This is a genomic window from Rathayibacter sp. AY1C7 (genome assembly GCF_002931865.1).
In the GTDB taxonomy this organism is placed as follows: domain Bacteria; phylum Actinomycetota; class Actinomycetes; order Actinomycetales; family Microbacteriaceae; genus Rathayibacter.
Map to the genome: position 1 here is coordinate 54233 of NZ_PSWB01000013.1, position 47775 is coordinate 102007.

Consider the following 47775-nt stretch of genomic DNA (forward strand, 5'->3'; position numbering starts at 1 on the left):
CGTTCGCCTCGCACTTCGCTCCGGACGCGCTCCACCAGGCCGTCGCGGAGTACCGGCGCGGCTTCCGCCCCTCCGAGCAGCTCGACGCCCCCTACGTGATCGCCGGGATGAACGCCATCGCCGCCGACACCGAGGAGGACGCGCAGGAGCAGTTCGCGCAGATGAAGCGCGCCCGCCTGATGATGCTGCTGCGCCAGAGCGGGCAGATCCCCGTCGGCCAGACCTTCGACGACGAGGACCTCGACGCCCTGCTCAGCGCGCCGATCGGCGCCCACGTCGCGAGCATGACCACCTACACCGGTGTCGGCACCGGCGACCAGGTGGCCGACTACGCCGCCGACTTCGCCCGCTCCGCCGACGCCGACGAGGTCATCGTCGCTCACGCGTCGCTGCAGACGGAGGCGCGCCTGCGCTCGGTCGCGCTCCTCGCGCAGTCGAACGCGCGCGTCGCCGCCTGACGGGCGGCCGAGTCCGTCGACGCCGCCGCACGGGCCCCGTGCGCGACCGGGGCCGCGCATCGGCGGGCGTGCGGCGCGCATCGGCGGACTCCTGTGAAAGTGAGCCTCTAACGGGGGCCACCTCACAGGGAGTAACCCCGGGAGGAGCGCGTCCGCGGTGCCAGGCTGAGCCCTGTGTCGACGATGACGGGCAAGCGGCGTGAGCCCGGGGACGGCCCTGCGCGGTCAGCGGCCCTGCTGCTGCGGGTCTGCGCGGGCGACCGGACCGCCTTCCGGCAGCTCTACTCGCTCACCGCGGGCCGGGTCTTCTCCGTCGCGGACGCCGTGCTCGACGACCGCGCCGCAGCCGAGGAGGTCGCGCAGGAGGTCTACCTCGAGCTCTGGCGCACCGCGCGCTCGCTCGACCCGGGCCGTCCCGTGCTCGCCTTCCTGGCCCAGGTCGCGCACCGCCGTGCCGTGGACCGCGCCCGGGCGGACCGGTCGGCGCGGCGCCGGGAGCTGCAGTACACGGTCCTCGACCGGCCCCGCGATCACGAGTGGGAGCGCTCGGACGTCCGGCTGGCCCTGGCGCCCGCGGCCGGCGCGATCCGGCAGCTCGCCGCCATCCACCACGACGTCCTCTACCTCGCCTACGTCCGCGGGTACAGCCACTCCGAGATCGCGGAGGAGCTGTCGATCCCGCTCGGCACCGTCAAGACCCGGCTGCGCGACACCCTCATCCGCCTGCACACGCACCTGCAGTCCGCCGGCCCGGCGGATCCGGACGGCGGACCGGGACGGCGCATCCGGCACTGACCGGTGGCGCGAACGCCTCTGCGCCACCGGGGTCGCACGCTTCAGGACCGTGTCCGGCCCGCTCAGCCCGCCTGCGTCGCGCCCGAGACCGCGAGCCCGACGATCACCGTCAGTACCGTCGTCCACAGTGCGATCGCGACGCCCTGCCAGAGCAGGATCCGCCCGCGGCCGACTCCGGCGCCCGCCAGCATCACCGCGGTGAAGTGCGTCGGGAGCAGCAGCGGCCCCAGCAGGCTCACGCCCGGGACGCCGTAGCGGGTGAAGGCCCGCTGGAACTTCTCGCGCCGCGGAGTCGTCCGCTTCGCCTCCGAGCGGCCCGTGATCGCCGAGCGGACGCCGGTGCCCAGCAGCACGAGCAGCGCCACGCAGACGAAGTTGCCGATCGCCCCGGCGAGCCCGGCGACGACCGGGTGGATGCCGCCGATGATCCCGATGCTCGCCGCTCCCTCGCCCTCGATGAAGGGGACGGCCCCGGCCGCGGCGACGACGAGGGGCTGCACGAGCTCGGGAACGCGGCCGATCAGGTCCTGGAATCCGAGGATCGCGTCGCTGATGATCGTCATGGTCGTGCCTTCCGGTACGTGGCCCCGGCTCTCGGGACTCCTCCATCCGACCGTGTCCGCGCCCGCTGCGGCAGTGCCGCCGGGTCACCGCGTCCCGGGAGGATCGACGGCCCGAGGGGTGACAAGTGTCATGGTCGTAGCCTGGGCCGCATGGTGAACTCGACCGAGGCGGATCCGCCCGTGCGCGCGGGCCGCGGCGTCGCCGTGACCTGGTGGTACACGCTCGCGTCGGCCGCCTCCTTCGTGGTGATCGTCCTGGCCGTCTGGTCCGTGGCGGTGCTGAGCGCCGAGGCCGAGGAGTGGCGGAAGGGCGCCTACTTCCTGGGTGCGGCCGCCTGGGTCGCGGTGTTCTCGCCGACCGCGCTCGCGTACCGGCGCGCCGACCGCGAGGGCCCGGTGCGTCTCCGGGCTGCGCCGACCCTGGTCTTCTGCCTCGGAGTGGCGGCCGCCGCGCTCACCGGCACGGCCGCCGGGAGCCTCGCGCTCGGGCTCTCGCTCGCCGCGACCCTGGTCGCCGTGCTGCCCTGGCAGAGCGGCGTGCGGCTCCGGGTGATGGTGCTCTGCACGATCGTCCTCGCGGTCGCGGCGGTGCTCGAGCAGACGCGCGCGGCGCCGGACGCGTCGGCCGCGCTCTCGACCCTCCTGCTGTTCGCGACGCTGCTGCCCCTGACGGTCGTCAGCGCGCTGTGGTGGTGGGACATCGTCCGCGAGCTCGACCGGGCGCGCGCCGCCGAGGGCCGTCTCGCCGCCGCGCAGGAGCGCCTGCTGCTCGCCGGCGACGTGCACGACCTCCAGGGCCACCACCTCCAGGTGATCGCGCTGCAGCTCGAGCTCGCCGAGCGCCTCCTCGGCAGCGACCCGGAGGCCGCTCTCGAGCAGCTGCGCGCCGCACAGCGCTCGGTCGACGGCGCCCGCACCGGCACCCGCGAGCTCGCCACGCGCTTCCGCAGCGTCCCGCTCGTCGACGAGCTGGCCAACGCCGCCGACCTGCTCCGCTCGGCCGGGCTCCGCGTCGAGCTCGAGGTCGACCCGGCGGCGTCCCACGCGCCGGCGGAGACGCTCGGGCCGGTGGTCCGCGAGACGACGACGAACATCCTCAAGCACGGCGGCGGCTCCAGCGCGCGGCTGCGGCTCGCGCGGGAGCAGGACGAGTGGCGGTTCGAGGCGGTGAACGACCTGGCACCGGACGCGGAGGAGGCGGACGGGACCGGCTCGGGCGTCCTCGGCATGGCGGAGCGGGTCGAGCGCGCGGGCGGGACGCTGCGCGCCGGGGCGGTCCGCCGCTCCTTCGAGCTGGACGCGCGCCTGCCGGTGGGGAGCGACTCGTGATCCGGGTGCTGATCGCCGACGACGAGGACATGATCCGCACGGCGCTGGCCGCGCTCCTCCGCCTCGAGGAGGACCTCGAGATCGTGGGCGAGTGCCGCGACGGCGAGCAGGCGGTCGCGGAGGCGCTGCGCCTGCAGCCCGACGTGTGCCTGTTCGACGTCGAGATGCCCGGGCTCGACGGGATCGAGGCGGCGGAGCGGCTGCGCCGGGTCTCGGCGACGCGGGTCGTGGTCGTCACCCGGCACGCGCGGCCGGGGGTCCTGCGGCGAGCGCTCGGAGCGGGCGTCAGCGGCTTCCTGCCGAAGTCGCGCCGGGTCGAGGACGTCGCCGAGGTGATCCGCCAGGTCGCGAGCGGACGCCGCTACGTCGATCCGGAGATCGCCGCCGACGCCCTGGCGAGCACGCGCAGCCCGCTGACCGACCGCGAGCTCGACGTGCTCAGCGCCGGCTCCCGCGGCGAGACGATCGGCGAGATCGGCGCGGCGCTGCACCTCTCCTCCGGCACCGTCCGCAACCACGTCTCGTCGATCCTGCGCAAGCTCGACGTCGACACCCGCCAGCGCGCGGTGATCGAGGCCCGCGAGCGCGGCTGGATCTGAGCGGAGGCGCCGCAACGGCAGCCACTACGCAGGAGTCGTCGCACTCGAGCGCGAGTGCGACGACTTCTGCGTTCTCGCGAGCGGTGCCCGTCAGGCCGTCGGCGTCCAGATCCGCATCGTCGACGGCCCGCGGTTCGCCCAGCGGTGGTACGGCCGGAACTCCGCCTCGAAGCGGCGCCCCTCCTCCACCGGCACGGAACCGTAGGGCCAGCCGGGAGCCGCCTCCCGCGCCACGAGGGACACGCGCGCTCCCTCCGCCGTCACGACGGGCGGCACCGACGCGTCGACCGCGATGTGCTCGGTGTCCAGGCCCTCGGGCAGGTCGAGCGACTCGATCGCCAGCACGAACGGCCCGCGCTCGAGGGCGACCTGGCCGCGCACCGCGTCGATCCGGGGGTGCGGGGCGACGAAGCGGGCCGACATCGGCAGCGAGAGACGCACGGTGTCGCCGGCGGAGAACGCCCGGCGGACGGTGACGGTCGGCGTCGAGACCGGCTCGCCGTCGAGCAGCGCCGAGCCCCGCGCGAACGGCGGCACCCGCAGCGTCAGCGCGAACTCCGCGTCCTCGAGGATCCGCACGACGATCTCGCCGTCGGCCGGGTACTCCGTCTCGACGCGCAGCGCGACGCCACCGGTGCGCACCTCGTACGCGCCGTACTGGTGGAGCTGCACCCCGTCGTCGGTGGCGGTCGCGAAGCCGAGCTCGACGCTCGCCAGAGTGCGGGCGGTGTTGGTCGGGCAGCACGAGACCCAGAACCAGGGCGCGCGGAGGCTGGACTGCGCGCGGTCGGTCTCGCGCGACTCGTCCGGCGCGACTCCGTCGACGCGCTGCTGCAGGGTGTTCGTGTAGAAGAAGGCGCGGCCGTCCTCGCGGGTCGCGGGGAGCACCGCGTTCAGCAGTGTCCGCTCCATGAGGTCCGCGTAGCGGGGCTCGTTCGAGCCGAGCAGGAGCCGCCAGCTGAGCATCGTGGAGCCGATCGCCGCGCAGGTCTCGGCGTACGCGCGGTCCGGCGGCAGCTCGTAGTCGGCGCCGAACGCCTCGTCCTGGTGGTGCGAGCCCATCCCTCCGGTGACGTAGGTGCGCCGCTCGACGGTCGCCTCCCACTGGCGGCGGACCGCCTCCTCCAGCTCGGCGTCGCCGGTCTCGACCGCGACATCGAGAGCCCCGGAGGCGAGGTAGAGGGCCCGCACCGCGTGGCCGCGCAGCACCTCCGCGTCGCGCACGGGCACGTCGTCCTGGAAGTACTCGGCGCCGAACGCGATCGGCTTCAGCGTCCCCGTCCCGCGCCGCTCCACGAAGAGGCGGGCCAGCTCGAGGTAGCGCTCCTCCCCCGTCGCCCTCGCCAGCTCGGCGAGCGCCGGCTCGATCTCGGGGTGGCCGCACACGGCGACCCTCCCCTCGGGCCCGAATTCGCGGTGCACGTGGTCGGCGAGGCGCCGGGCGACCTGCGGCAGGAGGTCGTCGTGCCCGGTGCGCAGCCGCGCCACGGCGGCCTGGATCAGGTGCCCGAAGCTGTACAGCTCGTGGCCCCACTCCAGGTCGGAGTAGCGCGCACGCTGGCCGGGCCGGCCGAAGCTCGTGTGCAGGTACCCGTCCGGGTCCTGGGCGGAGGCGACCCGCGCGACGAGGTCGTCGTACCGCTCCTGCAGCCCGGTGTCGTCGCTCCGGCCGAGCTCCCAGGCCATGGCCTCGAGGAGCTTGTAGACCTCGGAGTCCACGAACTCGATGCCCGCGTGCGCGTCGCCGCCCTCGGCGGACGAGATCGAGCCGTCGGCCGCGCGGTCGAAGTTGCCGGCCCAGCCGACGCGCTCGATCCACAAGCGGCAGTGCTCGATGACGGCGGAGGAGTTGAGGTCCTGGTAGTGCTTCCAGAAGCCGCCGGTGAGGCGGATCTCGTCCTGGCGGAGCGGCCGGAGCACGCTCCGCGAGGGGGCGACCGGGCCGCCGAGGGCGGTGGCGGTGGGGGCGGTGAGGGTCACGGTGTCTCCTTGGAGGGACGGGTCAGTCCTTGACGGCGCCGGCGGTGACTCCCGCCGAGACGTACCGCTGGGCGACGACGAGGAGGACGGCGGCCGGGAGCGAGGCGACCACGGCGGTCGCCATGATCGAGTTCCACTCCTGGTTGTTGTTGCCGATGTACTTGTAGATGCCGAGGGTGATCGGCTGGAGCTTCCCGCCGCTGTCGAGCGTCGAGGCGAAGATGAAATCCGACCAGGCCCAGAGGAACGCGAACAGCGAGACGGTGACGACGGAGTTGCGGCTGATCGGCATGATCACCGAGGTGAAGGTGCGCCAGGCGCTCGCTCCGTCCATCCGGGCCGCCTGGGTGAGCTCGTCGGGGATCCCCGACATGAAGGCCGTGAAGATCAGCACGCCGAACGGCACCGCGATGGTGGAGTCGGCCACGATCAGGCCCGGGATCGAGTTGAGCAGCCCCAGGTTGAGGTAGATGGCGTAGAAGCCCATCGCCATGATGATCGCCGGGATCATCTGCGCGATCAGCAGCACGAACGAGAGGGCCTGCCCGCCGCGGGGCCGCAGCTTCGCCAGCGAGTAGGCGGCGGGAGCGGCGATCGCCACGGTCAGCAGCACCGTGCCGAGGCCGACGACGAGGCTGGTGCCCAGGTAGGGCAGCTGCTCGCTCAGCACCGCCTGGTAGCCGGTGAACGTGGGCGAGAACGGGAACCAGTCCGGCGGATCCTTCCGCATCGAGCCGGTCGGAGTGAGGGAGACGTTGATCATCCAGTAGACGGGGAACAGCATGACCGCCGTGAGGGCGATCCCGACCACCGTCAGGTACCAGGGGCGGCGGGCGGTCACGAGTCGGCCTGCTTCCGCTGGACCCGGATGTACACGAGGCCGAAGACGAGGGCCAGGATGATCAGCAGGTTGCCGACGGCCGCGGCCGGTCCGAAGTCGGGCAGCATCGAGCCGAAGCCGAGCTGGTACGTCCAGGTGGCGAGCGTGGTCGAGGAGTCGGCGGGGCCGCCCTTCGTCATGATCCAGATGATGTCGAACACCTTCAGCGTGTAGACGAGGCCGAGCAGGATCGTGATAGCCGACACCGGCCGCAGCAGCGGCAGCGTGATCCGCCAGAACTGCTGAGCGCCGGTCGCGCCGTCGAGCGAGGCCGCCTCGTAGAGGTCCTGCGAGATGTTCTGCAGGCCGGAGTAGAGGATCACCAGGTTGAACGGGATGCCGATCCAGATGTTCGCGATCAGGACCGCGATCAGCGAGGTGGTCGGCGAGGTGAGCCAGTTGATCTGGCCGATCCCGAACGACTCCAGGAACGCGTTCACGATGCCGGAGTCGCTGTTGAGCATCCACGACCAGGTCGAGGCCGAGACGATCAGCGGCAGGAGCCACGGCACCAGGAACAGCGCCCGGAGCGTGCTCGCCAGCGGGAAGCGGCGGTAGAAGAACACGGCGAGCGCCAGCCCCAGCGTGAACTGGAAGAGGAGCGAGACGCCGGTGAAGACCGCCGTGTGCAGCAGCGCCGGGCCGAAGGTCGCGTCCTGGAACACCTGGACGTAGTTGTCGAACCAGACGAAGGGCGCGTTCCCCTGCACGAACGAGCGGACCGTGTAGTCCTTCAGGCTCAGCTCGAGGTTGCGGTAGAGCGGGAACGCGTAGAAGACGAGCAGGTAGGCGACGAGCGGGGCGAGGAACGCCCACGCGACCAGACGGCCGCCCTCGGGGCGCCGGCGGCGCCGACGGCTCTCGGCGGCCGGGGCGGGCGGGGCCGGCGGCTCGGTGCCGCGCCGCAGGAGGCGGGCGGTCTCGGTGGCAGTGGTCATGGTCTCTCCCGTCCCCCCGGCCGGTGCGCGGAGCACCGGCCGGGGGGACCTCGTTCGGGGAGCGGGAGCCCCCGGTCGTCCTACTTCGTGGCGGATTCGGCGGCCGACTGGGCGGCCTTCAGGGCGTCCTCGGGAGACTGCGAGCCGCTGAGCACGGTCTGCACCGCGCCCCACAGCTGCTCCGAGATCTTCGGGTACTTCGTGCCGAGGTCGTCCGAGGTGCGGCCCTTCGCGGCCTGCACGGCGGTGACCCACGGCTCGAGGTCGGCGTTGCCGGCGACCTGCTCCTGCTGCGCCTCGGCCGTCGGCGCGATGTACGAGAGCGTGTTGTCGGTCGTGACCAGGCTCTCCGTCGAGGTCAGGCACTCGGCGATCTGCTTCGAGGTCTCGTAGCGCGCCGTGTCCGACTGCACCGGGAGGGTGAGGAACTCGCCTCCGGTCGGTGCGGGGGCCGCTCCGCCGTCCTTCGACGGGATGGTCAGGACGCCGTAGTCGATCCCCGAGGCCTTCGCGTTGGCCAGCTGCCAGGTGCCGTTCTCGCCGAAGGCGTACTCGCCGGTCTCGAACTCCTGCCAGCTCGTGGTCTGCGTGTTGCCGATCACGGAGTTGGGCGCGTAGCCCTTCTCCAGCCAGTCGCTCCAGAGCGAGACGGCGTCGACCGCGGCGGGCGAGTCGAGGTCGGTCAGCTCGGCGCCGGAGCCCCAGAACCACGGCAGGAACTGGAAGGTCCCCTCCTCCGTGCCGATGCCGGAGAACGTGATGCCCTTGCCGCCGGAGGCGGTGACCTTCTCGAGCGCGTCGGTCAGCCCGGCCCAGTCGGTGATGGAGGCGGCGTCCACGCCGGCCTTCTCGAGCACGGCCTTGTTGTAGTACAGCGCGAGCGTGTTGGCGCCGATCGGCACGCCGAAGGTGTCGCTGCCGGTCCGGCCGGCCGCGAGGATGTTCGCGTCGATCCCGTCGGTGGAGAGCCCGGACTCGGCGGTCGTGGTCAGGATGCCCGACTCCGCGAGCGTCGAGACAACGGGGTTGTCGACGAGCAGGAGGTCGGGCGAGTTGCCCTGCTGACCGGCGAGCAGCGCCTTGTTGGTCAGGTCGGTGGTGTCGTAGCCGGTGCGCTCGACGGTGACGCCGGCCTCGGTCCCGCAGGAGTCGATGAGCTTCGCCCAGTCGGACGACTCGTCGAACTGGGGGTACGGGTCCCAGAACGTGTAGCTGCCTCCCGCGGCGGAGCCGGAGTCTCCCCCGGAGCCGCTCGCGCAGCCGGTCAGTGCGGCGGCGGCCGTCCCCAGCAGGACGGCGGCGGCGAGGCCCCGAGCGTGCTTCCTCGTCTTCACGGATGATCCCTTCGTCGTTGACGGATTCCTCGGCAGTCGTCCCGAATGTCTGCGCCGGGCCGAAACTACTTTCTGTCGGGTAAACCTAAGCAGGGGCGGTCAGCGCGTCAAGAGATGCGACCTTTTCGGTCTTTTCGGTATTTCGCCGGAGTCGTGCGAGGATCGACGCGGCGGCCCGCCGGGCCCGGAACGGAGGCGCGGTGCCACCACGCAAGCCCACCGGCACCATCACGCTCACCGACGTGGCGGCCGCCGCCGGCGTCTCGATCGCCACCGCCTCCAAGGCGCTCAACGGCCGCGACCAGGTGCGCGCCGAGACCCGCCAGCGCGTGCTGGACGCCGCCGAGGCCCTCTCCTTCACCCCGAACCCGTTCGCGCAGGCCCTCAACTCCCGGCGCACGGGCACCATCGGGATGCTCACCAACGATCTCGACAACCGCTTCGTGCTCCCCGTGCTGCTCGGCGCCGAGGACGCGTTCGGCGCAGGATCGACGTCGGTGCTCCTCTGCGACGCCCGCGGCGACTCGATCCGCGAGCAGCACCACATCAAGAATCTGCTCGCCAAGCGCGTCGACGGGATCGTGGTGCTCGGCCGGACGACGAACCCGCGCCCTTCGATCACGCGCACCATCCCGGTGCCGGTCGTCTACGCCTATGCGCCCTCGGAGGATCCGCGCGACTCCTCCTTCACGCCCGACAACGTGCAGGCCGGCGTCCTCGCCGCCCGCCACCTGATCGAGCGCGGACGGACGAGGATCGCTCTCGTCAACGGCGAGCCGAGCTACACCGCCGCCCACGACCGCGCCCGGGGCGTCGAGCAGGCGCTGACGGAGGCGGGGCTGCCGCTGGTCGGCGGCGGCGTCCTCTTCGGGCAGTGGTCCGAGAGCTGGGGCCGCCAGTGCGCCGAGACGCTGCTGCGCGCGCATCCGGACCTCGACGCGATCATCTGCGCGAGCGACCAGATCGCCCGCGGCACGCTCGACCACCTGCGCGAGACCGGCCGGCGGGTGCCGCAGGACGTGGCCGTCGTCGGCTTCGACAACTGGGACCTCCTCGTCGAGGCCGCCCGCCCGCCGCTCTCGAGCATCGACATGATGCTCGACACGCTCGGCCGCGCCGCCGCGGAGGAGCTCTCGAACGCGATCCACGGACGTCCGACCGCGGGCGTGCAGGCCATGCCCGTCCGCCTCGTGCCGCGGGAGTCCTCCGGCTGACGCCGCCCTCCGCGAGAACGCGGAGGACACCGCCTGCTCAGCGGTGTCCCGACGCTCGGAGCGGCGTCTCGACGCACGAGCGGGCCAGCGCGCATCGGCGAGGACACCGGAGGGACGGGCGGAGCGCGACCGAGGGCGCAGACGTGCGCCGGACCCCTCGGGAGTCCGGCGCACGGCCTGGCGGTGATCAGCTTCCGGTGATCAGCCGGGATCAGCTCCCGGTGCGCTCACCGCGGCGTCGGAGGGTGAGGAGCATCAGACCGCCGCCGAGCAGGGCGAGCAGGCCCAGCACTCCGGCGGTCGCTGTCGCTGCGGCGTCCACTCCGGTCGAGGCGAGAGCCGGACCGCGGGGACCGTTCGACCCGGACACGGGAACGACCGCGGCGTGGGAGGGCGCCGGTCGCGGCGCTGTGGTCGCGGTCGGAGTGGGCGAGGCCGTGGGCGTCGCGGTCGGCGTGGGGGTGGGGGTCGCCGTCGGAGCCACGGTCGGGGTCGCCGTCGGCGTGGTCGTCGGCGTGACCGTCGGAGCCACGGTGGGCGCGATCGTCGGAGTCACCGTCGGAGTGACGGTGGGCGTGACAGTCGGAGTCACCGTCGGAGTGACGGTGGGAGTCACCGTCGGCGTCACAGTCGGCACGACGGTGGGAGTCACCGTCGGGGTGACGGTGGGAGTCACGGTCGGCGTGACGGTCGGGGTCACCGTCGGAGTGACCGTCGGCGTCACGGTCGGCGTGACCGTCGGAGTCACGGTCGGCGTCACGGTCGGAGTCGCCGTCGGCGACGATCCGCCGTCGGTGGGCTCGCAGCCCGGCTCGGTGAAGTCGTTGGAATCGAGCGTGACCGCTCCCGTGCGGGCCAGTGCGCGGCCCTCGACGGAGACGCCCGTCGTCACCGTGATCGAGACCGAGGCGAGCACGGAGCCCACGAAGTCCGAGTCGGTGCCGAGCGTCGCGGAGCTGCCGATCTGCCAGTAGACGTTGCAGGCCTGCGCTCCGTTGATCAGGGCCACCGTGCTCGACGACGCCGTCGTCAGCGTCGACGCGGCGCGGATCACGAAGACCGCCTCGTTGACGCCCTCGGCGTCGAGCGTGAGCGTCCCCGTCACTCCGACCGGTCCGGCCGCGGTGTAGACCCCGGGCTTCAGCGTCCTGCCGCCGATCTCGGCGTCGATCTGCGCGGTCGTCGCCTGCGAGGCGAGCTGTCCGTAGGCGGTGCCCACGTCGGCCTGGGCCTGAGCCGCCTCCGCGTCTCCGCGGTGGATCACTCCGTCCGTCCGTCCGGGCGGGAACCCGGTGACGGCGGTCAGCGGGCTGACCCCGACGCTCTGGTCCAGGACGCTCGACCCCGTGTTCGTCACGGTCGACGCGGCCAGGACCGAGTAGTCCTCCGCCGTGCCGAGGTCGGGAGCAGTGGCCGCCTGCGCCGAGACGCCGGCGAAGAGCGCGGCGCCGACGACGGCGAGGACGACACCCGTCCCGATCGCCCCTCTTCTGCGGTTCTGCCGATGACGGCGGAGCGAGGTGCGAGAGGACACGTGCGGCATGAGGCCAGCGATCTGCCCACGTCAGCGTGAGCTCAATAACCCGAGGTGGGAGGCTCGAACCGTGGGTCGCGCTCCTCGCCCGCGTCGACGCCGCGACCCTGACGGGGGGCAGGATCCGCCGACGGCGTCCCCCGACCCGGGACATGCCCGCCACCGGAGTCCTCGCGCCGGTGACGGCGGACCCGGCCGGCGGAGCGGATCAGCGGTGACGCCCGCGGCACCCGAACCGGTCGGAGTGCTGTGCGTCCCGGGAGCCCTCAGCCGAGAGCCGCCACCCGCTCGATCACGCCCTCGCCCAGCCGGGCGACGTACCCCTCCGGATCCGGCCCGGCCGGCGCCAGCTGCACGTGGTCGATCCCCAGCGCCGCGTACTCCTCCATCGCGCGGACGAAGCCGTCGGGGTCGCCGATCGGATCGCCGCCCCCGGTGATGGTCTTCGTGATCGTCGCGTAGTCGCGCCCGAGGTCGTCGCAGTGCCGCTTCAGCACGTCGAGCTTGTGCGCCACGTCGTCCGCGCCGGTGCCGAACAGGTTGCAGGCGTCGCCGTACTGCGCGACCAGCCGCAGCGTCTTCCTCTCTCCGCCGCCGCCGATGAGGATGGGCGGGCCGGGCTGCTGGATCGGCGCCGGGTGGTTCAGCGTCTCGGCGAGCCGGTAGTGCGTCCCCTCGAACGGCCCGTCGTCGTCGCTCCACATCTGACGGCAGATCCGCAGCGTCTCCTCCAACCGCTCGAACCGCTCCTTCAGCGGCGGGTACGGCACGCCGAGCCCGAGGTGCTCGCGCTCGTACCAGGCCGCGCCGATCCCGAGCATCGCGCGCCCGCCGGAGAGGACGTCGAGGGTAGTGACGATCTTCGCGAGGAGTCCCGGGTGGCGGTAGGTCACGCCGGTGACGAGCAGCCCGAGCCGCATCTTCTCCGTCCGGCCGGCGACGAAGCCGAGCGAGGTGTAGCCCTCGAGCATCGGATCCTCGCTGGTCGCGAAGTGCTCCATCTGGAAGTAGTGGTCCATCAGGGTGAACCAGGCGCAGCCGACGTCCTCGGCCGTCCGCGCGGTCGCTCCGAGGATCGGCGCGATCCCCGCGCTCCCGCCTGGAAGGGTGAAGTTCATGAAGTGAATGCCGAGCTGCACGCGCGTCTCCTGTCGTCCCGGGATGTCCAGGAGCCAGTGTGCGCCGAGCCACCGCTCAACACGCCGACGCGCCCGCCTCTGAGCGGCGTCTCATCCGTTCCGCGGTGTCTCGGCCGATCGCACCCGCCGAGGGGCGGCCGCCCTCACTCGCAGACGCGGAAGCGGTTCCGGTCGAACCCGACGACGTCGCCGACCGCGAGCTGGCGGCCGCGGCGCAGATCGACTTCGCCGTTGACGGTCACCATCCCCTCGGCGACCGCCTCCTTGGCCTCGCCGCCCGAGAGGATCCCCGCGAACTTGAGGAACTGGCCCAGACGGATCGACCCGCCGCCCAGCGGGACGTCGACGGGCTCGGGGACGGCAGCGGCGCCCTTCACGTCTGTGAACGCGCCCGCGAAATGTCGCCGCAGGCCCCCTGGATCAGCGGGTTTCCCACGTAAGTGTCGCCGCAGTTTCCAGCACAACGTGTCGCTCCGAACATGCCCGCGTGATTCCGCGGATCTGAGGCCTCGATGGGGTCATTCGGTGGCCCCTCGCCGCGCAGGAAGTGCCCGGCGGCCATACGAGGTCGGGTTGGCACAGACTTCGGGTTCAGTCTCCACGAAGCCTTCCTCGGCGTCGCGGTCGGCGTCGGAGCTGCCGCCCTGCGCGGCCTGCTCGAACGGGCTGGCTGCCGGAACAGCCGCAACAAGCGAGGCGTCAGGGCGATGTCGGTGCGGCTGTTTCGCATGCATGCCTGCGGGCGAAGCACTAGAGGGTGTTCTTCGTGGTCGCCAGGTACTCCGGCGTGGCGAGCGCTTGCATGGAGAACCAATGTGTCGCCTCGAGGCTCGCCTCCAGGTGTCGCCAACCGTTCGAGACGAACGAGCTCGTCTGCGCGCCGGTGAACATATAGACGACGGCTCGAGCGGCAGTCGGGATATCGACCTCGGCGCGAAGATTGCCTTCAGCTCGTGCCTGTTCGAGAAACAACGCTATCGCGTCGAGCCAGACTGGATCCGGCAACTTCGCAACGCCGGGGAATTCAGATGAGGCTTGTGCGACGAGACGCAGGCCTGCTTGCGCCGTTGGATCGTGCTGCACTGCTCTCGCGAGGGACCGGGACAGCGTGAGCAGTGAAGCGAGGCCGTCGTCGCCCGACTCCAGAATCGAATCCCGGAGGAGGATGAAGCCCTGGTCCTGGCGGCGGATGATCTCCTCCGCCACCTCGATCTTGCCCCTGCGGAAATGAAAGTAGAAACCACCCTGCGTGACGGATGCTGCTTCTAGGATATCGGCGACGCGAGCGGTCGAGTAGTGCAGGCGCGCAAACACCTTCGCCCCACCGAGAATAATCGCCTCTCGTGTGGCGATCCCGCGTTCCTGTTGTGCCACGCGCACCTCCGACTGATCCCAAAGCCACTCTATCGGCCCATGGTTCAGCGTCTCTGCCGTCTGGTCCCCGTTCGGGAGGGTTCACGCTGAGTAGCCGAACGCCGCGCTGGCGCTCGCACCGTGCTCGGATGTCGAGACCAACCTCACGTCGCGGAGGGTTCGGCCGCCGATGACGACCTCGGCGTTCCTGCGCACGGACGTGCGAGCGGAGAATCGAGCCTGGCCGCCGGACGGAGCGGGCGTCCGAGAGACGGAGGCGCGCCTGAGCCAGAGGTTCGGTACAGCGGAGCGGCTGGTGTCATTGACGGCGTAGATGAGGACTTGCGCCAACTGACCGAACATGACGAGTTCATCGACGGCGTCAAGGCGGGGCGGGGCGGCTGAGTACCCTGCCTGGGATGATGTGACGGAATGGGACGTCTCGAGGTGTCCATCGACGAGGTCCACGCGATCGACGTGGGACGACATCTGGTTCGAGTCGCCTGCTGCCGCATGGGTGAGGCCGGGTGCCGCCTCGGCTGCGCCCGGTCGGGCTCGGCTCGGGGCGCACTCCAAGTCGACGTCCAGTCCGCCGATACAAGCCCGCAATGACTTGGTGCTGACGAGCGGTCCGCCGTGATCGGTCGTGATGCCGATGGGGACAGAGCCCACATCAGTTGTCGCCACACGTCCGGCGACGACTGAGAACCCTGTGACATCGAACGGCCCTTCCCACCAAGCGCCGCGATTCGTGTTCTCACACAAGCTGATGGTCTTCAGCGCCAGGCTGATCGCATCGATAGAACTGAGATGCACCTCGCGGGGATCTCCTGCCGCGTCCAGCGACCAGCGGCGCGGATAGACCGCCTGCTTAACCGCCGAAAGTCGGATCCTGTCACCGTCGACGTGTTCGGCCACCTGGCTGACGGTATGCCTGATGTGTCGATGACCCGAACCGAAGTATCGGCCGGACTCCTTGCCGAGTATCTCCTTTAATGGCCGCCCATCAAAGTGGTGCATCTCGTCCCTTCGGATCTTCTGATCGGTCTGGTGATATGTGCACGCCTGGAAGGTGTCTCGCCGGATTCGATCCCAGGATCTCGAGCGGCGTCATGCACCCGGACCGTGCCTCGGCTGCGAGGGCTGCCGGTACTTCCAGGTAGATCGCAGCCGCAAAGGCTGTTCCAGACCCAGCAGTCAGAACGAACGATGCACGATCGCCGGCGCTGCCTTCCACGGTGACTCGGAGACGAGGCTTGATGATGGTGCTCGCGGTCGACGTGAGCATCCGAGGCCGCGTTCGCCGATGTGATGGAAGCCTGAGAGGGCGAACTCCGTGCAGCGAAGACAGCACTCGCAGGAGCGGGAGTAGCAGGAGGAGCTGGCCGCGAGGCAACCCGAGCTCGGCGAACACCTGGATGTCGGTCGCCGCCGTCGTCCTCCGCAGAGCGAACAGGTCGCCGGTGTGCAGTGTCAGGTGAGAGCTCGTCTCAGAGGTCTCAACTGCTCTTCCAACTCTCAGCCTGACCAGCGTCCCGGACCGGAAGCGCCAGCTTCCTGAAGCGAGAACTGCCTGCGACGAAGCTGTGACGCCTGGTGACTTCGAAGTCCTGCCACTCGCGAGGCTCGTCAGGCTGACCTTCTGCGGCTGGTCTATCGTTCGGAGCGCATGCTCGGCGAGCACTTCGGCCAGATACGTGCCGAACCCCGCGCCGGTTACCACGGCGATGCCGCATTCTCGCCAGTGGGCATCCCGTTTCCACGCGTACTCGTGAGTGCGGCCCTCATTCGACAGGTCAGCGTAGGAGACGCAACCTTCCGCGCTGGCCTCCATGAGCGGCTTCGCGGTGGAGGACTATGGTCCGGCTGCGTTGATCACCCCGCTGACGCCGTCGAGGTGTTGCGTCAGGGAGCTCGCACGCTGCCGGAGGTCGAGCTGCATCCTCGCGACGCCGTACCGGTCAGCCAGCATGTCGAGACTCGCGCCGTCGCGCCCGGCGAGGAGGAACGGCATGCCCCGGCGCCTTGCCTGCATCGCGAGTTCCGCTGCAACCGAGCCCGTGCCGTAGATCAGGCAAGGTGTCACCGGATCGACAGGGATGGTGCTCTCCCGGAGTGCATCGTGCTGGACGCTAGGGGAGGGGCGCTGCTCGCCGGTCGTCGTCGACGCCCGGCGGGGGGACCTGGCGTGCCGCGCGCACGGCGATCGCGCTTCCGAGCAGCACGAAGATCAGAAACGCCGACAGGCCTGCGAGCACGAACGCGTTCGAGTGCGTGGGGTCGACCACGAGGCTGAGCGAGCCCCCCGTGACCGCCAAGAATGCGCCGATCCACACGCAGGGTCGGGCTGCCTGATGGCCCCGCTGCCAGGCTTCATCGGAAGCCATGACCGAGGCTGCTCTGATCCCGACCAGGTTGTTCGGGCCGAGTCGCCCTCGGGCGGCGCATTCGACGGCTGCGACGACGGCAGCAGCAGCGAACACGAGGACGAGCACTCCGAAAACCATGAACCAAACATACATGCACGGTTGTATGTCGTCGTTCGCGCCGTCGGTCGTCGCGCCAATTTTCGCGCCCAGAAACAAAGCACCGTACATGTTTGGTTTGATTCGACGAGTCTGCGAAGTGCAGCTCGCGATGTGGCGCTGGCAACTCGCCTCCGCTCCACTGGTCCACGAGCCCGTCCCTGGCGCTCGAGGCCATCACTCTTGGGGGAACATTGGCTATCAGGATGAAGTCGGCTGTCTCGGTGCTGTGTGCGGCAGCGTTGGTACTCGCGGGGAACCTGCCTGCGGTTGCGGCGCCCTCCGGCGCGAGCCTTGTTGCACAGCACGAGGCGGCGACGACGACGTCGTACACGGACCACGACATCATCAGCTTCCTGGTGCTCGGCTCGGGTCCGGTCTACGAGGACCACAAGGCACTCTCGCCGTATGCGCCGGAAGTGGATAGCGTCACCGTCGAAGCACGAGACGAGATGTACGCCCTGTTCATGGGTGTCGAACCGAACTTCAACGAGCTCGTTACCGTGCCGCTGCAGTCCGGTGATCCTCGTCTCGTCGACGTTGCTCTCGAGAACTTCTCCGAGATCTCCTACGGCGTAGCGGAGGTCATGGGGCTCAACGTGCCCGACAAGGAGGAGTTCGTCTCGGCGCGATCGATCGTCTTCGTCGTCGTCGTGGCTGCTGTCGCCGGAGCGGCCGTGGCGACGGTCGCCGGGGCGGGGAACGTGGGATGGGTCTGGAACACCATCGATTTCTGGGGGACGAGCACTGAGCAGAGCCCGATCTCGCATGAGAAGCGCGCGGCCCAGTTCGCTGCGGCTCTCGGCAAGTAGGTGAGGCTGCCTCCGCGCTCGAGGGAGAGGGGAGTGATCGCGGACAAGGCTGTCTGGTTCTTCGGGGCAGCCTTGGCCGTGCTCGCTGTTTGGATCGGGGCAAGCGTGTACTTCGTGCTCCCGCCCAATGTTCTGTCAAGTGAGTCGGACGTGCACAAGAACCTGCAGCTGGCATTCACAACGGTCTCCCCACAGGGGTGGGGGTTCTTCACGAACGCACCACAGGCGACTGAGATCGCCGCATATGACGCGGAGACGATGGCGTCGTTGATGCTTGCACCTCAAGGGCGGGTGGAGAATCTCTTCGGCCTCAGCAGGGCGCAGCGGGCGCAGGGGCCCGAGCTCGCACAGCTCTCCGAAGCCGTCGGGCAGTGGCACGAGTGTGAAACTGGCCAGACCCGCGAACACTGCCTCGCCGAGGCCAGTTCATTGCAGCCACAGAAGATCACCGTGAACCTCGCTCACCGTACGCTTTGCGGCCCGATCATTCTGACCACAGAGACGTTCACGCCCTTCGAATACCGAGAATTCGATCTCCCCATGCACTCCATCGAGACCTTCACGACCGTGGACGCGGTGTGCTGATGCACGAGCGACCCGGGCCAGCGCTACGGCTCCAGATCGCCTTGCAATCGTTGGAGGTTCGGCAGCGTGCCTTCACGCTCGGCCGCGGCGCTCTGGCGGCCGCCCAGATCTCCATCCTCGTTTTCACGCCGTTCAGCGCACTGATGCAAACGGTCGGAGGAGCCGAACCGGCGCCTTACTGTGCTGGGGCGCGGATCATCTCCGCCTTCTGCATCGGTGGTCCAGAGGTGCCCTCGATCGTGCGGGTCATCGTCATGATTGTTTTGCTGGGCCTCGTGCTCGTCGGGTTCCTGCCGAGGGTGATGGCGTTCGTTCATGCCTGGATCGCCATCTCCATCTCCACCGGAATCTCATTGCCCGATGGCGGCGATTCTGTGGCCGCGATCGTCTCGGTGATCATCATCTTCATCATGGCTGCGGATGATCGGAGATGGGCATGGTCCAAGGAGCGCCGGCCCGTCGGACCAGTCGGTCGAGGTGTTGCACTCGCTGGGATCTATGCCCTGCGACTCCAGGTGACCTTGATCTATCTCAATAGTGCATTTGAGAAGTTCAACGTCGATGACTGGTCCAACGGATCGGCCGAGTACTACATCTCTCGCGGGTACATGTTTGGCGCAAGCGGCCTCATCGCAGATGTGCTGCACTGGGCGACGTCAGTCCCGCTCCTCTTAGCCGTCATCACCTGGGGTGTCATCGTCGCAGAGATCTGCATCGGAATTCTCGTTGTGACCATTGACTTCGGTCGACGGATCGCGTTCAGTATGGCGGTCGCATTGCACGTCGGGATCATCCTCAGCATCGGGCTGTGGAGTTTCGGGATCATCATGATCGCAACCGTCGGGATCGCGACGATGAAGCTCGTCCCGCCCTCCGCTTCGCCCGGTTCTGCGAGTGACGAGGACGACTCTCCATCGATCCTCGGAGACGACGATGCCGTTCGGCGATCGGAGGTGTTGTGATGCTGCGATTCCTCCGGTCGGCCAGGCCGCGGCAAAGGCGTGAGGCGCCGAGCACGGGTGGTTGCGTCCGGCGCGCAGTCCGCACGGATCACGCCTACTGGCGCAAGCTCGCCGTTCCGCTCCTCCTGTGCTCGGTGCTGGTCGGATGCAGCCTGAATCTCAGAGAAACTGTTCCGACAGCGGGCACAGACCTGACCGCTAAGGAACTCCGGACCCAAGATCTGATGCTGTGGGCGGTCGAACGGCTGAACGCAGAGGAGGACTTGACCACTGAGGCTGTCGAGTCGAAATCGGACGCGGGTGCGTTCGACTCGGAGTCCACCGCGCATTTGGTCACCATGGTGAATTCGAGCCTTCGGCCCCTGGGCCCATACACGGTGAAGTCCTTCGAACTTCGACCCGAGGGAGCTCTTGCTGTCGTCCGCAATCGGCTTGGCATTCTCCTCGATCTGCAGATCACCGCGAACGCGAACGGAGAGCTCAGAGCGCTCGTCGTGAACGCGGCGGTTGCCACTGCATCACCATCGATTGCATCCTTTGCCGAAGCAGCGGCTCGTCTCGAAGCGCTCGTTCCTGCGTCATCACTGCTCATGCAGGTGACACGCGGGTCGCACACGGAGTCGGTTCACGAGCGGGCGCACGACGTTCTCCGTCCGGTTGGATCGGTGATGAAGCTGTACGTTCTGGCAGCTGTAGTGGAAGCGATCAAAGAAGGGGATCTCTCCTGGGAGGACGTGCTCATGATCGACGATGGGAAGAAGAGTCTCCCAACCGGTCGGCTGCACCTCGAGCCGGACGGAACAGAAATTAGCGTGTTCGAGCTCTCACGTTTGATGATGCAGATCAGCGACAACACAGCAGCCGACGTTCTCATGGACGCTGTCGGAGCCCAGCGGTTGTCGGCCGCGGTGCGCGATCTCGGGCATCACCAACCTGACCTCCTCGAACCGTTCCCGACGACGAGGAAAATGTTCCAGTTGACGCTCGGCGGCGACACGTCGCTCGCGAACGACTGGAACGAGGCATCCAGCGCGGCTCGCCATGGCATTCTTGAGAAGTTGAGCAGTCAGCCGCTGACAGTGGACCCGGCATGGATCGAGCGCGCGCCGTTCTGGCCACGCGACATCGATTGGTTCGCGAACGCTGAAGACGTGGCGAGTGCGCACCGGGCGGTCGTGGAGCTGGGACGCGACGATCCGCGCATGTCGCAGATCCTCCGGTCACCCGAGATCGCGTCTTCTTCGCCGTTTGTAGAACGCGGGTTGGTGACACTCTCGGAGAAGATCGGAAGCTCGCCAGGCGTCGTGGCGGTCACGCTGGTTGCCGTGGGGAGCGACGGTGCCGTCTATTCCGTGGTTGCCCTGGGCGTATCCGAACAACCCGGTGACCCACTGGAGCTCTATCGATCGAAGTTCATCGATGTTGCCAGGAGCGCCCTTGACCTATTGATCGAGTGACGCGACATCTCGGATTCTCGACAACCGGTTCGGATCCGTTCAGAGCACGGCGCGGCTGGCGTTCACCTGCTGTTCCGGTGAGGCGGCGTGTCCGATGATGGCATTCCCGCTGAGGAGCGCCGACAATTTCGATGCAAGGAGAGCGCTTCGGCAATTGGCTCACCGGCAAGTGTGGGGAGTGGCCGAGATCGATCCGACGCCGATTGTATTCGGACGCGATCGGAAGCAGTCTGCCGTCATCGATGCTATTGCACGGCACGCTGAACAGTACGGTTCCAGCCGCAGTTCGGTCTTGCCTCGGTGCCCTTACATGCACCTCGCACTGAGTAGGTCAAATTGGGAAGATCATGACCGGGATTCGCCCCTGTCGGTAGCACACGTCAGACCGCCGGGATGTCGGCGAAGCGCGAGAAGTGGCCGTGGAAGCCCACGGTGACCGTGCGGGTCGGGCCGTTGCGGTGCTTGGCGACGATGAGGTCGGCCTCGCCCGCGCGCGGGTTGTCCTTCTCGTAGGCGCTCTCGCGGTGCAGGAGGATCACCATGTCGGCGTCCTGCTCGATCGAGCCGGACTCGCGGAGGTCCGAGATCGCGGGGAGCTTGTCGGCGCGCTGCTCGGGGCCTCGGTTCAGCTGCGAGAGCGCGATGACCGGCACCTGCAGCTCCTTCGCGAGGAGCTTGAGGGCACGCGAGAACTCCGAGACCTCCTGCTGGCGGCTCTCGACCTTCTTGCCGGAGGTCATCAGCTGCAGGTAGTCGATGACGACCATCTTGAGCCCGACCCGCTGCTTGAGCCGGCGGCACTTCGCCCGGATCTCGACGAGGGTCATGTTGGGCGAGTCGTCGATGTAGAGCGGCGCGTCGTTGATCCGGCCGCGGGTGGAGGCGATGGTCGTCCAGTCGCGCTGGTCGACCGTGCCCTTGCGCATGTGCTGCAGCGGCACGGACGCCTCGGCCGAGAGGAGGCGCATCGCGATCTCGCTGCGCCCCATCTCGAGGGAGAAGAAGATCGTGGCCATGTTGTGCTTGATCGCGGCGGCGCGGGCGAAATCGAGCGCCAGCGTCGACTTTCCGAGCGCGGGGCGCGCGGCGACGATGATCATCTGCCCGGCGTGGAAGCCGTTGGTCAGGTCGTCGAGGTCGGCGAAGCCGGTGGGGACGCCGGTGAAGCTGCCGTCCTTGTGAGCGGCCGCCTCGATCTCGTCGATCGCGACGGTCACCGCGTCGGTCAGCGGGACGTAGTCCTCCGCCGTCTCGGAGCCGGTGACGTTGTAGATCTCGGCCTGCGCCGTGTTGACCAGGTCGAGCACCTCGCCCTCGCCCTGGTAGCCCATCTGCGCGATGCGGGTGCCCGCCTCGACGAGGCGGCGCAGCAGAGCGCGCTCGGCGACGATGGAGGCGTAGTAGCCGGCGTTGGCCGCGGTGGGGACCATCGAGGTGAGCGTGTGCAGGTAGTCGGCGCCGCCGGCCCGCTGCAGCTCGCCCTGCTTCGTGAGCTCGTCGGTGACCGCGATGACGTCGGTCGGCTCGCCGTGCGAGTAGAGGGCGAGGATCGCGTCGAAGACGATCTCGTGCTTGGGGATGTAGAAGTCGGTGCCCTTGACGCTCTCGACGACGTCGGCGACCGCGTCCTTCGAGAGCAGCATGCCGCCCAGCGCCGACTGCTCGGCGAGGAGGTCGTGCGGAGGGGTCCGCTCGTTCCCGCGCGACTCGCCGCGGTCTCCGCGACCGTCCCGTCCGTCCGAGCCGGGTACCGCCAGGTGCGCGATCGTCATGCCTTCGCCTCCTCCTGTCGGGTGCTGCGCGTCCGGTCGCGCGGTGCCGGGATCCGGTCTACCAGCGACCTCCGACAGCGGCGCACGGGCGCCTGCCCGCACCCCTCGCGGGGCGCTGCGCCACCCTACGGACCGCCGCCCGCGGCACGCAAACCGCCCTGTGGAGAGAGCTGTGCAGAACCGCGGGGAAACGCCGGGCCCACTGTGGGCAACATGTGGACAACCCTGTGGGATTAGCGGCTCTCAGTAAGTTTTTTCCGGCTCCTGACCAGGCATTTCCTGCTTTCCACAGGTGTGTGGGGAAAAGAGTCTCAAGACCACAGTGAAGGTTGGTCCCGCTGGAGGGTGTATGTGGATGGAGCTGTGGAGAACGGGAACGACGAAGGGCGGTGCGAGGGGACTCGGAAGTCCCGTCGCACCGCCCTCCGCGGCGTTCTCGCGGCCTTACTTGGCCGCGACCACCTGCAGCTTCACAGTGGCCTGGATGTCGTCACGCAGACGCACCACGGCCTCGTGCTCGCCGACGTGCTTGATCGCGTTCGAGATGACGATCTTGCGCTTGTCGAGCTCGCCGAATCCGGCCGCCGCCACCGCGTTCGCGATGTCGGAGGTCTTCACCGAGCCGAACAGGCGGCCGTCCTTGCCGGCCTTGACCGTCAGCTTCACGCGGTTGGCCTCGAGGACCTGCTTGGTGTGCTGGGCCTCTTCGATGGTCTTGTGCTCACGAGCGGCTCGCGCCGACTTGATCTGCTCGACCTGCTTCTCGCCACCGCGGGTCCACGCGACGCCGAAGCCCTGCGGGATGAGGTAGTTGCGGGCGAACCCGTTCTTCACGTCGACGACGTCGCCGGCCGAGCCGAGTCCGTCGACCTCGTGGGTCAGGATGACCTTGGACATACCGTTACCTACCTTCCGCTGCCGGCGTAGGGCAGGAGCGCCATCTCGCGGGCGTTCTTGACGGCACGGGCGATGAGGCGCTGCTCCTGAACGGAGACGCCGGTGATACGACGGGCGCGGATCTTCCCGCGCTCCGAGATGAACTTGCGGAGGGTCGCGACGTCCTTGTAGTCGATGACACCCACGCGGACCGACTTCGCGGGGGCCGCGTTCTTCGCGCCCTTGCCGCGGATCGGCTTGCGGCGGTCGCCGCTGCTCTTTCCAGCCATAGTGGTTTCCTTAGATTCTGGTTCGCCCCTGCCCCGCCGCGAGCGATCGCGGTGCGGGGGAGGCGTGATTCAGGTGAGGAGAGCGTCCGAGCCGAGGCTCAGAACGGCGTCTCGTCGTTGTAGCTGCCCGGCGTGCTCCACACGTCGCCACCGGCGGGAGCGCTCGGCGCCCACGGCTCCTCGGCCTGACCGCCACGGTTGCCGCCGGCGTTGCCGGAGCCCCCCTGACCGCCGCCGCCGAAGCCGCCCTGGCCGCCGCCGATCTGACCGCCGTTGCCCTGGCCGCCACCGGCCTGGCCGCGTCCGCCTCCACCGGAGGCGCGCGTGACCTGCGCGGTCGCGTAGCGCAGCGAGGGCCCGATCTCGTCGATCTCGAGCTCGATGCTGGTGCGCTTCTCGCCTTCCTTCGTCTCGTAGGAGCGCTGCTTCAGGCGGCCGGTCGCGATGACGCGGCTGCCCTTGGTCAGCGTTCCTGCGACGTTCTCGGCGAACTCGCGCCAGACGGACGCGCGGAGGAACAGCGCTTCGCCGTCCTTCCAGTCGTTCGCCTGACGGTCGAAGGTGCGCGGCGTGGAGGCGATGGTGAAGTTCGCGACCGCGAGCCCGCCCTGCGTGTACCGCAGCTCGGGGTCGGCGGTGAGGTTCCCCACCACGGTGATGATCGTCTCGCCGGCCATGAGCGCTACGCCTTGGGAGCGGCCGAGGCCTTGGCAGCCTTGCGGGCGGCCTTCTCGTCGGCGAGCTTCGCGGCGGCCGCGACCTGGGCGATGCCCTCTTCGGCCCGCAGCACCTTGGTGCGCATGACGGCCTCGGACAGCTTCAGCTGACGGTCGAGCTCGTTCGCTGCGGCGGAGGTCGACGTGAAGTCGACGACGGCGTAGATGCCCTCGGACTTCTTGTTGATCTCGTACGCCAGACGACGGCGGCCCCAGACGTCGACCTTGTCGATGGATCCACCATCGGTGCGGATGACGTTGAGGAACTTGTCGAGACTCGGAGCGACGGTGCGCTCATCGATCTCGGGGTCCAGGATGACCATGATCTCGTACTGATGCGTCACTAACCCACCTCCTTCGGACTGAACGGCCACGGTATTTCCGTGACAGGAGGGTATGTAGCATCTGCCCACTCCCGCGGACGCGAGTGCGTCTGGTCGTGGACAACCTGTACAGACTACAACAGGACCGCCGCGACGCGCCGGACGGATCCGCTCGAGGCGCACCATCCAGGGCGCAGGGCGAGGCGAGCACGGGGCCCGGCTCAGCGCCTCAGCGCGACGCCCACCACTCGCGGAGCCGCTGCGTCGCGACCTCCTCGCCGAGCGGACCCTCCTCGAGCCGCAGCTCCAGCAGGAACCGGTACGCCTGCCCGACCTCGGGGCCCGGGGCGAGGCCGAGGATCTCCATGATCCGCGTGCCGTCGAGGTCGGGGCGCTTGGAGGCGAGCTCCTCCTTCTCGGCGAGCTCCGCGATGCGCGCCTCGAGGTCGTCGTAGGCGTGCGCGAGCCGGTCGGCCTTGCGGCGGTTGCGCGTGGTCACGTCGGCGCGGGTGAGGATGTGCAGCCGCTCGAGCAGGGGCCCGGCGTCGGTCACGTAGCGGCGCACCGCGGAGTCGGTCCACGCGCCGTCCGTGTACCCGAAGAAGCGCAGGTGCAGCTCGATGAGACGGGCCACGTCCTTCGTCGTCTGGTTGTCGAACTTGAGGGCGCGCATCCGCTTGATCGCGAGCTTGGAGCCGACCAGGTCGTGGTGGTGGAAGCTCACCGCTCCGCCCGGCTCGAGCCGCCGCGTGGCCGGCTTCCCGATGTCGTGCAGGAGGGCGGCGAGCCGCAGCACCACGTCGGGCGCGGCTCCGGGGTGCCGCGACTCCTCCAGCGCGATCGCCTGCTCCAGCACGGTGAGGCTGTGGGTGTAGACGTCCTTGTGGTGGTGGTGCTCGTCCTGCTCCAGGCGCAGCGCGGGCAGCTCCGGGAGGAAGCGACCGGCCAGACCGGTGTCGACGAGCAGCTCCAGGCCGGCTCGGGGCGAGGCGGTCGCGAGGAGCTTCCGCAGCTCCTCCTGCACGCGCTCCGCCGAGACGTCGTCGATTCGGCCGGCGAGCTCGGCCATCGCCCACTCGACCTCGTCGGTGGTGCGGAAGCCGAGCTGCGAGGTGAAGCGCGCGCCGCGGAGCATCCGGAGCGGATCGTCGCCGAAGGAGAGGTCGGCGGGGGAGGGGGTGCGCAGCCGGCCGGCGAGCAGGTCCTCCACTCCTCCCGAGGGATCGACGAGGACGACCTCCGGGAGCCGCAGCGCCATCGCGTTGACCGTGAAGTCGCGCCGCACCAGGTCGCCCTCGAGCGAGTCGCCGAACTCGACCTCGGGCTTGCGGCTCACCCCGTCGTAGCTGTCGCTGCGGTAGGTCGTGATCTCGACCGTCTCGCCGGCCACGCGAGCGCCGATCGTGCCGAAGGCCCGGCCGATGTCCCAGTGCGCCTCGGCGATCGGAGCGACGATCCGCACGATGTCGTCGGGGCGTGCGGAGGTGGTGAAGTCGAGGTCGTGCACGCCGTGGCCGAGGAAGGCGTCGCGGACCGGGCCGCCGACCAGCGCGAGCTCGTGGCCCTGGGCTGCGAACGCCTCCGCCAGCCGCGCCACCGTGGGCGTCCCCGCGAGCGCGCGGAGGGTCTCGAGAGCGGTCTGGACGCTGTGCATTCGCACGATCCTAGTGGCGGGGGGTGTCCCGGCAGCGGGTGACCGTGCCAGGGGGTTACGCGGGGGAACCGCCTGCACAGCGGACGCACCGCCTGCCCCGAGGAGGGCTGCCCGTAGAATCACCCGCATGGAGGCCGAGTGAGTCCGATGCATCGGCGCGACCCCTCCCTCCGCTCCCGCCGCTCGCGGGCGGCCCTCCTCCTGCTCCGCTCGGCAGGTGCTGCCGCCCTCGCGCTCGGCCTGACCGGCGTGGCCTCCCCCGCCCTCGCGGCCCCGGTCACCGCCGCGACGGCGACCTCGACGCCCGCTCCCGGCACCGTCACCACGACCGCCGGGGCCGGCAGTGACGGCGTCCTGCGGCCCGGCCAGGACCTCGAGCTCTCGATCGCCGTGCGCAACGGCACCACCGAGGCGATCGACAGCGCCGACGTGACGGTCGCCCTCTCCTACGCCACCCTCGACACTCGCGCGGAGCTGCACGACTGGCTCGACGCCGAGGCCGACAACGACACCGACCCGGTCCGTGCGACCGCCCAGCTGCGCCTGCTGCCCTCCAGCACCGCCGAGGCCGGCCTCACCGTGCCGGTCGACCAGATCCCCTTCTCCAACGACCGGACCGCGCTCGGCACCCACGCCGTCCTCGTCACGGTCACCGGTCCGGGTGGTGTCGTCTCGACCGCTCGCACCGCCGTCGAGCTGACCGACGACGCGGTGGCCCCGGAGCGCGAGACCGGCGTCAGCGTCCTCGTCCCGCTCACCGTCCCGGACACGGCCGACGGCCTGCTCTCGGCCGAGGCCCTCGCCGACTACACCGACGGCACGGGGACCCTCACCCGGCAGCTCGACGCGGTCGCGGGGAAGGGCGTCACGATCGGGGTCGACCCGCGCATCCTCGCTTCGATCCGCATTCTCGGCAGCGCCGCTCCGGAGTCCGCCCTCGACTGGCTCGACCGGCTGCAGTCCGTGCCGAACGAGCGCTTCGCCCTGCCGTACGCCGACGCCGACGTCTCGGCCCAGGCGCAGGCCGGGCTCTCCGCGCTCCTCTCTCCCACCTCCTTCGAGTACGCGATCGACGACACCCGCTTCGCCGCGGTCCCCGGCACCGCCAGCCCGGCGCCCACGGTCGCCGTCGACTCCGACCAGCCGGCCGAGGACCTGCCGGCGCGTCCGAGCACCGAGTCGCTGCTCGCCTCCGACTGGAGCACCTCCCTCGGCAGCGTCGCGTGGCCCGACGAGGGCACCCTCCGGGGGTCGGACCTCGACGTCTACGCGGCCAGCGGAGTGAACCGCACGGTCGTCCCCTCCTCGGGTCTCCTGCTGCCGGAGGAGGTGACCACCACCTCGCGCGCCACCGTCGGCGACTCGGACCTGGTCGTGGCCGACTCGCGCCTCACCGAGGCGTTCGACGCGGCCGCCACCGCCACCGACGACACCGAGTGGCGCGCCCGCATGTCCGAGATCGCCACCGATCTCGCCGAGGTGCAGGAGGAGGGGACCGCGCCGGACGTCGTGCTCACCCTCGGCCGCGGCTCGGCGATCGGCGCCGCGCGCCTCTCCGAGACCCTCGACGCGATCGAGTCGCTGCCCTGGGCCCGCGGAGTCGCCCTCTCCACCGCCCTCGCCGTCCCCGCGACCGAGGGCGCGAGCGTCGTCGACTCGCCGGAGTCGGAGTCGCGGCTCGACCGGGTGCGCGACCTGCTCGACGCCGGCTCCGAGGTCGAGGCGTTCTCCTCCGTGCTGCAGGAGCCGGAGCTGCTGTCGGGCAAGAGCCGCAACGACGTGCTGGCGCTGCTCTCGGTGACCTGGCGCGGAGACGGCAGCGGCTGGGGCGACGCCGTCGGCGCGGCCATGACCGAGGCCGACCGGACGCTCTCGCTGGTGTCGATCGACGCGACCGGCAGCATCCTGCAGGTCTCCCGCGACTCGAGCATCCCCGTGTACGTCCGCAACGAGCTCCCCTGGCCGATCGCCGTCCGCATCCAGGCCTCGACCTCGAACGCCGTCCTCGACATCGACGAGGAGGCGATCGAGACCACCGAGATCGACGCCCGCTCGCAGGGCCGCGTCCTCATCCCCGTGAAGGCCCGGGTCGGCAACGGCGAGACGAGCCTCGGCCTGCAGCTGACCTCGGCGCAGGGCGTCCCCATCGGCACCCCCACGGGCATGACGACCAGCGTCCGCGCCGACTGGGAGACCGTCGGCACCCTGGTCATCGGGATCGCGCTCGTCGTCGTCTTCGGAGCCGGCATCCTCCGCAACATCCGCCGTCGCCGTCGAGGCGACACCCCTGAGGACGAGGAGGACCCGAACGCCGTGCTCGAGGTCCAGCCCGACCTCGACGACCAGCGATCGGACCCGCGTGGCTAGCTTCTCCCTCGGACGCGCGAGCGCCGTCCTCGCCTCCGGCACGATGGTCTCGCGGATCCTCGGCTTCGTCATGTCGATCGTCATGGCGAACACGATCGGAGCCGCGGTCGCGCCGGGCGCGGACGCCTTCACGACGGCGAACCTGCTGCCCAACACGATCTACTCGATCATCGCGGGCGGCGCTCTGAACGCCGTCCTCGTCCCGCAGATCGTGCGGGCGGGCCTCGACGCCGACGGCGGCCGCGGCTACATCAACCGCCTGCTGACCCTGGCGCTCGGCCTGCTCCTGGTGACCACGATCGCCGCCACGGTCCTCGCTCCCCTGCTCGTGCGCCTCTACGCGCCCGGCTACGGACCGGAGCAGTACCAGCTGGCCGTCGCCTTCGCGTTCTGGTGCCTGCCGCAGGTCTTCTTCTACGGCCTGTTCACGATCCTCGGCGAGGTACTCAACGCCCGCGGCTCGTTCGGCCCCTTCACCTGGGCGCCCGTGCTGAACAACGTCGTGGTGATCGCCGGGCTCGTCGCCTTCATGGTGCTGTTCGGCGCCGATCCGGAGGGGAACCGTCCGGTCGACTCGTGGTCCCCGGCGATGGTCACCCTCCTCGGCGGGAGCGCGACGCTGGGCATCGTCGTCCAGTCGCTGTTCCTGATGCTCTTCTGGCGGAGGGTCGGCCTCAGCTACCGCCCCGACTTCCGCTTCCGGGGCGTCGGTCTCGGCACGGCCGGGCGGATGTCGCTGTGGTCGTTCGCCACCGTGCTGCTGACCATCGTCGCCGGCATCGTCGAGAGCCAGGTCTCCTCCACCGCGTCCGGCGAGGGGCCCTCGGCCGCGGCGCTGCAGAAGGCGTGGCTGATCTTCATGCTGCCCCACTCGGTCATCGCGATCTCGATCGCCATGGCGTACTTCACCAAGATGAGCGGTCACACCGCGCGGGGGGAGATGAAGGAGTTCCGCTCGGACGTCTCCACCTCGCTCCGCCTGGTGCTGATGATGCTCGTCTTCGCCGCCGCCGCGATCGTCGTGGTCGCGGTGCCGTTCGGCTCCGTCTTCACCGACTCGTTCGCGGACGCGCAGGCCATCGGAGCGATCGCCATGGCCTACGTGATCGCCCTGCCGCTGTTCTCCTCGATCGCCATCATGCAGCGCGCGTTCTACGCCCTGAGCGACGGAGCGCGGCCGTTCCTGTTCACCCTGGTGCAGGTCGTCGTGGCGGTCGCCGGGTACCTGATCGTGCTCCGGCTCCCCGCCGACCGCACCGCCGTCGGCATCGCCGCTGCGACCTCGCTCGGCATCTGCGTGCAGGCCCTCGTGGCGGCCCTCCTCCTGCGCCGCCGGCTCGGCGGCCGCGGAGGCAGGCGGATCCTCGTCAGGCTCGCGCAGTTCGTCCTCGCCGCGGTGCCCTCCGCCGCCGCCGGCTACGGCGTCCTGGTCGCCCTCGGCGGCACGCGCGCGGGCGGTTTCGCCGTCTCGAACTACGTGGAGCCGCTGCTCTCGATGGCCGCGATCGGCACCGTGATGGCGCTCGTCTACTTCGCGGTCCTCTGGTTCCTCCGGGTGCCGGAGCTGCGCGCCGTCCTCGCTCCGGTGCTCCGCCGACTGGGCCGCTGATGCTGCTCCGGTAAAAGCCTGGTCAGATCGCATTTCCTGGGCTGCTGCATAGAGCGGCGCGTGGCACCACCGGCACTCCCGGGCCCGCGGAATAGTGCCCGCCTAGGATGTGTTGTAGCCCACGGAGCCGCGGAACGATTCGAGCGACCGGCTCCGGGTGCTCGGCTCCCGCCCCACCCGTCACCGCTCGTACAGACCCCGAGGAGTTGCCGTGCGCGACATCGTCATCATCGGATCCGGCCCCGCCGGCTGGACCGCCGCCATCTACGCGGCGCGCGCCGAGCTGCACCCGGTGGTCGTGGCCTCGTCGGTCGAGATCGGCGGCGACCTGATGAACACGACGGACGTCGAGAACTTCCCCGGCTTCCCCGACGGCGTCCTCGGCCCCGAGCTGATGACCTCGATGCAGGCGCAGGCCGAGAAGTTCGGCGCCGAGACCTTCTACGACGACGTCACCTCCCTCGATCTCGAGGGCGAGGTCAAGACCGTCCACCTCGGCTCCGGCGAGAGCATCGAGGCGAAGACCGTCGTCGTCGCGACCGGATCCGCCTACCGCAAGCTGGGCCTCCACGATGAGGACCGCCTGTCGGGACACGGTGTCTCGTGGTGTGCCACCTGCGACGGCTTCTTCTTCAAGGGGAAGACCATCGCCGTCGTCGGCGGAGGCGACTCCGCCATGGAGGAGGCGACCTTCCTCACCAAGCACGCCGCGAAGGTCTATGTGATCCACCGCAAGGACTCTCTCCGCGCCTCGAAGGTCATGCAGAAGCGCGCCTTCGACAACGAGAGGATCGAGTTCATCTGGAACGCCGAGGTCACCGGCATCACCGGTGAGAACCACGTCGACGGCGTGAAGCTGCGCGACACGGTCGACGGCACCGAGTCCCACCTCGACCTCGACGGCCTGTTCATCGCGATCGGCAACGACCCGCGCACGCACGTCGTGCACGGCAAGCTCGACCTCACCACCGAGGGCACCATCTCGGTGGTCGGCCGCTCCTCCCAGACCTCCGTTCCCGGCGTCTTCGCCGCCGGCGACGTGATCGACCCGACCTACCGTCAGGCCGTCACCGCCGCGGCATCCGGAACGGTCGCCGCCCTCGACGCGGAGCACTACCTCGCTTCGCTCGCCGATGGCACCGCCCACACCGAAGGCTCACCCCGGGCCGAGCTCATCACCCGCTGACCGTCCGGTCATCGCACATCGGAGCCGGCAGCCCGCCGACTCGTGAAGGAGAGAACACCATGTCCACCGCGAAGAGCGTCACCGACGCATCGTTCCAGTCCGACGTCCTCGACTCCGAGAAGACCGTCCTGGTCGACTTCTGGGCCGAGTGGTGCGGCCCCTGCCGCATGGTCGCACCGATCCTCGACCAGATCTCGGCCGAGCACGGCGACAAGATCGAGATCGTCAAGCTGAACGTCGACGAGAACCCGCAGACCGCCGCGAAGTACCAGATCACGTCGATCCCGGCGATGAAGGTCTACCAGAAGGGCGAGGTCGTGAAGACCGTCATCGGCGCCAAGCCGAAGCCGGCCCTCGAGGCCGACCTGGCCGCGTTCCTCTGAGTTCGCACTCCTGACCGCCCTCTGCGGTCTCCGAGAGCCCCTGTCACGTCGTGACGGGGGCTCTCCTCGTTCCCGAGGCTGTTTCACGTGAAACAGCCCCGCCGGGGCGCAGGCCACGATCCCTGCGGTGGCGACCGACCGCCCCGCCGCAGCACAGGACCGGCCGGTACTGTGGATCCACCCGGCTCCGGCCGGAGAGACCCTGTCCACCGAGCGAAGCGGAACCATCGTGACCAACCGCGGCACCAACCTCGACCCCTGGTACAACTCCTATGCGGAGCGCACGGCCGGTCTGGCCGCCAGCGAGGTCCGAGCCCTGTTCGCCGTCGCGTCACGCCCCGAAGTGGTCTCGCTCGCCGGCGGCATGCCGTTCGTGTCCGCGCTCCCCCAGGACCTGGTGACCGGCGCCATCGACACCGTGATGCGGGAGCAGGGACCCGTCGCGCTGCAGTACGGGTCGGGCCAGGGCGTCCCCGTCCTGCGCGAGCAGATCCTCGACGTCATGGCCCTCGAGGGCATCTCCGCCAGTGCGGACGACATCGTGGTCACCACGGGCTCTCAGCACGCCCTGGAGCTCGTCTCGAAGCTGTTCCTGGACCCGGGGGACGTCGTCCTCTCCGAGGGCCCCAGCTACGTCACGGCGATGGTCATCTTCCGGTCGTACCAGGCCGAGGTCGAGCACGTCCCGATGGACGAGCACGGGCTCATCCCCGCCGCCCTCCGCGAGCACATCGCCCGCGTGCGCGCCGCCGGCAAGACGATCAAGTTCCTGTACACGATCCCCACCTTCCACAACCCCGCGGGCGTGACCCTCAGTTGGGAGCGCCGCGTCGAGATCCTCGAGATCTGCAAGTCCGAGGGAATCCTCGTGCTCGAGGACAACCCGTACGGCCTCCTCTACTTCGAGGACGTCCCGCCGAAGGCGATGCGCTCGCTGGAGGAGGACGGAGTGATCTATCTCGGCACGTTCTCGAAGACGCTCGCTCCCGGCTTCCGAGTGGGCTGGGCTCTCGCTCCGCATGCGATCCGCGAGCGGCTGATCCTCGCCAACGAGGCGGCCGTCCTCAGTCCGTCGTCCTTCAGCCAGCTGGTCATCTCGAAGTACCTCGAGACAGCCGACTGGCGCGGACAGATCGACACCTTCCGTGGCGTCTACCGCGAGCGGAAGGAGGCGATGCTGAAGGGCCTGCAGACCCATCTGCCCGGCCTCAGCTGGACGAACCCGAACGGCGGCTTCTACGTCTGGGTCACGCTGCCCGAGGAGCTCGACTCCAAGGCGATGCTGCCGCGCGCAGTGAAGGAGCTCGTCGCGTACACGCCGGGTACCGCGTTCTACGGCAACGGAGACGGACGTCAGAACATCCGCCTCTCGTTCTGCTACCCGACGCCGGAGCGCATCGGTGACGGCATCCGCCGCCTCGCCACGGTCATCAACGGGGAGCTCGATCTGCTGTCGACCTTCGCGGGCACGGGCCGGCTGAGCAGCGCCGACGCGAGCAAGCGCGACGCCGTCCTGCCGCCGAACGTCTCCTGACACCGCTCCTTCGATAAGAAAGCCCTGGTCATGACCGATTTCTCTGTGCTCGACCGTACTCTCGACATCGTCGTCATCAGCGGTGGCATCAGCCACGAGCGCGACGTCTCCCTGCGGTCGGGCCGACGCGTGGCGGATCGTCTCTCCGCGATGGGCCACCGCGTCTCCCTGCACGAACCGGACGCCAGCCTCCTCTCGACGCTCCTGCAGAAGCGTCCCGACGTCGTCTGGCCCGCGGTGCACGGGGCGAGCGGTGAGGACGGTGCGCTCCTCGGGCTCCTCGAGGCGGCGGGCTTCGCCTACGTCGGCTCGCGGACGGACGCGGCGCGCCTGGCCTGGTTCAAGCCGACCGCGAAGACGCTCGTCGCTCGCGCCGGCTTCTCGACCCCGCGCTCCGTCACCCTCCCCCGCGAGACCTTCCGCGAGCTCGGAGCCGCCGGGATCCTGGAGCAGGTCGAGGCGCACCTGCCGGGCTCCCTCGTGGTGAAGCCCGCCCAGGGCGGTTCGGCCCAGGGTGTCAGCATCGTGACGGAGTCGTCGCAGCTCCCGCGAGCGATGGTGGAGGCGTACACCTACGGCGACGTCGTGCTCATCGAGCAGCAGATCCAGGGGACCGAGGTCTCCGTCGGTGTTCTCGACCTCGGTGACGGAGCTTTCGCCCTGCCGCCTGTCGAGATCGCACCCGTCGCGGGCCAGTACACCTTCGAGGCGCGCTACAACGCGGGGGAGACGCACTTCTACACGCCGGCACGGATCCCGCCGGAGATTACGGAGGAGGTGTCCCGCGTGGCCGTTGCGATCCACGAACTGCTGGGACTCCGCCACCTGTCGCGGCTCGACTTCATCATCGACGACGCCGGACTCCCCTGGTTCTTCGACGCGAACGTCCTTCCCGGAATGACCGAGACCTCACTCGTTCCCCAGGCCATCGAGGCATCCGGCCGCTACCTCGGCGACGTCTACTCCACTCTCGCGAAGCTCGCCGCCTCCTGACTCCATACCGTTTCACGTGAAACGGTCCGCTGCGCGTACGCTCCTGATCACATGGCTGCTGAGTTCTGAACGAAAGCTCGAATCCATGCCAGACGAGTAGTTGCGTCGCGGCCGATCAGGACCCTCTATCGCCGCCTTCTCCCTACAATGCGGGTCGAGTAGCCGCTCAATAACGGGTCCACGTCATCATCAGCAGACCATTAGTGCCAACTCGGGGAAGAACCCGAGGCCGCGTATCGACTCCCACCAACGTCGGACATCTGTCGCCGCGCCGGCCGATTATCCGCAGATCAGCGTGGTACATCCCGCCCCCGCCGCCACCTTTTCACCAGGCCCACGGGCATCCATCGCCACCTGGTCCTCGTCGTCATGCTGGTCGAGTAGACGCATTGCCGCGTATCGAGACCCGGCCACCCCCAGTGGGAACCTGGCGGGCGTTGCCTGGAGCGATGTATCCACGCCCACTGTCTGGCCATATCCGCAGACATACCGGTGAAGAGCAGTAGTGCGTCGAATCGAGGCTCACCACGATCGCCACCCGCGCCATCTCTGGGGAGACACAACATGGTCGATCGACGCTGATCGACACCAGGCACCCGTCGCCATGCGGGTCGAGTAGCCACTACGCGACGTACCGAGACCCACGGCCCGAAGGGACCCCTTTAGCTTGATTCTCCGACCTCAACTTCGCCTCGGGGGGGTGGTGTCTCTATTCCGCTGGTCAGGCGAGCAAACTCTTTCGAGCATTGCGGTCGAAGTCGGTCCCACGATGATCCGCATGGGCGTCCAATGTTCTCGGCAGGGGCGTTTCACGTGAAACGCTTCCGCAGCCGTTGAGCAACTTCGATCCGAAATGTTGCGCTCGTTGGAGCGAGTCGAGCCGACGAGGGCCTCCTCTCCTACCTGACAAGCTCGTAGCTCTTCAATGGCTAGGCCGCCCTAGAGCGGACCGTTTCACGTGAAACGGCCCTTCCATCGTCTCTTTCAGTGCTCTCCGGGGGCGACCGCCGACGGAGTCCTCCGTCAAAGCTCGGCGAACCCAGTCATCACATGTGCATCGATCCGCGAAAACGAAGCAATACTGCAATTCGTCTAAGGTTGCCCCCCCGCCGGCCAATTTCTGGAGGCCGAGGAAGCGCTCCTCACCGGAGACTTGGGATGCACGGACAGCCGAGGTGATCCTCATCTCAGCGGCCAACGTAGGAATGTTTCACGTGAAACATTGCGCACGCGACTATGGGCGACCATGACGTCGCCCCGGGCAGCGGAGAGCGCCACCGAGTACGACACGCCCAGGCACCCGTCCTGAGCCCGCCAGCGAGTCACTGAAAGCGACATGAACTCCGGAGGTCAGGAGGTCTGAACTCAGCCAACCCTAGATCCGGCGCTCCACGCCTACTCAACCGCGATATAGGCGCATCGTGAGCTACTCCATCCAGAGATCAATGCCCCAGATACCCGGCGATCGTCACCGTTCGGCGATACCAGCCGTATTCTCGACCAGGACCGGAGTCAGCAGGGCCCCGCAGAACCTGGAACCACTTCATCGGACTGTACCGGTCAGAAGGGCCTATCAATCAGAGAGAGGACGACAACCGAGAATCCTCAGCTCACAAGGCATCTCGAAGATCGCCCCAAGCGTGCTGATCTGCGATCGCGGTGCCGACGAGGGGAGCGGATACCGCCAGATCGGCGATTGCGGCCAAGAACACAGCGCGAGCACGCGCACGCCAGCCGCACGGCGAATCAGTGGCGGCCGCTAGGCCGGCCACTACGGAGCGAGCGACACCTCGGTCGGCTCCCCGATCTCGGCGAGGATGCGGTTCAAGTCCTGGATGGTGGCGAAGTCGATGACCATCTGGCCCTTGCGAGCACCCAGGGTGACCTTGACGCGCGTGTTCAACCGGTCGCCGAGGTGATCCGCGATCGACGAGAGGTGTCCGGAGTGCCCGCCCTGCTCCTCCACCACGGGACGCACGGTCGTCCGCGGCGCCTTCATCTGCGCGGCGGCGGCCTCGGCGGCGCGGACGGACAGGTCCTCGTTGACGATCTTGTCGGCCAGGCGGCGCATCATCTCGACGTCGTCGAGGGACAGAACCGCACGCGCGTGTCCTGCGGTCAGGACGCCGGCAGCGACGCGGGCCTGCACATCGGCCGGGAGACGCAGAAGACGGAGTGTGTTCGAGATCTGCGGCCGCGAACGTCCGAGCCGCGTCGCCAGGGCCTCCTGGGTGATCCCGAAGTCGCTGAGGAGCTGCTGGTAGGCGGACGCCTCCTCGAGCGGGTTGAGGTCGGCGCGGTGCAGGTTCTCCAGCAGCGCGTCGCGGAGCATGTTCTCGTCGGCCGTGTCCTTGACGACCGCGGGGATGGTGGTCAGTCCCGCGGCCTTCGAGGCGCGGAACCGGCGCTCACCCATCACGAGCTCGTACTTCGCTCCGCCGCGAGCCGTCACGGGCCGGACGACGATCGGCTGCAGCACTCCGAACTCGCGGATGCTGTGGACGAGTTCCGCGAGGTCGTCCTCGTCGAACACCGACCGCGGCTGCGCCGTGTTGGGGGTGATGTCGGCGAGGGGGAGTCGCGCCAAGCGCGCTCCGGGGACCTCGAGGAGCTCCTCGGCGCGGGCCGAATCGCCGACCTGATCAGGGAAGAAGACGTCGACGGGCCGGGAGCGCGACTCGTCGCTGGTCGGGATGAGCGAGCCGATCCCCCGGCCGAGTCCCGTGCGCTTGGTCGCCATCAGCGTGCCTCTCCTTCGTGTGCCGTCTCGGGTGTCTTCCGGGCTCCGCGTCGTGCGATCTCCGCGGCCGCCTCCAGATACGCCAGCGAACCGGACGACTGCGGGTCGTAGCTGATCACGCTCTGTCCGTAGCTCGGCGCCTCCGAGATCCTCACGTTGCGCGGGATCACCGCGCGCAGCACCTCCTTCGGGAAGTGCTCTCGGACATCCGCTGCCACCTGCTGGGAGAGGTTCGTGCGGCCGTCGTACATCGTCAGGAGGATCGTCGAGACACCGAGGTTCGGATTGAGGTGCCGCTCGATCAAGTCGATGTTCTTGAGCAGCTGGCTGAGCCCCTCGAGCGCGTAGTACTCGCACTGGATCGGGATGAGCACCTCGCGAGCGGCGACGAACGCGTTGATGGTCAGCAGACCGAGCGACGGCGGGCAGTCGATGAAGACGTAGTCGAACGGCTCGTCCATGGTGTCGAGCATGCGGTCGAGCGCACGGCGGAGACGCTGCTCGCGCGCGACGAGCGAGACCAGCTCGATCTCGGCGCCGGCCAGGTGGATGGTCGCCGGCACACCGTAGAGCGAGGCGAACTCCGGGCTCTTCTGCACGACGTCCGCGAGGGGAGTGTCGTTGACGATCACGTCGTACACGCTGGCCGTCTCGGCTCGGTGCTCGATGCCCAGGGCCGTCGACGCGTTGCCCTGCGGATCGAGGTCGATGACGAGCACCTTCGCCTCACCGCGGGCGAGCCCGGCGGCGAGGTTGACGGTCGTCGTCGTCTTGCCGACGCCGCCCTTCTGGTTCGAGATCGTGATGACGCGCGTCGACTCGGGCTTGGGCAGCGGCTGGGCGTTCAGCAGTGCGCGCCGACGGGTCATATCCGCGATCTCCCGGGCCAGGGGAGTCGAGGAATCGAAGCCTCCGGTCAGACCGGCGGAATCGGTTTGTTTCACGTGAAACCTTCGCTCAGCGAGTGGGACGGACATCAGCACCGAGGAGTCGACGGACGAGGAGTCGGGGGCTCACTGCGGCGTCGTGGCGATCAACCCACTGTAGCCCGGACGACCCTCGTCACCTCGGAGAGCACGCCGTCGCCGAGCACGACGACCTCGGGCGGGGAGAGCCGGAAACGACGGATCTGCTTGGCCGCCGCCTCGATCTCCTTCTCGGCGTTGATGCCCTTCAGCAGGACCAGCTCGCCTCCGGGCCGCAGCAGCGGCGCGGTCAGCGGGATCAGCTTCGAGAGGGCGCTGACCGCCCGAGCGGTCACCTGGTCGAGAGGCTCCGCGAGCTCCGCCTCTTCAGCACGGGCTCGCAGAACTGAGACATTCTCGAGTGCGAGTCCGTCGACCTGCTCTTGAAGCCAGACGACGCGACGCTCCATCGGCTCGATGAGCACGAAGCGGACGTCCGGCCGCACGATGGCCAGGACGAGCCCGGGAAGGCCCGCGCCACTGCCGACATCACCGACCAGTCCCGGACGCAGGAGAGGGGCCACCAGGGCGCTGTTGAGCACGTGCCGCGTCCAGAGCCGGGGGAGCTCCAACGGCCCGATCAGGCCGCGCTCCTCGCCCTGGTCGGCGAGAGCCTCCGTGAAGCGCCGCAGAACGGGCAGGCGGTCGCCGGCGATCGCCGCAGCGGCTGCAGGCTCGGCCTCGAGGGTCGACTCCACGCCGCTCAGCCGCGGGTGATGACGGTGTGGCGCTCGCGCGCCTCGCCGCGCGACTCCGACACGAAGCCGCGCTCGCCCACCATGTCGTGGACCAGCTTGCGCTCGTACGACGACATGGGCGGGAGCGAGGCCGACGTGGCGCCGTCCTCGATCCGCTCGATCGCGCGGTCGACCAGCTGGGCGAGCTCAGCCTCGCGGGCGTCGCGGGAGCCGCCGATGTCGAGGATGAGGCGGGAGAACGCGCCGGTCTTCGTCTGGACCGCCAGGCGCGTCAGCTCCTGCAGTGCCTGGACGGCGTCGGGGCGGGAGAGCACCCGGAGGTTCGTGTCGCCGGAGGCGGTGACCGAGAGGTAGGCGCGGCCGTTGCGGACCTCGATGTCGATGTCGCCGTCGAGGTCGCAGATGTCGAGGAACTCCTCGATGTAGTCGGCGGCGACGTCGCCCTCGTCCTCGAGCTGAGAGAGCGTGGACTCGGGCGCCTCGTCGACGGCGGACGCGTCCACGTCCACGGGTGCGGACGCGTCCTCGGTGATGGTCTGCATCGGATCGGTCATGGCGGCTCTACTTCTTTCCGGCTTGCTTCTTGGAGCGGTTCTTGCTCACGGGCTGCGTGCGCTGCACGGCCTTCTTCTCGACGAGGGTGACGTCGCCGGCGGCCGTGGTCTCCTCGACCAGCTTGCCCTTGCGGCGCAGGCGCTCCTCGCGGGCCTTGGCGGCCTCGCTGCCCGGGGTCGGCATGTTCCGGATGACGATGAACTGCTGGATCATCGTCCAGATGTTCGAGGTCAGCCAGTAGAACATCACGCCGAGGGGGAAGGCGAAGCCCGAGAAGGCGAAGACGAGGGGGAGGATGTAGAGCAGGATCCGCTGCTGTTTGAACGTCGGCGAGGCCTTCGCCTCGGGCGACATGTTCTTCGAGACGATCTGCAGCTGCGTGATGAACTGCGACGCGGTCATCAGGACGACCATGATCACCGCGATGATGATGACCGGCTCCTGGCCGCCCTCGGCGAGTGCGCCCTGGATCGACTGGTGCAGCGGTGCGACGCCGAAGAGGTTCGCCTCGCCGAACTGGCGGGCGAGCGTCTCATCGAGCGGGCCCACGCCCTTCTGGCTGTGCTGCGCCGCGTTCAGCACCGAGAACAGGCTGAAAAAGATCGGCATCTGGATCAGCAGGGGCAGGCAGGAGGCGAGCGGGTTGGTGCCCGTCTTCTTGTAGAGCTCCATGGTCTCGCGGGACATCGCCTCGCGGGACAGCTGGTCGCGCTTGCCCTTGTACTTGTCCTGGATCTTCTTGAGCTGGGGTGCGACCTCGAGCATCCGGCGCTGGCTCTTGATCTGCTTGACGAAGATCGGGATGAGCGCGGCGCGGATGACGATGACCAGGCCGACGATCGAGAGGACCCAGGTGATTCCCGCGGCCGCCTCCATGCCGGTGAAGGTCAGCAGCTGGTGGAAGGCGACGAGGAGCAGCTCGACCACCCACTTGAGGGGCCAGAGGATCGTGCCGAGGAGGTCCATGGAGTGGGGTCAGTCCTTTCGAGGGCCCACGACGAACCCGGCTCGCGTCACGGCGAAACGGGTCCGGCCGGAAGCCGGTCGGTGCAGGGGGATCGAGGTCGGGACGTCGTCGATGCCGCCGGCCGCCCACGGGTGGCAGCGGAGCAGACGGCGGGCCGCGAGGACGGAGCCGAGGACGAGCCCGTGGAGCTGGACCGCCTGGAGCGCGTACGCGGAGCACGAGGGGTAGTAACGGCAGACGTCCCCGTAGAGAGGGGACACGACCGCCCGGTAGACGATCAGGAGCAGGACGCCGATGTTCCGCGGCAGCAGGAGGATCGCCCACCCGAGCCGGGCGAACGGCGCCTCGCGGCGGGGGAGCACGGCGGTCACGAGGACGCCCCGCTCTTCCGCGCGGCTCGCGCCATCGCGGACCACACCTCGGAGCGCAGCTCCGACCAGGGGGCGTCGGCGCTGCCGGGCAGCGCGCGGACGACGACCTGGGTGCCGGGGTCGATCTCGGGGACGAGCTCGAACGCCACGGCCTTGAGCCGGCGGCGGACGGTGTTGCGCGTCACCGCGGTGCCGACCGTCTTGGCGACGATGAACCCGAACCGCGCCGGATCGCCCGCGGAGGACCGGCGGACATACGTGACGGTGTGCGGTCCTGTGGACCGCACACCGCGACGGACGACTGTCCGGTACTCGCCTCCGTGGACGATGCGATTGGCTCTGGCCAGCACCGCTGGTCGGTACCGCTCGCTGCTAGGCGGAGAGCTCGGTGCGCCCCTTGGCGCGGCGCGCGCTGAGGATGCCGCGGCCGGCACGGGTGCGCATGCGCAGACGGAAGCCGTGCACCTTGGCGCGACGACGGTTGTTCGGCTGGAAGGTTCGCTTGCTCATAATCAGATCTCCACGTACGTGTTCCGCGGCGCGAACCGGCACCACCCGCTCGGGCGGAGACTCGGATCCTCCGGGAAGAAGGGGTGCCCGGCTGCGGAATCCGCTCGGCCTGCGAGGGCCGCACGGACGACACCGGGCAGGCGTCAACTGATTTAAACTACGGCCTGTTCCGCCACCGGTCAAATGTGGACGGCGCGAAACCTCGATCATGCACACGGGACACGGGGTTCCGCGCATTGACACGCGGGTGTCGCTGTGGTGGATTTGTCTCCCGTCGGCTCCGTTCGTTACGGTGTTGAGCCGCAGTTATCCACAGGTGGGATCCGCGTCCTCCCGCGCCCGCACAGGCATCGCTCGAGGCCGGTGGACAACCCTGTGGAGAGAGCGGCACTCGAGACCCGGCTCCGCGCCCGGTCCGCGACGCCCCTGCAGCGGGCGGCGACGGGGCCGGCGGAGACGGCGATCCCGCAGCGACTTCACAGCGACAGCACCCAGGACCGGAGACAGATGGCAGACGACACGTCGATGGTCGACGCGTGGAACGTGATCCTCGGCGCACTCTCCCAGGACGAGCGGATCACCGCTCCCCTCTACGGGTTCGTCTCGCTCGTGGAGCCCAAGGGCATCATGGCGGGCACCTTCTACCTGGAGGTCCCGAACGAGTTCACCCGCGGAATGCTCGAGCAGCGCGTGCGCGTGCCCCTGCTCAGCGCGATCGGGACGCTCGACGACTCCTTCGGCGTCACGACGTTCGCCTTCGTGGTGAACCCCGACATCGAGCACGAGCCCCTCAGCTCCCCGTCGTCGCAGGAGTCGATGAACCCGTTCGAGCCGATCACCGCCTCCTCGGCGACGGTCGCGCCGACCCGCGGGGTCGAGGAGCTGCGGACCGTGCCGGCGACCGACACCCGGCTGAACCCGAAGTACAGCTTCGACAACTTCGTCATCGGAGGCTCCAACCGGTTCGCGCACGCCGCGGCCGTCGCCGTCGCCGAGGCTCCCGCCAAGGCCTACAACCCGCTCTTCGTCTACGGCGACTCCGGGCTCGGCAAGACGCACCTCCTCCACGCCATCGGCCACTACGCGATGAGCCTCTACCCGGGGATCCGGGTGCGGTACGTCTCGAGCGAGGAGTTCACGAACGACTTCATCAACTCGATCGCGAACAACCGGGGCAACGCCTTCCACGGCCGCTACCGCAACGTCGACATCCTCCTGATCGACGACATCCAGTTCCTGCAGGGGAAGGCGGAGACGCAGGAGGCGTTCTTCCACACCTTCAACCAGCTGCACGACCACAACAAGCAGGTCGTGATCACGTCCGATCTGCCGCCGAAGGCCCTGACGGGCTTCGAGGACCGGATGCGCTCGCGCTTCGAGTGGGGCCTCATCACCGATGTGCAGGCTCCCGACCTCGAGACCCGCATCGCGATCCTCCGCAAGAAGGCGGTCAGCGAGAAGCTGCTCGTGCCCGACGACATCCTCGAGTTCATGGCGTCGAAGGTGTCGAGCAACATCCGCGAGCTCGAGGGGACGCTCATCCGCGTCACCGCGTTCGCGAGCCTGAACCGGACGCCGGTCGACATGTCGCTCGTGCAGACCGTGCTCAAGGACCTGATCACGCTCGACGAGGACAATGTCATCTCGCCGGTCGACATCATCAACCACACCGCGGACTACTTCAAGCTCACGGTCGACGACCTCTACGGCTCGTCGCGCTCGCAGGCCGTCGCCACCGCGCGCCAGATCGCCATGTACCTGTGCCGGGAGCTGACGAACCTCTCGCTGCCCAAGATCGGCCAGCTGTTCGGCAACCGCGACCACACCACGGTCATGTACGCGAACAAGAAGATCTCGGAGCTCATGAAGGAGCGCCGCAGCATCTACAACCAGGTCACCGAGCTGACCACCCGCATCAAGACGAACCGCTAACCGGCAGTCGTGCGGTCCCCGGGACCGCCTGTCCCGGGTGGCGTGCCTGGGGGTCCATCGGCGTCCGTGCGCGGTGGTCGGGTAGTCGCTCCCTCTCCTCGTGTGGGGGGAGGGAGCGACGGGGATCGCGGCGCGAGCAGCAGGACGTCGGTGTCGGCGCGCGTCGAAATCAGGCGAAGGCGCTGGCGGGGGTCTCGATACGCCGCACTGCGGCTACTCGACCAGCACGGACCGGACATGCTCAGGGGGTTCGGGCGAGTGGCGGAGCGGCTGAGCGGCCGGCGTGCGATCGGACGGTGTCGATCCGCCGTGCGACGGCCAGGAGAGCAACGCGGGGGAGGGGGAGCGCGCACCGTCTTCCGGGCCGCTCGGACGGCGGCAGCCGCGCTCGACGGTCTCCGTCGTGACCGGAGAAGTCGTCGACGGACTCCTCGGACCTGCCTCGCGCGCCTCGGACACGCCGCCTCGCGCGCCTCGGAGGGCCGATTTCCACAGTGTGAGGAACCTGTGGATAACTGTGGACAACCGCCTCGGGACTGTGCGCCCGGAGAGCCCGCCTGTGGAGGGCGACTGGTCGGCTCGGATCGCTCCACAGGGCGTCCACGGGCCCGCTCACACTCCCTCCACAGGGGCGGGTCCCTCCGATCCCACCCAGGAGTAGGGGTCCGGAGCGTTTTCCACAGTTTCCACACGTGTTAACACTGTTAACGCAGTTCTCTCTTTAATGAAGCCTCGACCGGCAACCTCTCCACAGCGACTCGGGAGTGCTCGGCGGTCCACCCCCTTCCGAGCTCGTCGAGCCCGGCGGGTACGATGGGCGACGGTCTTCGTCCGCGACTCGTCAGGGGTGTACTCGTGAGGTTCCAAGCCAACCGCGATGTCTTCAGCGAGGCGGTGTCCTTCGCGGTCAAGCTGCTTCCGCAGCGCACGACCCTGCCGATCCTCTCCGGAGTCCTCATCGAGGCGACCGCCGAGGGTCTGACACTGTCCTCCTTCGACTACGAGGTGTCCGCGCAGACGCAGATCGCGGCCGACGTGGAGGAGACGGGGACCGTGCTCGTCTCGGGCCGTCTGCTCGCCGACATCGCGAACCGCCTCCCCAACGCTCCCGTGCGCATCGCCACGGAGGAGTCGCGCGTCTCGGTCTCGGCCGGCTCGGCGCACTTCACGCTCCTGCAGATGCCCGTGGAGGAGTACCCGAGCATCCCCGAGATCGACGCCTCCACCGGCCTCGTCCCGGCCGACGCCTTCGCAGCCGCCGTCTCGCAGGTGGCGGTCGCCGCCTCCCGCGACGACGTGACCCCCGTCATCACCGGCGTGCAGCTCGAGATCACCGAGAACACGATCGGCCTCGTCGCGACGGACCGCTACCGCGTCGCCGTCCGCGAGATCGACTGGGACAACGGGGACAACCCCGCGCCCACCCAGCCGCTCACCGCCCTCGTGCCCGCACGCACGCTGCAGGAGGTCGGCAAGACCTTCGGCCACTCCGGCACCGTCTCCGTCGCGATCACCAACCGCGACGAGCGCGAGCTGATCGCCTTCACCGCGGACCGCAAGACCGTCACCTCGCTGCTGATCAAGGGCAACTTCCCGCCCGTGAAGCGCCTCTTCCCCGCCTCCGTCGAGAACTACGCGGTCATGTCGACCAGCGACCTCATCGAGGCCACCCGCCGCGTCTCGCTCGTGCTCGAGCGCGAGGCGGCCCTCCGCTTCAGCTTCAGCAGCGACGGCCTCACCCTCGAGGCCATCGGCTCCGAGCAGGCGCAGGCGTCCGAGAGCATCGACGCGATCGTGACCGGCGACGACGTGGTCGTCTCGCTCAAGCCGCAGTTCCTGCTCGACGGCCTCGCCGCCGTCCACTCGGAGTTCGTGCGCATCGCGTTCACGAAGACCGAGAACCCCAACAAGCCCGGCCCCGTCCTGATCACCGCGCAGACCTCGCGGGAGCAGCCCGGCAGCGACAGCTACCGCTACCTGCTCCAGCCCAACCTGCTGCTGCGCTGACCACTCCCCGGATCGCAGAGCCGCGACCGCCCCGCTCCCGACGAGCGCCCGCCCGCCGGACAACGAATCCAGGAAGGTTCACCATGCACATCGGACTCGTCGGCCTCGGCAAGATGGGCGACAACATGCGCTCCCGCCTCCGCTCCAAGGGGCTCGAGGTCACCGGCTACGACCGCAATCCCGACGTCTCGGACGCGGCCTCTCTCGACGAGATGATCGCCGCACTCCCCTCGCCCCGCATCGTCTGGGTGATGGTGCCGGCCGGCGAGATCACCGACGCGGTCGTCAAGGACCTGTCGGAGAAGCTCAGCGAGGGCGACCTCGTCATCGACGGCGGCAACTCCCGCTTCACCGAGGACTTCAAGCACGACGCGCTGCTGAAGCCCAAGGGCATCCACTACATCGACGCGGGCGTCTCCGGCGGCGTCTGGGGACTCCAGAACGGCTACGGCCTGATGGTCGGCGGCCCGAAGGAGCTCGTCGAGTACGCCATGCCCGTCTTCGACGCGCTGCGCCCCGAGGGCCCCCGCGAGGAGGGCTTCGTCCACGTCGGCGAGGTCGGCGCCGGCCACTACGCGAAGATGGTCCACAACGGCATCGAGTACGCCCTGATGCAGGCGTTCGCCGAGGGCTACGAGCTGCTCGAGACCCGCAGCGACATCATCAAGGACGTCACCGGCACCTTCAAGGCCTGGCAGCGCGGCACGGTCGTGCGCTCCTGGCTGCTCGAGCTCCTCGTCCGCGCCCTCGAGCAGGACCCGGACTTCAAGAACATCGAGGGCTACGTGCAGGACTCGGGCGAGGGCCGCTGGACCATCGAGGAGGCCATCAACAACGCCGTCCCGGTGCCCACGATCAGCGCCTCGATCTTCGCCCGCTTCGTCTCCCGCCAGGAGGACTCCCCCGCGATGAAGGCCGTCGCAGCGCTCCGCAACCAGTTCGGCGGGCACTCCGTCAAAGCCGTCGACTGAGTCGGCTGGTGAGGACTGCCTCCGGCAGTCCTCACGGCGGTCGGCTTCCGGAAGGGGGCGCGTTCCGCAGGGCCGGTGATGGACGGCGGACTGCGGCCCGCCGCCCCCGTGAGGCAGGGATGCTCTCACGGGGGCGGCGGGCCTCCGGCCGCCTCCACCTCGCTACCGACGTCGGGCGGCGAGCCTTCGGCCGCCTTCACGGGCGGGGACGGGGCTCGGCCGATCATGGTGAGCGAGTAGTGGCCCCGGACGGGCGTATCGGGATCCGCGTCCCGGACGGTTCCGCCGCCGTGCTGGTCGAGTAGCCCGCAGGGGTGTGTCGAGACCGGGGGCGAAGGCCTGGCCGACCGTGGGACAGCGGGCCGCAGGCGCCGGAGCGGGTGGATCGGCCGAGCGAGACGGGCCAGGAGCCCGCAGGGGTGCAGTGAAGGCCCGCGACGACGGGTGGAGGAGGGGAGCGCGACGTGCAGGTGACGCAGCTGGCGCTCAGCGACTTCCGGAACTACGAGTCGGTCGATGTCGAGCTCGTGCCCGGACCGAACCTCTTCGTCGGCCGCAACGGCCAGGGCAAGACGAACCTCGTCGAATCTCTCGGCTACCTCTCCACCCTGGGCTCGCACCGCGTGTCGAGCGACCAGGCGCTCATCCGCGCCGGCCGGGACAGCGCCGTGGTGCGCGCCCGCCTCCGCAACGGCGAGCGCGACCTGCTGGCCGAGGTGCAGATCAACCGCTCCTCCCCCAACCGCGCGCAGATCAACCGCGGCGGGATCAAGCCGCGCGAGCTCCCCCGCTTCTTCTCCAGCGTCCTCTTCGCGCCGGAGGACCTCCTCCTCATCCGCGGCGACCCGTCGGCCCGCCGCCGCTTCCTCGACCAGCTGGTGATCCTCCGCTCCCCGCGGATGAGCGCCGTCCAGGCCGACTACGAGCGGGTGCTGCGCCAGCGCAACTCGCTGCTCAAGTCCGCACGGGCGAGCGGCGTCCGGGACCCCTCGAAGCTCGGGACCCTCGACATCTGGGACGAGCGCCTGATCGCGCTCGGGACCGAGATCATGCAGTCGCGCCTCACCCTGGTGGAGGAGCTGAGCGGACCGGTGCGCGCGGCGTACGAGGCGGTCGCCGGTGCCGACCAGCGTCCGGTGCTCCGCTCCCGCCTGAGCATCGAGGGCGCGGTCGACGACGACGGCGAGCCCTTGGAGCAGCCGGGCGCCGCGTCACCGGCGGCGGGCGAGGGACTGGCGGAGGCGTTCGCGTCCGCGCTGGCCGGGGTGCGCCGCCGCGAGCTCGACCGGGGCGTCTCCCTCGTCGGCCCGCACCGCGACGACGTGCAGTTCGAGCTGAACGCGCTGCCGGCCAAGGGCTACGCCAGCCACGGTGAGAGCTGGTCGTTCGCCCTGGCGCTGAAGCTGGGCGCTGCGGAGCTGCTCCGGCGCGACTCCCCCATGGGCGATCCGGTGCTGATGCTCGACGACGTCTTCGCCGAGCTGGACGCGCGCCGGCGCGAGCGCCTCGCCTCGGTGGTCGCCGACTACGAGCAGGTCCTGATCACCGCGGCCGTCTTCGACGACGTCCCGGAGGCGCTGGCCGCGCACACCGTGCGGATCGAGGCCGGCCGGATCGTCGGCACGGGCGCCGCCGCCGCGCCGATCGCCGTGCCAGAGCCGACCGCACCCGACTCCGCCTCGCCCGATCCGGTGTCCTCCGACTCCCCTCCTCCCGGTCCCGAGTCCTCCCGCTCCTCTTCTCCCGATCCGGTCTCGTCCGACTCCCCTTCTCCTGGTGCCGTCTCCTCCGTCGCGGCCTCCTCCTCGGAGACCGCGTCCCCAGCGCCTGCGTCCACAGATCCCGCGTCCCCGGAGCCGCCCGCCCCCGCCCCGTCGGAGCCGGCCGATGGCTGACTCC

General features: G+C 69.3%; 44 protein-coding genes and 1 pseudogene (1 of these 45 running past the window's edge). 19 read left to right on the plus strand and 26 right to left on the minus strand.

The features are described 5' to 3' along the window. Together C5C69_RS08920 and C5C69_RS08925 are read left to right on the plus strand one after the other, a co-directional pair. Positions 1 to 458, plus strand: partial view of an LLM class flavin-dependent oxidoreductase gene (locus C5C69_RS08920; protein WP_104257785.1) — the 3' portion only. 550 nt of this gene lie to the left of the window's left edge; 458 of the gene's 1008 nt are visible here — the last part of the coding sequence; the start codon falls outside the window, past its left edge; it ends in the stop codon at positions 456 to 458. 183 nt (positions 459 to 641) lie between these two features. Further along, the gene (locus C5C69_RS08925; RefSeq protein WP_258067511.1) at positions 642 to 1253 is read left to right on the plus strand and encodes a sigma-70 family RNA polymerase sigma factor; all 612 of its coding nucleotides are present in this window, start codon (positions 642 to 644) and stop codon (positions 1251 to 1253) included. A gap of 62 nt (positions 1254 to 1315) precedes the next feature. Here C5C69_RS08925 and C5C69_RS08930 read toward each other — a convergent pair whose 3' ends face one another. Then, the gene (locus C5C69_RS08930; protein WP_104225805.1) at positions 1316 to 1816 is read right to left on the minus strand and encodes a small multidrug efflux protein; all 501 of its coding nucleotides are present in this window, start codon (positions 1814 to 1816) and stop codon (positions 1316 to 1318) included. 150 nt (positions 1817 to 1966) lie between these two features. Here C5C69_RS08930 and C5C69_RS08935 point away from each other — a divergent pair, with 150 nt between their 5' ends. Continuing rightward, complete coding sequence (locus tag C5C69_RS08935) at positions 1967 to 3145, plus strand: sensor histidine kinase (RefSeq protein ID WP_104257787.1); 1179 nt, start codon at positions 1967 to 1969, stop codon at positions 3143 to 3145. Next, complete coding sequence (locus C5C69_RS08940; protein WP_104222701.1) at positions 3142 to 3744, plus strand: response regulator transcription factor; 603 nt, start codon at positions 3142 to 3144, stop codon at positions 3742 to 3744. Before C5C69_RS08935 ends, C5C69_RS08940 begins: the two co-directional genes overlap by 4 nt. 90 nt (positions 3745 to 3834) lie before the next feature. Here the strand turns inward: C5C69_RS08940 and C5C69_RS08945 are convergent, their stop codons facing one another. The 4 genes from C5C69_RS08945 to C5C69_RS08960 form a co-directional block, all read right to left on the minus strand. After that, a complete protein-coding gene (locus C5C69_RS08945) occupies positions 3835 to 5724 on the minus strand; it encodes a glycoside hydrolase family 127 protein (protein WP_104257788.1) in 1890 nt (629 codons plus the stop codon). Positions 5725 to 5746: 22 nt separating this feature from the next. Further along, complete coding sequence (locus C5C69_RS08950) at positions 5747 to 6565, minus strand: carbohydrate ABC transporter permease (protein ID WP_104222699.1); 819 nt, start codon at positions 6563 to 6565, stop codon at positions 5747 to 5749. Continuing rightward, the gene (locus C5C69_RS08955; protein WP_104247032.1) at positions 6562 to 7542 is read right to left on the minus strand and encodes a carbohydrate ABC transporter permease; all 981 of its coding nucleotides are present in this window, start codon (positions 7540 to 7542) and stop codon (positions 6562 to 6564) included. The genes C5C69_RS08950 and C5C69_RS08955 overlap by 4 nt, the downstream gene beginning before the upstream one ends. A gap of 80 nt (positions 7543 to 7622) precedes the next feature. After that, the gene (locus tag C5C69_RS08960; protein WP_104257789.1) at positions 7623 to 8876 is read right to left on the minus strand and encodes an extracellular solute-binding protein; all 1254 of its coding nucleotides are present in this window, start codon (positions 8874 to 8876) and stop codon (positions 7623 to 7625) included. A gap of 200 nt (positions 8877 to 9076) precedes the next feature. Here C5C69_RS08960 and C5C69_RS08965 point away from each other — a divergent pair, with 200 nt between their 5' ends. Beyond that, positions 9077 to 10090: a LacI family DNA-binding transcriptional regulator gene (locus C5C69_RS08965; RefSeq protein ID WP_104225800.1), complete on the plus strand. Its 1014-nt coding sequence runs from the start codon at positions 9077 to 9079 to the stop codon at positions 10088 to 10090. 211 nt (positions 10091 to 10301) lie between these two features. Here C5C69_RS08965 and C5C69_RS08970 read toward each other — a convergent pair whose 3' ends face one another. From C5C69_RS08970 to C5C69_RS09000, 7 genes are all read right to left on the minus strand, one after another. Next, complete coding sequence (locus tag C5C69_RS08970) at positions 10302 to 11624, minus strand: ice-binding family protein (protein WP_181127046.1); 1323 nt, start codon at positions 11622 to 11624, stop codon at positions 10302 to 10304. Between the two features lie 266 nt (positions 11625 to 11890). Beyond that, positions 11891 to 12763, minus strand: a complete 873-nt coding sequence (locus C5C69_RS08975; protein WP_181127047.1) for an LLM class F420-dependent oxidoreductase — start codon at positions 12761 to 12763, stop codon at positions 11891 to 11893. A 143-nt stretch (positions 12764 to 12906) separates the two neighbouring features. Beyond that, complete coding sequence (locus tag C5C69_RS08980; protein WP_104222694.1) at positions 12907 to 13140, minus strand: RNA-binding S4 domain-containing protein; 234 nt, start codon at positions 13138 to 13140, stop codon at positions 12907 to 12909. Positions 13141 to 13513: 373 nt separating this feature from the next. Then, positions 13514 to 14137, minus strand: coding sequence for a TetR family transcriptional regulator (locus C5C69_RS08985; RefSeq protein WP_104257791.1), 624 nt, complete (start codon positions 14135 to 14137; stop codon positions 13514 to 13516). Between the two features lie 81 nt (positions 14138 to 14218). Next, positions 14219 to 15136, minus strand: a complete 918-nt coding sequence (locus C5C69_RS16710; RefSeq protein ID WP_146078445.1) for an AvrD family protein — start codon at positions 15134 to 15136, stop codon at positions 14219 to 14221. 835 nt (positions 15137 to 15971) lie between these two features. Next, on the minus strand, positions 15972 to 16130 hold the full coding sequence (locus tag C5C69_RS16975; RefSeq protein ID WP_181068330.1) for a hypothetical protein: 159 nt from the start codon (positions 16128 to 16130) through the stop codon (positions 15972 to 15974). Positions 16131 to 16248: 118 nt separating this feature from the next. Further along, complete coding sequence (locus C5C69_RS09000; RefSeq protein WP_104232982.1) at positions 16249 to 16713, minus strand: SdpI family protein; 465 nt, start codon at positions 16711 to 16713, stop codon at positions 16249 to 16251. A 134-nt stretch (positions 16714 to 16847) separates the two neighbouring features. On the opposite strand from C5C69_RS09000, the gene C5C69_RS09005 reads away from it, so the two are divergent. From C5C69_RS09005 to C5C69_RS09020, 4 genes are all read left to right on the plus strand, one after another. Then, a complete protein-coding gene (locus C5C69_RS09005; RefSeq protein ID WP_104257794.1) occupies positions 16848 to 17453 on the plus strand; it encodes a hypothetical protein in 606 nt (201 codons plus the stop codon). 33 nt (positions 17454 to 17486) lie between these two features. Next, positions 17487 to 18038, plus strand: a complete 552-nt coding sequence (locus C5C69_RS09010; RefSeq protein ID WP_181065488.1) for an SdpA family antimicrobial peptide system protein — start codon at positions 17487 to 17489, stop codon at positions 18036 to 18038. After that, positions 18038 to 19000, plus strand: a complete 963-nt coding sequence (locus C5C69_RS09015) for a sporulation-delaying protein SdpB family protein (protein ID WP_258065192.1) — start codon at positions 18038 to 18040, stop codon at positions 18998 to 19000. The genes C5C69_RS09010 and C5C69_RS09015 overlap by 1 nt, the downstream gene beginning before the upstream one ends. Before the next feature lie 224 nt (positions 19001 to 19224). Continuing rightward, positions 19225 to 20457 carry a serine hydrolase gene (locus tag C5C69_RS09020; RefSeq protein WP_181068332.1) on the plus strand — a complete coding sequence of 411 codons (1233 nt, stop codon included), beginning with the start codon at positions 19225 to 19227 and terminating at the stop codon, positions 20455 to 20457. Between the two features lie 380 nt (positions 20458 to 20837). Here the strand turns inward: C5C69_RS09020 and dnaB are convergent, their stop codons facing one another. The 6 genes from dnaB to C5C69_RS09050 form a co-directional block, all read right to left on the minus strand. Further along, positions 20838 to 22229 carry a replicative DNA helicase gene (gene dnaB / locus C5C69_RS09025; RefSeq protein ID WP_104225797.1) on the minus strand — a complete coding sequence of 464 codons (1392 nt, stop codon included), beginning with the start codon at positions 22227 to 22229 and terminating at the stop codon, positions 20838 to 20840. A gap of 444 nt (positions 22230 to 22673) precedes the next feature. Next, positions 22674 to 23126, minus strand: coding sequence for a 50S ribosomal protein L9 (rplI, locus tag C5C69_RS09030; RefSeq protein WP_104222692.1), 453 nt, complete (start codon positions 23124 to 23126; stop codon positions 22674 to 22676). 8 nt (positions 23127 to 23134) lie between these two features. After that, entirely contained in the window at positions 23135 to 23395 is a 261-nt protein-coding gene (rpsR, locus tag C5C69_RS09035) for a 30S ribosomal protein S18 (RefSeq protein WP_055784551.1), read from the minus strand. 98 nt (positions 23396 to 23493) lie between these two features. Further along, positions 23494 to 24072: a single-stranded DNA-binding protein gene (locus C5C69_RS09040; RefSeq protein ID WP_104222691.1), complete on the minus strand. Its 579-nt coding sequence runs from the start codon at positions 24070 to 24072 to the stop codon at positions 23494 to 23496. Between the two features lie 5 nt (positions 24073 to 24077). Beyond that, positions 24078 to 24455 carry a 30S ribosomal protein S6 gene (rpsF, locus tag C5C69_RS09045; protein ID WP_068207796.1) on the minus strand — a complete coding sequence of 126 codons (378 nt, stop codon included), beginning with the start codon at positions 24453 to 24455 and terminating at the stop codon, positions 24078 to 24080. Positions 24456 to 24663: 208 nt separating this feature from the next. Beyond that, positions 24664 to 26088, minus strand: a complete 1425-nt coding sequence (locus C5C69_RS09050) for a CCA tRNA nucleotidyltransferase (protein WP_104250244.1) — start codon at positions 26086 to 26088, stop codon at positions 24664 to 24666. Positions 26089 to 26235: 147 nt separating this feature from the next. Here C5C69_RS09050 and C5C69_RS09055 point away from each other — a divergent pair, with 147 nt between their 5' ends. The 6 genes from C5C69_RS09055 to C5C69_RS09080 all read left to right on the plus strand — a co-directional run bounded on the left by C5C69_RS09055 (position 26236) and on the right by C5C69_RS09080 (position 34160). Continuing rightward, entirely contained in the window at positions 26236 to 28455 is a 2220-nt protein-coding gene (locus C5C69_RS09055; RefSeq protein WP_104257797.1) for a DUF6049 family protein, read from the plus strand. Then, positions 28448 to 30064: a murein biosynthesis integral membrane protein MurJ gene (gene murJ / locus C5C69_RS09060; protein ID WP_258064653.1), complete on the plus strand. Its 1617-nt coding sequence runs from the start codon at positions 28448 to 28450 to the stop codon at positions 30062 to 30064. The genes C5C69_RS09055 and murJ overlap by 8 nt, the downstream gene beginning before the upstream one ends. Before the next feature lie 211 nt (positions 30065 to 30275). Beyond that, a complete protein-coding gene (gene trxB / locus C5C69_RS09065; RefSeq protein ID WP_104225794.1) occupies positions 30276 to 31250 on the plus strand; it encodes a thioredoxin-disulfide reductase in 975 nt (324 codons plus the stop codon). 59 nt (positions 31251 to 31309) lie between these two features. Then, positions 31310 to 31633, plus strand: coding sequence for a thioredoxin (gene trxA / locus C5C69_RS09070; RefSeq protein ID WP_104222687.1), 324 nt, complete (start codon positions 31310 to 31312; stop codon positions 31631 to 31633). A 202-nt stretch (positions 31634 to 31835) separates the two neighbouring features. Continuing rightward, complete coding sequence (locus C5C69_RS09075) at positions 31836 to 33167, plus strand: PLP-dependent aminotransferase family protein (RefSeq protein ID WP_374952920.1); 1332 nt, start codon at positions 31836 to 31838, stop codon at positions 33165 to 33167. Positions 33168 to 33197: 30 nt separating this feature from the next. Beyond that, positions 33198 to 34160, plus strand: coding sequence for an ATP-grasp domain-containing protein (locus tag C5C69_RS09080; RefSeq protein WP_104257798.1), 963 nt, complete (start codon positions 33198 to 33200; stop codon positions 34158 to 34160). Positions 34161 to 35931: 1771 nt separating this feature from the next. On the opposite strand, the gene C5C69_RS09085 is transcribed toward C5C69_RS09080, so the two are convergent. The 8 genes from C5C69_RS09085 to rpmH all read right to left on the minus strand — a co-directional run bounded on the left by C5C69_RS09085 (position 35932) and on the right by rpmH (position 40966). Next, entirely contained in the window at positions 35932 to 36900 is a 969-nt protein-coding gene (locus C5C69_RS09085; protein ID WP_104247022.1) for a ParB/RepB/Spo0J family partition protein, read from the minus strand. Next, the gene (locus C5C69_RS09090; RefSeq protein ID WP_104247021.1) at positions 36900 to 37769 is read right to left on the minus strand and encodes a ParA family protein; all 870 of its coding nucleotides are present in this window, start codon (positions 37767 to 37769) and stop codon (positions 36900 to 36902) included. The genes C5C69_RS09085 and C5C69_RS09090 overlap by 1 nt, the downstream gene beginning before the upstream one ends. Positions 37770 to 37933: 164 nt before the next feature. Beyond that, on the minus strand, positions 37934 to 38563 hold the full coding sequence (gene rsmG / locus C5C69_RS09095; protein ID WP_104257799.1) for a 16S rRNA (guanine(527)-N(7))-methyltransferase RsmG: 630 nt from the start codon (positions 38561 to 38563) through the stop codon (positions 37934 to 37936). Between the two features lie 5 nt (positions 38564 to 38568). Then, the gene (locus C5C69_RS09100) at positions 38569 to 39117 is read right to left on the minus strand and encodes a R3H domain-containing nucleic acid-binding protein (RefSeq protein ID WP_181127048.1); all 549 of its coding nucleotides are present in this window, start codon (positions 39115 to 39117) and stop codon (positions 38569 to 38571) included. A 7-nt stretch (positions 39118 to 39124) separates the two neighbouring features. Then, positions 39125 to 40084: a membrane protein insertase YidC gene (gene yidC / locus C5C69_RS09105; RefSeq protein ID WP_104222681.1), complete on the minus strand. Its 960-nt coding sequence runs from the start codon at positions 40082 to 40084 to the stop codon at positions 39125 to 39127. 9 nt (positions 40085 to 40093) lie between these two features. Further along, positions 40094 to 40447, minus strand: coding sequence for a membrane protein insertion efficiency factor YidD (gene yidD, locus C5C69_RS09110; protein WP_244230695.1), 354 nt, complete (start codon positions 40445 to 40447; stop codon positions 40094 to 40096). Between the two features lie 5 nt (positions 40448 to 40452). Beyond that, on the minus strand, positions 40453 to 40806 hold the full coding sequence (rnpA, locus tag C5C69_RS09115; protein ID WP_104222680.1) for a ribonuclease P protein component: 354 nt from the start codon (positions 40804 to 40806) through the stop codon (positions 40453 to 40455). 22 nt (positions 40807 to 40828) lie between these two features. Beyond that, complete coding sequence (rpmH, locus tag C5C69_RS09120) at positions 40829 to 40966, minus strand: 50S ribosomal protein L34 (protein WP_055784512.1); 138 nt, start codon at positions 40964 to 40966, stop codon at positions 40829 to 40831. Between the two features lie 627 nt (positions 40967 to 41593). Here rpmH and dnaA point away from each other — a divergent pair. The 4 genes and pseudogenes from dnaA to recF form a co-directional block, all read left to right on the plus strand. Further along, positions 41594 to 42898: a chromosomal replication initiator protein DnaA gene (gene dnaA / locus C5C69_RS09125; RefSeq protein ID WP_374952921.1), complete on the plus strand. Its 1305-nt coding sequence runs from the start codon at positions 41594 to 41596 to the stop codon at positions 42896 to 42898. Positions 42899 to 43753: 855 nt separating this feature from the next. Beyond that, positions 43754 to 44905, plus strand: a complete 1152-nt coding sequence (gene dnaN / locus C5C69_RS09130) for a DNA polymerase III subunit beta (protein ID WP_104232992.1) — start codon at positions 43754 to 43756, stop codon at positions 44903 to 44905. Positions 44906 to 44988: 83 nt separating this feature from the next. Continuing rightward, the gene (gene gnd, locus C5C69_RS09135) at positions 44989 to 45876 is read left to right on the plus strand and encodes a phosphogluconate dehydrogenase (NAD(+)-dependent, decarboxylating) (protein ID WP_104222677.1); all 888 of its coding nucleotides are present in this window, start codon (positions 44989 to 44991) and stop codon (positions 45874 to 45876) included. Positions 45877 to 46340: 464 nt separating this feature from the next. Continuing rightward, positions 46341 to 47501 (plus strand): annotated as a pseudogene (gene recF / locus C5C69_RS09140) (DNA replication/repair protein RecF); the annotation flags it as partial. Positions 47502 to 47775: the final 274 nt, after the last annotated feature.

Coding starts and splice junctions, on each gene's coding strand:
- C5C69_RS08925 (WP_258067511.1), top strand. CDS start 642: ATGACGGGCAAGCGGCGTGAGCCCGGGGACGGCCCTGCGCGGTCAGCG.
- C5C69_RS08930 (WP_104225805.1), bottom strand. CDS start 1,816: ATGACGATCATCAGCGACGCGATCCTCGGATTCCAGGACCTGATCGGC.
- C5C69_RS08935 (WP_104257787.1), top strand. CDS start 1,967: ATGGTGAACTCGACCGAGGCGGATCCGCCCGTGCGCGCGGGCCGCGGC.
- C5C69_RS08955 (WP_104247032.1), bottom strand. CDS start 7,542: ATGACCACTGCCACCGAGACCGCCCGCCTCCTGCGGCGCGGCACCGAG.
- C5C69_RS16710 (WP_146078445.1), bottom strand. CDS start 15,136: ATGCACCACTTTGATGGGCGGCCATTAAAGGAGATACTCGGCAAGGAG.
- C5C69_RS16975 (WP_181068330.1), bottom strand. CDS start 16,130: ATGCCGTTCCTCCTCGCCGGGCGCGACGGCGCGAGTCTCGACATGCTG.
- C5C69_RS09000 (WP_104232982.1), bottom strand. CDS start 16,713: ATGTACGGTGCTTTGTTTCTGGGCGCGAAAATTGGCGCGACGACCGAC.
- C5C69_RS09005 (WP_104257794.1), top strand. CDS start 16,848: ATGAAGTCGGCTGTCTCGGTGCTGTGTGCGGCAGCGTTGGTACTCGCG.
- C5C69_RS09015 (WP_258065192.1), top strand. CDS start 18,038: ATGCACGAGCGACCCGGGCCAGCGCTACGGCTCCAGATCGCCTTGCAA.
- C5C69_RS09020 (WP_181068332.1), top strand. CDS start 19,225: ATGCTGTGGGCGGTCGAACGGCTGAACGCAGAGGAGGACTTGACCACT.
- dnaB (WP_104225797.1), bottom strand. CDS start 22,229: ATGACGATCGCGCACCTGGCGGTACCCGGCTCGGACGGACGGGACGGT.
- rplI (WP_104222692.1), bottom strand. CDS start 23,126: ATGTCCAAGGTCATCCTGACCCACGAGGTCGACGGACTCGGCTCGGCC.
- rpsR (WP_055784551.1), bottom strand. CDS start 23,395: ATGGCTGGAAAGAGCAGCGGCGACCGCCGCAAGCCGATCCGCGGCAAG.
- C5C69_RS09040 (WP_104222691.1), bottom strand. CDS start 24,072: ATGGCCGGCGAGACGATCATCACCGTGGTGGGGAACCTCACCGCCGAC.
- C5C69_RS09050 (WP_104250244.1), bottom strand. CDS start 26,088: ATGCACAGCGTCCAGACCGCTCTCGAGACCCTCCGCGCGCTCGCGGGG.
- C5C69_RS09055 (WP_104257797.1), top strand. CDS start 26,236: ATGCATCGGCGCGACCCCTCCCTCCGCTCCCGCCGCTCGCGGGCGGCC.
- trxA (WP_104222687.1), top strand. CDS start 31,310: ATGTCCACCGCGAAGAGCGTCACCGACGCATCGTTCCAGTCCGACGTC.
- C5C69_RS09080 (WP_104257798.1), top strand. CDS start 33,198: ATGACCGATTTCTCTGTGCTCGACCGTACTCTCGACATCGTCGTCATC.
- C5C69_RS09085 (WP_104247022.1), bottom strand. CDS start 36,900: ATGGCGACCAAGCGCACGGGACTCGGCCGGGGGATCGGCTCGCTCATC.
- C5C69_RS09090 (WP_104247021.1), bottom strand. CDS start 37,769: ATGACCCGTCGGCGCGCACTGCTGAACGCCCAGCCGCTGCCCAAGCCC.
- C5C69_RS09100 (WP_181127048.1), bottom strand. CDS start 39,117: ATGACCGATCCGATGCAGACCATCACCGAGGACGCGTCCGCACCCGTG.
- yidC (WP_104222681.1), bottom strand. CDS start 40,084: ATGGACCTCCTCGGCACGATCCTCTGGCCCCTCAAGTGGGTGGTCGAG.
- rpmH (WP_055784512.1), bottom strand. CDS start 40,966: ATGAGCAAGCGAACCTTCCAGCCGAACAACCGTCGTCGCGCCAAGGTG.
- dnaA (WP_374952921.1), top strand. CDS start 41,594: ATGGCGGGCACCTTCTACCTGGAGGTCCCGAACGAGTTCACCCGCGGA.
- gnd (WP_104222677.1), top strand. CDS start 44,989: ATGCACATCGGACTCGTCGGCCTCGGCAAGATGGGCGACAACATGCGC.